57 protein-coding genes (1 of these 57 only partly in view) are annotated in these 57,671 nt (G+C 41.4%); 30 read left to right on the top strand and 27 right to left on the bottom strand.

What is annotated here, in order from left to right:
- Positions 1–11: 11 nt before the first annotated feature.
- Positions 12–860 (top strand): helix-turn-helix domain-containing protein, encoded by an 849-nt coding sequence (locus A9260_RS10595; RefSeq protein ID WP_068698788.1) that lies wholly within the window; start codon positions 12–14, stop codon positions 858–860.
- Positions 861–961: 101 nt separating this feature from the next.
- On the opposite strand, the gene A9260_RS10600 is transcribed toward A9260_RS10595, so the two are convergent.
- Positions 962–1,477, bottom strand: a complete 516-nt coding sequence (locus A9260_RS10600; RefSeq protein ID WP_068698790.1) for a glycine cleavage system protein R — start codon at positions 1,475–1,477, stop codon at positions 962–964.
- Positions 1,478–1,747: 270 nt separating this feature from the next.
- Here A9260_RS10600 and fabV point away from each other — a divergent pair, with 270 nt between their 5' ends.
- Positions 1,748–2,950, top strand: a complete 1,203-nt coding sequence (gene fabV / locus A9260_RS10605; protein ID WP_068698792.1) for an enoyl-ACP reductase FabV — start codon at positions 1,748–1,750, stop codon at positions 2,948–2,950.
- A 127-nt stretch (positions 2,951–3,077) separates the two neighbouring features.
- Here fabV and A9260_RS10610 read toward each other — a convergent pair whose 3' ends face one another.
- Positions 3,078–3,341, bottom strand: a complete 264-nt coding sequence (locus A9260_RS10610) for a GrxA family glutaredoxin (RefSeq protein WP_068698794.1) — start codon at positions 3,339–3,341, stop codon at positions 3,078–3,080.
- Between the two features lie 262 nt (positions 3,342–3,603).
- Here A9260_RS10610 and A9260_RS10615 point away from each other — a divergent pair, with 262 nt between their 5' ends.
- Entirely contained in the window at positions 3,604–4,818 is a 1,215-nt protein-coding gene (locus A9260_RS10615; RefSeq protein ID WP_068698796.1) for an iron-containing alcohol dehydrogenase, read from the top strand.
- A 73-nt stretch (positions 4,819–4,891) separates the two neighbouring features.
- On the opposite strand, the gene A9260_RS10620 is transcribed toward A9260_RS10615, so the two are convergent.
- From A9260_RS10620 to A9260_RS10635, 4 genes are all read right to left on the bottom strand, one after another.
- The gene (locus tag A9260_RS10620) at positions 4,892–5,743 is read right to left on the bottom strand and encodes a MurR/RpiR family transcriptional regulator (RefSeq protein WP_068698798.1); all 852 of its coding nucleotides are present in this window, start codon (positions 5,741–5,743) and stop codon (positions 4,892–4,894) included.
- A 242-nt stretch (positions 5,744–5,985) separates the two neighbouring features.
- Positions 5,986–7,626: a pyridoxal-dependent aspartate 1-decarboxylase PanP gene (panP, locus tag A9260_RS10625; protein ID WP_068699031.1), complete on the bottom strand. Its 1,641-nt coding sequence runs from the start codon at positions 7,624–7,626 to the stop codon at positions 5,986–5,988.
- Positions 7,627–7,732: 106 nt separating this feature from the next.
- On the bottom strand, positions 7,733–8,248 hold the full coding sequence (locus tag A9260_RS10630; protein WP_068698800.1) for a hypothetical protein: 516 nt from the start codon (positions 8,246–8,248) through the stop codon (positions 7,733–7,735).
- A 113-nt stretch (positions 8,249–8,361) separates the two neighbouring features.
- On the bottom strand, positions 8,362–9,267 hold the full coding sequence (locus tag A9260_RS10635) for a lysine exporter LysO family protein (protein ID WP_068698802.1): 906 nt from the start codon (positions 9,265–9,267) through the stop codon (positions 8,362–8,364).
- A gap of 286 nt (positions 9,268–9,553) precedes the next feature.
- Between A9260_RS10635 and A9260_RS10640 the strand changes: the two genes are divergently transcribed.
- Positions 9,554–10,246: a TfoX/Sxy family DNA transformation protein gene (locus A9260_RS10640; protein WP_068698804.1), complete on the top strand. Its 693-nt coding sequence runs from the start codon at positions 9,554–9,556 to the stop codon at positions 10,244–10,246.
- A gap of 162 nt (positions 10,247–10,408) precedes the next feature.
- Here A9260_RS10640 and A9260_RS10645 read toward each other — a convergent pair whose 3' ends face one another.
- The 4 genes from A9260_RS10645 to A9260_RS10655 all read right to left on the bottom strand — a co-directional run bounded on the left by A9260_RS10645 (position 10,409) and on the right by A9260_RS10655 (position 13,195).
- Positions 10,409–11,512, bottom strand: coding sequence for a phosphoribosylaminoimidazolesuccinocarboxamide synthase (locus A9260_RS10645; protein ID WP_068698806.1), 1,104 nt, complete (start codon positions 11,510–11,512; stop codon positions 10,409–10,411).
- 137 nt (positions 11,513–11,649) lie between these two features.
- A complete protein-coding gene (locus tag A9260_RS10650) occupies positions 11,650–12,024 on the bottom strand; it encodes a hypothetical protein (RefSeq protein WP_068698808.1) in 375 nt (124 codons plus the stop codon).
- 133 nt (positions 12,025–12,157) lie between these two features.
- On the bottom strand, positions 12,158–12,340 hold the full coding sequence (locus A9260_RS16710; RefSeq protein WP_082957084.1) for a hypothetical protein: 183 nt from the start codon (positions 12,338–12,340) through the stop codon (positions 12,158–12,160).
- A 171-nt stretch (positions 12,341–12,511) separates the two neighbouring features.
- On the bottom strand, positions 12,512–13,195 hold the full coding sequence (locus A9260_RS10655) for a DUF2786 domain-containing protein (RefSeq protein WP_068698810.1): 684 nt from the start codon (positions 13,193–13,195) through the stop codon (positions 12,512–12,514).
- A gap of 191 nt (positions 13,196–13,386) precedes the next feature.
- Between A9260_RS10655 and ydiJ the strand changes: the two genes are divergently transcribed.
- Positions 13,387–16,416, top strand: a complete 3,030-nt coding sequence (gene ydiJ / locus A9260_RS10660) for a D-2-hydroxyglutarate dehydrogenase YdiJ (RefSeq protein WP_068699033.1) — start codon at positions 13,387–13,389, stop codon at positions 16,414–16,416.
- Between the two features lie 100 nt (positions 16,417–16,516).
- Here the strand turns inward: ydiJ and A9260_RS10665 are convergent, their stop codons facing one another.
- On the bottom strand, positions 16,517–17,224 hold the full coding sequence (locus tag A9260_RS10665) for a DUF3581 family protein (RefSeq protein WP_068698812.1): 708 nt from the start codon (positions 17,222–17,224) through the stop codon (positions 16,517–16,519).
- Between the two features lie 334 nt (positions 17,225–17,558).
- Here A9260_RS10665 and thrS point away from each other — a divergent pair, with 334 nt between their 5' ends.
- The 4 genes from thrS (at position 17,559) to rplT (ending at position 20,739) form a co-directional block, all read left to right on the top strand.
- Entirely contained in the window at positions 17,559–19,487 is a 1,929-nt protein-coding gene (thrS, locus tag A9260_RS10670) for a threonine--tRNA ligase (protein WP_068698814.1), read from the top strand.
- 3 nt (positions 19,488–19,490) lie between these two features.
- Positions 19,491–20,045: a translation initiation factor IF-3 gene (infC, locus tag A9260_RS10675; protein ID WP_082957085.1), complete on the top strand. Its 555-nt coding sequence runs from the start codon at positions 19,491–19,493 to the stop codon at positions 20,043–20,045.
- A gap of 103 nt (positions 20,046–20,148) precedes the next feature.
- Positions 20,149–20,343: a 50S ribosomal protein L35 gene (gene rpmI, locus A9260_RS10680; RefSeq protein WP_068698818.1), complete on the top strand. Its 195-nt coding sequence runs from the start codon at positions 20,149–20,151 to the stop codon at positions 20,341–20,343.
- Between the two features lie 42 nt (positions 20,344–20,385).
- Positions 20,386–20,739 carry a 50S ribosomal protein L20 gene (gene rplT, locus A9260_RS10685; protein ID WP_068698820.1) on the top strand — a complete coding sequence of 118 codons (354 nt, stop codon included), beginning with the start codon at positions 20,386–20,388 and terminating at the stop codon, positions 20,737–20,739.
- Positions 20,740–20,817: 78 nt separating this feature from the next.
- On the opposite strand, the gene A9260_RS10690 is transcribed toward rplT, so the two are convergent.
- On the bottom strand, positions 20,818–21,300 hold the full coding sequence (locus A9260_RS10690) for a GNAT family N-acetyltransferase (protein WP_068698822.1): 483 nt from the start codon (positions 21,298–21,300) through the stop codon (positions 20,818–20,820).
- 298 nt (positions 21,301–21,598) lie between these two features.
- On the opposite strand from A9260_RS10690, the gene A9260_RS10695 reads away from it, so the two are divergent.
- Positions 21,599–22,432: a sulfurtransferase gene (locus A9260_RS10695; RefSeq protein WP_068698824.1), complete on the top strand. Its 834-nt coding sequence runs from the start codon at positions 21,599–21,601 to the stop codon at positions 22,430–22,432.
- On the opposite strand, the gene A9260_RS10700 is transcribed toward A9260_RS10695, so the two are convergent.
- Positions 22,424–23,509, bottom strand: a complete 1,086-nt coding sequence (locus A9260_RS10700) for a PQQ-dependent sugar dehydrogenase (protein WP_068698827.1) — start codon at positions 23,507–23,509, stop codon at positions 22,424–22,426. The two genes, A9260_RS10695 and A9260_RS10700, sit on opposite strands and share 9 nt — an antisense overlap.
- A 410-nt stretch (positions 23,510–23,919) precedes the next feature.
- On the opposite strand from A9260_RS10700, the gene pheS reads away from it, so the two are divergent.
- The 4 genes from pheS (at position 23,920) to A9260_RS10720 (ending at position 29,063) form a co-directional block, all read left to right on the top strand.
- Positions 23,920–24,903, top strand: a complete 984-nt coding sequence (gene pheS, locus A9260_RS10705; RefSeq protein ID WP_068698829.1) for a phenylalanine--tRNA ligase subunit alpha — start codon at positions 23,920–23,922, stop codon at positions 24,901–24,903.
- Between the two features lie 17 nt (positions 24,904–24,920).
- Complete coding sequence (pheT, locus tag A9260_RS10710; RefSeq protein ID WP_068698831.1) at positions 24,921–27,308, top strand: phenylalanine--tRNA ligase subunit beta; 2,388 nt, start codon at positions 24,921–24,923, stop codon at positions 27,306–27,308.
- A 164-nt stretch (positions 27,309–27,472) separates the two neighbouring features.
- Positions 27,473–28,759 carry a DEAD/DEAH box helicase gene (locus A9260_RS10715; RefSeq protein WP_068698833.1) on the top strand — a complete coding sequence of 429 codons (1,287 nt, stop codon included), beginning with the start codon at positions 27,473–27,475 and terminating at the stop codon, positions 28,757–28,759.
- Positions 28,760–28,871: 112 nt separating this feature from the next.
- Positions 28,872–29,063, top strand: a complete 192-nt coding sequence (locus A9260_RS10720; RefSeq protein ID WP_068698834.1) for a YwbE family protein — start codon at positions 28,872–28,874, stop codon at positions 29,061–29,063.
- 252 nt (positions 29,064–29,315) lie between these two features.
- Here A9260_RS10720 and A9260_RS10725 read toward each other — a convergent pair whose 3' ends face one another.
- Positions 29,316–30,290, bottom strand: coding sequence for a transposase (locus A9260_RS10725; RefSeq protein WP_068698836.1), 975 nt, complete (start codon positions 30,288–30,290; stop codon positions 29,316–29,318).
- 108 nt (positions 30,291–30,398) lie between these two features.
- Between A9260_RS10725 and A9260_RS16715 the strand changes: the two genes are divergently transcribed.
- Entirely contained in the window at positions 30,399–30,530 is a 132-nt protein-coding gene (locus A9260_RS16715; RefSeq protein ID WP_373604479.1) for an STAS/SEC14 domain-containing protein, read from the top strand.
- Positions 30,531–30,756: 226 nt separating this feature from the next.
- On the top strand, positions 30,757–31,329 hold the full coding sequence (locus A9260_RS10730) for a hypothetical protein (protein WP_068698838.1): 573 nt from the start codon (positions 30,757–30,759) through the stop codon (positions 31,327–31,329).
- A gap of 53 nt (positions 31,330–31,382) precedes the next feature.
- Here the strand turns inward: A9260_RS10730 and A9260_RS10735 are convergent, their stop codons facing one another.
- A complete protein-coding gene (locus tag A9260_RS10735; RefSeq protein WP_068698840.1) occupies positions 31,383–31,784 on the bottom strand; it encodes a YkgJ family cysteine cluster protein in 402 nt (133 codons plus the stop codon).
- Positions 31,785–32,010: 226 nt separating this feature from the next.
- On the opposite strand from A9260_RS10735, the gene A9260_RS10740 reads away from it, so the two are divergent.
- From A9260_RS10740 to ihfA, 5 genes are all read left to right on the top strand, one after another.
- A complete protein-coding gene (locus A9260_RS10740; protein ID WP_068698842.1) occupies positions 32,011–32,445 on the top strand; it encodes a GNAT family N-acetyltransferase in 435 nt (144 codons plus the stop codon).
- A 56-nt stretch (positions 32,446–32,501) separates the two neighbouring features.
- Positions 32,502–33,083 carry a DJ-1/PfpI family protein gene (locus A9260_RS10745; protein ID WP_068698844.1) on the top strand — a complete coding sequence of 194 codons (582 nt, stop codon included), beginning with the start codon at positions 32,502–32,504 and terminating at the stop codon, positions 33,081–33,083.
- Positions 33,084–33,149: 66 nt separating this feature from the next.
- On the top strand, positions 33,150–33,746 hold the full coding sequence (locus A9260_RS10750; protein ID WP_068698846.1) for a glutathione S-transferase family protein: 597 nt from the start codon (positions 33,150–33,152) through the stop codon (positions 33,744–33,746).
- Between the two features lie 47 nt (positions 33,747–33,793).
- The gene (locus A9260_RS10755; protein WP_068698848.1) at positions 33,794–34,393 is read left to right on the top strand and encodes a class I SAM-dependent methyltransferase; all 600 of its coding nucleotides are present in this window, start codon (positions 33,794–33,796) and stop codon (positions 34,391–34,393) included.
- Positions 34,394–34,868: 475 nt separating this feature from the next.
- Positions 34,869–35,171, top strand: a complete 303-nt coding sequence (gene ihfA / locus A9260_RS10760) for an integration host factor subunit alpha (protein ID WP_068698850.1) — start codon at positions 34,869–34,871, stop codon at positions 35,169–35,171.
- Between the two features lie 264 nt (positions 35,172–35,435).
- On the opposite strand, the gene purT is transcribed toward ihfA, so the two are convergent.
- The 6 genes from purT to A9260_RS10790 form a co-directional block, all read right to left on the bottom strand.
- A complete protein-coding gene (gene purT / locus A9260_RS10765) occupies positions 35,436–36,611 on the bottom strand; it encodes a formate-dependent phosphoribosylglycinamide formyltransferase (RefSeq protein WP_068698852.1) in 1,176 nt (391 codons plus the stop codon).
- A gap of 147 nt (positions 36,612–36,758) precedes the next feature.
- Positions 36,759–37,652 (bottom strand): cytidine deaminase, encoded by an 894-nt coding sequence (gene cdd, locus A9260_RS10770; protein ID WP_068698854.1) that lies wholly within the window; start codon positions 37,650–37,652, stop codon positions 36,759–36,761.
- 113 nt (positions 37,653–37,765) lie between these two features.
- On the bottom strand, positions 37,766–38,443 hold the full coding sequence (locus A9260_RS10775; RefSeq protein ID WP_068698856.1) for a CidB/LrgB family autolysis modulator: 678 nt from the start codon (positions 38,441–38,443) through the stop codon (positions 37,766–37,768).
- A gap of 1 nt (position 38,444) precedes the next feature.
- Complete coding sequence (locus A9260_RS10780) at positions 38,445–38,807, bottom strand: CidA/LrgA family protein (protein WP_068698858.1); 363 nt, start codon at positions 38,805–38,807, stop codon at positions 38,445–38,447.
- A 3-nt stretch (positions 38,808–38,810) separates the two neighbouring features.
- Complete coding sequence (gene sbcB / locus A9260_RS10785) at positions 38,811–40,226, bottom strand: exodeoxyribonuclease I (RefSeq protein WP_068698860.1); 1,416 nt, start codon at positions 40,224–40,226, stop codon at positions 38,811–38,813.
- A gap of 191 nt (positions 40,227–40,417) precedes the next feature.
- Positions 40,418–41,101: a hypothetical protein gene (locus A9260_RS10790; protein WP_068698862.1), complete on the bottom strand. Its 684-nt coding sequence runs from the start codon at positions 41,099–41,101 to the stop codon at positions 40,418–40,420.
- Between the two features lie 83 nt (positions 41,102–41,184).
- Between A9260_RS10790 and A9260_RS10795 the strand changes: the two genes are divergently transcribed.
- A complete protein-coding gene (locus A9260_RS10795) occupies positions 41,185–42,243 on the top strand; it encodes a succinylglutamate desuccinylase (protein WP_068698864.1) in 1,059 nt (352 codons plus the stop codon).
- A gap of 52 nt (positions 42,244–42,295) precedes the next feature.
- Here the strand turns inward: A9260_RS10795 and A9260_RS10800 are convergent, their stop codons facing one another.
- Complete coding sequence (locus tag A9260_RS10800; protein WP_068698866.1) at positions 42,296–43,465, bottom strand: alpha/beta hydrolase; 1,170 nt, start codon at positions 43,463–43,465, stop codon at positions 42,296–42,298.
- Between the two features lie 476 nt (positions 43,466–43,941).
- Between A9260_RS10800 and glgC the strand changes: the two genes are divergently transcribed.
- Positions 43,942–45,201 carry a glucose-1-phosphate adenylyltransferase gene (gene glgC / locus A9260_RS10805; protein WP_068698868.1) on the top strand — a complete coding sequence of 420 codons (1,260 nt, stop codon included), beginning with the start codon at positions 43,942–43,944 and terminating at the stop codon, positions 45,199–45,201.
- A 108-nt stretch (positions 45,202–45,309) separates the two neighbouring features.
- Here the strand turns inward: glgC and A9260_RS10810 are convergent, their stop codons facing one another.
- On the bottom strand, positions 45,310–46,641 hold the full coding sequence (locus A9260_RS10810) for an MATE family efflux transporter (protein WP_068698870.1): 1,332 nt from the start codon (positions 46,639–46,641) through the stop codon (positions 45,310–45,312).
- Between the two features lie 247 nt (positions 46,642–46,888).
- Positions 46,889–47,335, bottom strand: a complete 447-nt coding sequence (locus A9260_RS10815) for a dCMP deaminase family protein (protein WP_068698872.1) — start codon at positions 47,333–47,335, stop codon at positions 46,889–46,891.
- Positions 47,336–47,522: 187 nt separating this feature from the next.
- Here A9260_RS10815 and A9260_RS10820 point away from each other — a divergent pair, with 187 nt between their 5' ends.
- The gene (locus A9260_RS10820) at positions 47,523–47,975 is read left to right on the top strand and encodes an ATP-binding protein (protein WP_068698874.1); all 453 of its coding nucleotides are present in this window, start codon (positions 47,523–47,525) and stop codon (positions 47,973–47,975) included.
- A 19-nt stretch (positions 47,976–47,994) separates the two neighbouring features.
- Positions 47,995–49,005, top strand: a complete 1,011-nt coding sequence (locus A9260_RS10825; protein WP_068699035.1) for an adenosine deaminase — start codon at positions 47,995–47,997, stop codon at positions 49,003–49,005.
- Positions 49,006–49,021: 16 nt separating this feature from the next.
- Here A9260_RS10825 and A9260_RS10830 read toward each other — a convergent pair whose 3' ends face one another.
- The gene (locus A9260_RS10830) at positions 49,022–50,026 is read right to left on the bottom strand and encodes a helix-turn-helix transcriptional regulator (RefSeq protein ID WP_068698876.1); all 1,005 of its coding nucleotides are present in this window, start codon (positions 50,024–50,026) and stop codon (positions 49,022–49,024) included.
- Between the two features lie 158 nt (positions 50,027–50,184).
- Here A9260_RS10830 and rmuC point away from each other — a divergent pair, with 158 nt between their 5' ends.
- Together rmuC and ssb are read left to right on the top strand one after the other, a co-directional pair.
- Entirely contained in the window at positions 50,185–51,789 is a 1,605-nt protein-coding gene (gene rmuC, locus A9260_RS10835; RefSeq protein ID WP_068698878.1) for a DNA recombination protein RmuC, read from the top strand.
- A gap of 72 nt (positions 51,790–51,861) precedes the next feature.
- On the top strand, positions 51,862–52,368 hold the full coding sequence (gene ssb / locus A9260_RS10840) for a single-stranded DNA-binding protein (RefSeq protein ID WP_068698880.1): 507 nt from the start codon (positions 51,862–51,864) through the stop codon (positions 52,366–52,368).
- 125 nt (positions 52,369–52,493) lie between these two features.
- On the opposite strand, the gene A9260_RS16720 is transcribed toward ssb, so the two are convergent.
- Positions 52,494–54,140 carry an SgrR family transcriptional regulator gene (locus tag A9260_RS16720; RefSeq protein ID WP_197485263.1) on the bottom strand — a complete coding sequence of 549 codons (1,647 nt, stop codon included), beginning with the start codon at positions 54,138–54,140 and terminating at the stop codon, positions 52,494–52,496.
- A 117-nt stretch (positions 54,141–54,257) separates the two neighbouring features.
- The gene (locus A9260_RS10850) at positions 54,258–54,944 is read right to left on the bottom strand and encodes a hypothetical protein (protein WP_068698882.1); all 687 of its coding nucleotides are present in this window, start codon (positions 54,942–54,944) and stop codon (positions 54,258–54,260) included.
- Between the two features lie 516 nt (positions 54,945–55,460).
- Here A9260_RS10850 and A9260_RS10855 point away from each other — a divergent pair.
- The 3 genes from A9260_RS10855 to A9260_RS10865 form a co-directional block, all read left to right on the top strand.
- Positions 55,461–56,051 carry an outer membrane beta-barrel protein gene (locus A9260_RS10855; RefSeq protein ID WP_068698884.1) on the top strand — a complete coding sequence of 197 codons (591 nt, stop codon included), beginning with the start codon at positions 55,461–55,463 and terminating at the stop codon, positions 56,049–56,051.
- A gap of 195 nt (positions 56,052–56,246) precedes the next feature.
- On the top strand, positions 56,247–57,467 hold the full coding sequence (gene sbcD / locus A9260_RS10860) for an exonuclease subunit SbcD (protein ID WP_068698886.1): 1,221 nt from the start codon (positions 56,247–56,249) through the stop codon (positions 57,465–57,467).
- A protein-coding gene (locus A9260_RS10865) for an SbcC/MukB-like Walker B domain-containing protein (protein ID WP_068698888.1) crosses the window boundary here: on the top strand, positions 57,467–57,671 show its 5' portion. The gene runs 3,467 nt beyond the window's last position; the window shows 205 of its 3,672 coding nt (coding positions 1–205); it begins with the start codon at positions 57,467–57,469; the stop codon falls past the right edge of the window. Before sbcD ends, A9260_RS10865 begins: the two co-directional genes overlap by 1 nt.

Genomic DNA, 57,671 nt, shown 5'->3' on the forward strand with positions numbered 1-57,671 from the left:
TGGAGTAAGTTATGATTCATTGGCTACAATCGCCAAAGTCTACTCTCGTTGCCAAATACGTTGCATGTTATTGGTTGATAGAAAAAACGCCGGATTCTACGACCTATCAATACCCAAAACTGAATCCTGATCCGTGTGCCCATTTGATAATTTCGCCTAACAATCAAAGCTATCATTACAACTTTAATTCTAATATCGCCACCGGAAAAGGCAGTCACTGGCTGTTTCCACACAAACAAACGCTTCAACTTGATCACACCGATCCCTTTATACACATAGGCATTAAGTTCAAAACAGGTGCACTGTATTGTTTGCCGGATTTCTCTGATGATCCGCTGTCACTTGATAGGGTAGTGCCGATAAATGGCACTTTGTTGTACAAACAGTTGGGCTTAGAAGAAAGCCGATTAATTGAAACTGCGCGCAGTGACCCCGAGAAATGTTGCAAGCAGTTAGATGAATTGCTACTGCCGTGGCTAAAAAACGCGATTGAAGATCAGCACAGTAAATTGACCAGTAAAGCGCTGCAATATATTGATATAACATCGGTTTCTGAATTAGGCGATAAGCTTTATTGCTCGCAACGTACATTAGAAAGAAGCTTTTCGCGTGTCACAGGATTAACTCTCAAGCAGTGCCAATCAATGAATCGCTTGGAGCAGATGCTAGAATATGTGTATCAGCGAGATTCAGCCGAGCTTGATTGGGTCGATATTGCTTTTAAGTTCGGCTTTAGCGATCAACCCCATTTAATCCGTTACCTAAAACAGCAGCTAGGGTTTACCCCTAAGATCTACGAAAAAGAGCGAGGGCTAACGATAGACGCTTATGGCGGGGTGAGTTCTAATGCTAACAGTTAGGGCTGCTTAATGAATTGAACGCAAAAAGGTTAGAAATCACAAGATCTCTAACCTTTTTTCTTATTTAAACCAAGTGCTTATGCTTGTATTAAAGCCTGTGTTTAATCTTCAATAACAACTCTGGTATCGTCGCTCAGTGATTCTAATTCACGAGTAACGTCATCAATGGTGACTGATGCTGGCAGTTTTAATGCAAGTTCGGCTGTAAATAGGCTTGCACTCACGCCATTGCCTGCGCCGGCAACAAACACACGATGACAATCCATATCAAGAATACTGATGCCTTGAGCGTCTAGAACTTGGGTGATTTCATTTACGATGCCCGCTTTGTCGCTTGAGTTAAATCTTACACTAAACATCTTGCCTTTATCATGCAGTGAGGCATCGCAGTCAGTAAATTGACAAACAAGATTGTCAGTACCGGTAAAAGCCTTCTTGATGGCATCGACGTTGGCTTGTGGCGCTTCAATTTTAATCACACCAGCGACTTGTTGATCGATGAAATTAACTTTACTACTCAACCACTTGCCGTCATTTTCATGAGTCGTAGCAGAGAGAGATTTGATCGTCGCAGGTGACGCTGTACCAATAAAGTTTGCAATAAATGTAGTAGGCATAGTGGTTTACTCCGCAGTTTCGATAAGTCTATGAATATCAGAACTAAATGGTTAATACACTTAGTTTAGAAAACAAAGTTTATACTTGCATGATATTGGTCAAATATTTAGTTAACCCACTGATTTTTATGTGAGAACTTAGATCTCTGAATTAGTGACATTGTACGCAAGTGCTCCAACCACTGGCAATTCGAGGCTAATCCTCTATAAATAAGGTGAGATTTTCCCAAGAACCTTTTATGCTACGCACGTTAATTTAAGGAAGTGAATATGATCATAAAACCTCGAATTCGTGGATTTATTTGTACTACAACACACCCAGTGGGTTGTGAAGCTAACGTAAAAGAACAAATTGCTTACACCAAAGCACAAGGCCCAATCGCAAATGCACCTAAGCGTGTATTGGTTGTCGGCTCTTCAAGTGGCTATGGTTTATCGTCTCGTATCGCGGCTGCCTTTGGTGGTAACGCGTCGACTATTGGTGTTTTCTTCGAAAAACCAGCAACAGAAAAGAAACCTGGTACAGCCGGTTTTTATAATGCTGCAGCGTTCGATAAACTGGCGCATGAAGAAGGTTTATACGCTAAAAGTTTAAACGGTGATGCTTTCTCTAACGAAGCAAAACAAAAAACAATCGATCTTATCAAACAAGACTTAGGTCAAATTGATATGGTTGTTTACTCACTGGCATCTCCAGTGCGTAAATTGCCGGAAACAGGTGAGTTGATTCGTTCAGCATTGAAGCCTCTCGGTAATACTTATACGTCGACTGCGGTAGATACCAACAAAGACCAAATCATCGAAGCAAGCATTGAGCCTGCAACTGAGCAAGAAATTGCCGATACAGTGACGGTGATGGGCGGCGAAGATTGGGAACTATGGATCAATGCACTTTCTGAAGCTGGCGTTTTAGCCGACGGTTGTAAGACAGTTGCATACAGCTATATTGGTACTGAGCTGACATGGCCAATCTATTGGGATGGCGCTCTAGGCCGTGCCAAGATGGATTTGGATCGTGCATCTACAGCATTGAATGCGAAACTGTCTGTAACAGGCGGTAGTGCAAACGTTGCGGTACTTAAATCAGTAGTCACTCAAGCAAGCTCTGCTATTCCTGTTATGCCTCTTTATATCGCGATGGTATTCAAGAAAATGCGTGAAGAGGGTGTACACGAAGGTTGTATGCAACAAATCTTCCGTATGTTCAGTGAGCGTCTATATAAAGCCGATGGTAGCGCAGCAGAAGTAGATGAGAGCAATCGTCTACGTCTTGATGACTGGGAACTACGTGAAGACATTCAACAGCATTGTCGTAACCTTTGGCCTCAAGTGACCTCTGAGAACATCAGAGAGCTGACAGACTATCAAGAATACAAAGATGAATTCTTGAGCCTGTTTGGTTTTGGTATTGACGGCGTGGATTATGAAGCGGATGTAGATACCCTTGTTGATTTCGATGTGATCGATATCTAACAATAGACTCAGTGCTAGCGAGCTCTGGGTTTAAATGTAAACTTGGCAAAGCTAGTGACTTAGAACAAAAAAACCGGATTTCATTGAAATCCGGTTTTTATTTAACTGTTTTATTTGAGGCTTTGAATTACGCGTATAGACCTAAGTTGTCTTTTGCGTATGCTTCAAATTCTGTACAACCACCAACGTGGTCTTGGTCAACAAAGATTTGCGGTACAGTTTCTACTGGTTTACCCACAGTCTTTTCTAAATCTGCTTTAGAAATCCCTTCTGCATGAATATCAACGTAACGATAGTTAAAATCTTCACGGCTTTCTTTCAGTTCTTCAGCGATCTCTTTCGCACGAACACAATACGGGCAAGCTGGGCGCCCAAAAATTACTACAAACATAATATTCTCCTTCTATATATTACGACTATGCCTCAAGAGCAAAATGAAATAAAGAACAAATTACCTGTTAGTGCAATAGGTAATACCTATCAAAAATAATAAGCGAATTATTGCGTAAAAATACAGCGAAATCCCCTGATAAATGAGTCATTGTACAAATGAGTTGTTACAAAGCAAATGCTTGATTTGAAGTAATATTCCCCCAAGATAGGTCAATAGACTATATATTAGTCTGTAGGTGTTTTATTTGGAGGATGCTCGTATGTTTCAGTTTATGACGACGTCGAAGATTGTATTTGGAGAAGGGACGCTTCAATCATCACTCTCGCTTCTTAATCAGTTTGGATACAGTGTTTTACTCGTTACAGGTAAAAACCTTGCACGCTCAGAAATGATAACAGCGTACTTGAAAAGCCAATCCATGCGTTATCAGCATATTTCTGTAAGTCGAGAGCCTACCATCTCTATGGTCGAAGAAGCTGCTCTATTAGCTCGTCGCTTTAAGCCTGACATGGTGGTGGCAATGGGAGGTGGTAGCGTCATTGATATGGGCAAGGCACTGTCAGCAATGATCACTAACAGCGGCGATCTTTACGATTATGTTGAAGTAATTGGCAGAAACGTTCCAATCAAAAGCTTACCTCTTCCTATGATAGCCATTCCTACGACCGCCAGTACCGGTTCTGAAGTGACCAAAAGTGCGGTGCTTAAATCCACACAAGACAAAGTAAAGGTGAGTTTACGTGGGCCTGAGATATTGCCTACCGTTGCGATAGTCGATCCAACTCTCACTTATGGAACAGACTTAGAAACCTCCGCTAGAGGTGCTATGGATGCTTTTACGCACCTAATGGAAGCTTATGTATGTGGCGATCCTAATCCACTCACCGATATGATTTGCGAAGAAGGGCTACGCAAGTTAGCTGGCTCAATCCTACCTGCATGTCGACAAGACAATCCACGAGCGCGTTCTGATTTATCGTTTGCGGCAATGCTAGGCGGTATGGCAACCACCAATGCAAAGCTTGGGGCTGCCCATGGTTTAGCTGCGGCACTAGGCGGTAAAATAACAGCGCCTCACAGCGTGATTACCGCAAGGCTTGCGCCGTTTGTGATGACTGAAAATATGAGAATGGCAAAGCAAAGTGGCCGTAATGACGTGCTAACACGTTATCGAAAGATTGCTCAATTAGTCACAGAAAATAGTGATGCGCATAGGGAAGATGGCGTTAATTGGGTCAACAGCATGCTTGAACAATTGGAAGTACCGACGTTATCGTATTATGACGCAGTAGAAGGACCTTTAGATTTGATTGCACAAGACGCGATGAAATCGGTGGCGATTAAAGGTAACCCATTGCCTTTAACCAAAGATAGGCTGGTGGATATTTTAAACCAAGTTTATGGCGATTCCACTTTAACAGTGCGTAGGGCACAAGATAACGTGTCTAAAGATGATTTGAATTTTACTCACTAGCATAAATGGAAAATGCGCCCAATATATAGGCGCATTTTAGATGTTTTGTATACTTACTATTAGAGCTTAAACGCTACAGTTCGCCCTTATCAAAGCGAGATTCTCGCAGTGTTTCTTTGACTCGTTTTAGGTTGTCCCTAAAGCCACTACCACGACGCAGAGTAAAGCCTGTCGCAAGCACATCAATAATGGTCATTTGCACAACACGGCTCGCCATTGGCATATACACATCAGTATCTTCGGAAACATCAAGGGTAATGGTTAAAGACACCGCTTTATCTAAAGGCGAATTTTTAGCGGTAATCGCAATCACCGTGGCACCATTATCACGAGCCAGATGGGCTATTTCAATCAGACTCTTCGTTCGGCCTGTGTGTGAAATTAATACCACGACATCGTTATCGGTACTATTAATACAACTCATACGTTGCATGACGGGATCGTCAAAGCAGGTGATGGGGATATTAAAGCGAATAAACTTGTTTTGTGCATCTCTCGCAACAGCAGACGAAGCGCCTTGACCATAGAAAGAGATTCGCTTGGCTTGAGTCAATAGATCGACTGCGCGATTAATTTGCTGTGCGTCTAGACTGCTTTTTGCGACATCTAGACAGGCCATTGTTGATTCGAAAATCTTATGGGTATACGCATCAGGTCCGTCTGTCTCTTCAACATCACGGCTGACATACGGAGTACCATTAGCCAAACTTTGCGCTAAGTGCAACTTAAAGTCAGGAAAGCCTTTGGTGTCAAGTCGACGACAAAAGCGGTTAACCGTAGGCTCGCTGACGTCTGCAAGTTTTGCCAGTGTTGCAATACTTGAGTGAATAGCGGTCTGTGGGTTAGCCATGATAACTTCAGCTACTTTTCTTTCTGATTTACTAAAGTTGTCTAAATTTTTTTGTACTTTTTCTAAAGTATTCATGAAGTTAACTTATTGAATAATTTGAGAACGCAACTCAATAATGAGACTGACGAGCATGAAAAATGGATTAAATCAGTATATACGGTTCTGTTGTCGTGGTGTAACAAAACCGAAACTTAATGACAAATAATGCGTAATAATATGACAAGGTTCAAAGTTGAAGCAGTAAGTTAGCCACTTTTAGTGGCTATATCGCTTCAATTTGTCTGAAATCACTTTCATGAGAAAAAAAATTACAAATTTTATTCGATTGAATCCACAACAGTGTTAATTTGTTTGTTAAGAGAAACGGCTGTTTTTGCAATTTCTCGCTGTTCAATAAGAATATTATGCAATATGTCTTTAGTGGTAAGAGGGTTTGCTAACACGACGCGGAAAACAATGGTGGTCATGTTGTCCCACTTCTTGGGAGTAAGTGTAGTACGAGAAACAAACGACAAACCATTTTCGCGCTGATGCTTTTGAATAAACTGAGTCAGTCCATTCAATAGCTCATTGAGTTTGTGTTTTTGTTTGCCGCTAGCTCGTTGAAGTGCCGCTTTTATACGGGCAGGAATGTAGCGATAAGTCAGCAGGCATAACTCTGGCTCAGTCACTAATTCAAAATCAGCTTGCTGTTTGATGTGATCAGCAAAATAGCGCGCTTTATCAAGGCTTGCGTTAATGAGCAACTCATAGCCAGGACGACTAATGATGTGCATGCTTGAGTACAACAGCATAGCCATACCAGAGCGAGAGCCTTCGAGTGCATGACTGCCCAAGTCTTTTGAACCCTTACGCAGTATATAAGCGGCGTGATGTTCAATGCTTGCCATTGAGTGAGGGTCTTTAAATAAAACCATGCCAGCACCCATAGGGATGTACAGTTGCTTATGCGCATCGATAGTCACAGAGTCGGCAAGTTCGATACCGTCTAATAAGTCTCGATGTTTATTCGACATCAGCGTTGCGCCGCCCCATGCCGCGTCAACATGAAAATGACATTGATGTTTCTTACATACCGCGGCTATTTTAGCCAGCGGATCAACATTGCCCGTTTCTGTTGTGCCTGCGATGCCAACCACTGCAATGGTCTTGATTTTATCAGCTTCTAATTCAACTAATTTTGATTCTAAATCAGCAATGCAGACTTTGTTATTTTCATCGGTTTTGACGGGAATTAAACTATCACGACCAATACCGAGAACATCTGCTGCTTTCTTCAATGAATAGTGGCCACGCTCTGATACCAATATTGCCATGCCTTCATAATCATAGTGCTTTAAGGCTTTAAAAATACCTTCTTGCTCTATACCTTTGAAGGAATGGTTAGCAGGGAATGCATTGTTTCTTGCAACCCAAAGCGCAGTGATATTGGCAATAGTACCGCCGGAACAAAACGCGCCTAATGAATGTTGCGCACTGTGCATCCATTGATTGTAGAAGGCATCATTTTTTGAATAGATAAGGTTATGCAGCATCCCAAGAACTTGACGCTCTAATGGCGTAAAGGCCTTTGAAGTTTCGATTTTGACCAAGTTTTGATTAAGCGCAATCATGATCTTTGATAGCGGCATCAAATAATAGGGCAGTGCAGACGTCATATGCCCAATAAAGCTTGGGGATGAAGTATGTACAGAATGCGAAACGAGAGTATCTAGCAGATGCTGGGTATGCTCTGAAACAAAACTGGGTGTTTCAGGAAGCAATGAATCTCGAAAGTCTTTTTCGATTTCACGAAGAGGTTTTTCTTCAGCAACAATATGCTCTTTTAAAAACTTATTTAGGTTTCGAGAAAGGCTCTCTTCAATTTGAGTTAATGTAGATTCTGGACCTTCTGGAACAGTGAATATTCTGAGTAAGTTTTCGAAATCGACGCTAGCAGTTTTATTCTGTGAAACCATATTGCATGAGATTGTATTGCTGAAAGTGCGAAACAATGTAATAAATAAATCACGCAAAGTCTCGCATTATTTTTCATAGATCGTTTTTATGGTTAAGACGACAGCATTACTTTGCCTGACAATTGATGGCAACCGCATCATTGATTGACTGGTTGTACGTGTCTAATGCCCCTTTGATTTTATTAGGATGGCTGAGTAAATCAGCTAAAGCTGAGCGAAACTCATAGTTTTGTGGATGGGGTTTAGCTTGTCGATATTCGAAACTTTGTTTGGCTAGATAGCCTAACTGGTCATTTCGTGCTGACAACTCTTTAATGTCAGATTGACTAAGTTGTAACCAAGATTCAACACCTAATTCGGTGGAGACTTTAGTCGGTGAGGATTTTAAAAAGGAATGCACCGCTTCACGGTTGAGCTCAAAGTGTTTTTTACGTCCGTCTAAAAACCATTCGCTGACTTCTTTGAGCTGTGGCGAATCCTTACTCGTCATTGTTGCGAGATCTTGATACCAGTTGATCGATGCATCGATATAAGTATCGTATTTGTTTATTTGGCAATCCGTGTTTGCGGCAAAGGCAAAAGCAGGCAGAGCTGACAGCAGTAAAACCAGCGTTTTGTTCATCTAATAATTCCCTGAGTTGATAGACTCTACGACAGTAGTTGACGTAATCTAGCAAATGTTATTTCAATAACCAAAGTGTTCGATAAGCGAATGTGAGCGGTAGCGCCTAATATCTACATTCCTAAACTAGAGAAAGTAAGAATGAAGACAGGGACTAGCAAACTTAGGATAAAACCGCTGACAATTGCCACCGGAACACAGCGGATTCCGCCCGTTTGCTGAATAATCGGTAAAGTGAAATCCATTGCGGTTGCGCCTGCATAACCAATTGCGGTACAGGGTTTGCTTTTAATCAGTATGGGAATACAAATTAGGGCGACTAACTCTCGAAGAAGCTCAATAATTAGCGATGCGCTGCCGTATAAAGGCCCATAACTGTCGGTAATTAAAATCCCAGTCAAAGAGTACCAACCAAACCCTGACGCCATAGCAAGCCCTTGACTGATAGGTAAACCCAGTATTAGCGCTGAGATGACGCCGCCTAACCAAGATGTCAGCACTATGACACCGGCGATAATAAGACCATGCTTATTAATGATGATTTCTTTTAGGGTTAAGCCACTATTACGCAGCTGAATACCAATTAAAAATAGCAGCCCAAATAAGGTCCACTCACTTGCAGTGTGTACCCAATCCCAAAACCCAGGTAGTAGCAATCCAAGAATTACGCCAAATGCCACAACCACAATCAGTCGCAGTGATTCTGATGCCATCTCTAATAAAGGCAGGTTATTTTTCTTGTTCTCAACAGATAATGGAAGTTTTGCATCAATGATAGGTAAGGCAATTAAATTCAATGCGCTCATGCTGATAAAAAAACAGGCACTCACCGCGAGGATCTGCTTAATATTACTGCCTAAATTATCCATACTAGCAATGCTCAGACCCATTAAAAACAGGATGAAAAGAATCGTATACGAGCAGATACGATTAATTTTTTCTAATTTTGATGGGGTTTTAATTGTAATGAGATAACCGACAATTAGCGGAATAAAGATAAACAACAATCCTAGTAACATATCTATTTTAAAACTTCTTATTGGTGGATGAGATTGGGCGAGTGAACTTACTTGTCACTTTTTTGAAGGACTAAATCATACACTAAACTAGGCTACCTGACGAATAAGCAGTTGTTTAAACTCAAGTAAGTCATCGACTAAATAATCAACAACTCATTCTGAATGAGTATCGCAACTCCTCATACTTTCCCTCATTGCTATAATACTAAGCCCGCATAGACAACCGTATGCTTGACGGTAAAACTTTAAGGGTAGTGATAAGCGTCCAGTTTTAGCCCATTACTGCATGTCTAAGAAAACTGCGGAGAACGAACTTATGGCAGTAAACGGAATTAAAGCTGTTATTGAAGAAATTGAACGATTTGATGGATTAAATTATCGCTCAATGTTTGGAGGCACAGGCTACTTTATTGATGATGCAATGTTTTTATTGATTGAGAAAGATCAAGCATACTTGCGAGGCGGTGTCGATCTTACTGATGATCTGATTGCCCTTCACTGTAGCCAGTTTAAATATAAAAAGAGGATAGGCTGTGCTCGCATTCAGTATTACAACATTACTGAACTCTATGATAATGACAGAGGACGAGCACAGTTATTGATGTTCAGATCCATCGATATCGCCAAATCAGACAAATTAAAATGCGCTTGTCATGATCGTCTTCGTGACTTACCTAACTTACAACTCAGCATTGAACGTATGCTTGCCAGAGTGGGTATTTTAGATGTCACACGGCTCAAGCACCTAGGTTCTACCGAATGCTTTAGAAAACTGCAGTCAATTTATGGGCTTGATCTGAATGTCAATCTGCTTTGGAAGCTAGAAGGTGCGATACAAGGTATTCATTTCACTTTATTACAGCATTCAATTAAAAATGAGTTACTGATTAAAGTCTTGTCAAAAGAGGTCATCCCTAAAGAGACATTATCGAGCAAATCGTTAAAGAAAGGGCCTGATGGGACTTCTGATTATCGCTAACAGTCGCTGTGTTGCGTTACGATAGAAGATAGAAGATAGAAGATAGAAGATAGAAGAGATTAAATACAGAAGAAGCCACCATTGCTGATGACTTCTTTTATCGGTGCCTTTATAACGTTAGATAAAGGCACTTATGGAGAGTTTGTTATTTAGAGTTTGGATTTAGTCAACGAGACCGTAATCCTTATCTAAAATCGCCATAATCTCGGCTTTAGGGTTATCACTTAGGTTAATTGTTTTACCTGTGATTTTTTCAGCAATATTGATATAGGTTGTTGAAAGCTCCATCATTGCTGACAGCGGTAACTCATTATCTTTTGCTAGTGCGTTACGCTCATCCATACGATCTTTATTTAATAAAATGTCTGGATCTGGGAAGTGATTGAGTAAGAATTGGCGGAAGCCTTCTTTTGAGTTCTCAACAATTTGTCCTTTTGCATACGCTTGCTCATCCCAGATACGAGATGAGTCAGGTGTGCCCACTTCATCCATATAGATAAGCTTCTCTTTACCTTTACTGTCGGTAACGTAGCCAAATTCAAATTTAGTATCGACAAAGATTTGCCCAATATCGGCAAGCGCTTTATCAATCACAGAGAAACCTTCTTTTAGTAGAACTTCGTAATGGTTTACATCTTGTTGTGACTGGAAGTTAAAAGAAGCGTAGTTATCGAGCAAATCTTGGCGAGTGACATTAACATCATCTACTTCTGGCACGTTCGGGATGTTTTTCAAGATCCCTTTAGTTGAAGGGGTGACAAGTAAGTCTGTTAATTGGCCATCTTTGCTTAAGTTTTCTGGCAAGTCGATACCACAGAAAACACGCTCACCTTTATCATAGGCACGCCACATTGAACCTGTGATGTATTTACGACAAATAGCTTCAACCATTACAGGCTTAGCCTTTTGCACAATCCATACCAATGGGTGAGGAATATCCAGAATGTGGCTGTCTGCTAGGTCATTATCTTTAAAAAGTTTAAACCAGTGATTTGAGATGGCATTTAAAGCTGCGCCTTTACCAGGAATACCTTTTAGGTTTTGTTCACCGTGCCAGATACAATCGAATGCAGAGATTCGATCACTGATAACCATGATAGCCAGAGGTGCATCTTCCGAAACATCATAGTTCTTTTCTTTAATCAGACGACGACTGTCTTCTTCTGTAAGCCAGTAAACAGATCGCACTTTACCACTGTGAACGGGTTTATCAGTGCGAATAGGCAAGTCATCGTTAACGTCTAATACTTGGTCAGCAAGATTCATCATTTATACCTAATAGGGCAAATACTGATGAGAATAATACACAGATCAAATTCACTATTCCAATAGAAAAGCAAACGATTGCCTGATGTTATTTGTATCGACACTATTTAAGCTGTGTATCTTAAAATATTGTTAATTTAGTGAAGATATTGAGTGTTTGAGGTTGAGAAAAAAACATCACATTGATGCTTTTTGCCCAATTGTATTAATTGCTGCTGAGAAACGCTGTCGATATTGCTACTTGCCACCACAGCGCTGGCATTACCTAAGGTAATTGCTTTGATAACAACTTCTATCTCATTAGATTTAGTTGAAGGCTTGAGTTGAATGATTTTTGTGCAGTTTACGCGATGAGATTGTAGATCTTTCAATTCTGGCAAGCGTGTCTGTGCGGTAAATAGAATCCATTTTTTTGCACAAGATGCGATAGCTAACTGCTCTAAATTACAACAGTGATCTGCTCGAGGTGAAAGAATTAAGTTAGTGCTATTATTGATATTCATAAACTGCATTACTGTATCTCCATACATACTGTATAAAACAACAGTACTTGTGTTTTGTGTAAAGATCAAGCGTATGCGTGAATTTTAAGCATAAAAAAACCCAGCTTATAGGCTGGGTCGGTTTAGATAGCGTGTTATCCGTTTATCGGCTAAGCATTTCTTTTTGAGGGGAAACGCTTTCCTCATGGTTGTAGCGCTTGATATCTATAACAGCGGTTTGTTTACAAGATTCGCAGCAAGTATTGCTGTATCCATCTAAGTAAGTGAGTTTTTCTACGAAGGCTAATTTTTTACACCAGTCACAATGTGAGAACGTTCGTTGCATACTATTAAGTGCTCCTTAAAGTGTTGCGTTTGATATACCTTGTTCATTATTTGAGACAAGCGAGTATTGGTATTTCAATACTCAGGACAAGGGTAGAGCTCTAATACTACACTATCACGACGAAATTGTTAAATTATTGTTTACATTCAACTGACTTTCTGAGCTAAAACTCTATTTCAGCAGCTTTTTAGCTTGTGCACCTTCAACGGGGCGGTTAACAGACAGTGTACGTCCTTTTTTTAAGCCCACTTCATAGTCCGCGGTGAGATTTTTCATCGCTTCTTGTAGCTGCTTCTTAAAGGTCTCTCTATCGATATTTTCAAATTCTTTATCGATATAGTTTTTTATCTTCTTATCGGATTCATCATCGGGAGCGATAAGCGGTAGTTTTTCTAATGCACCTTCAATCCATCCTGAGATGAATGAATTAACGCGCTTGGTCACTTCTGATGCTGGAGTACCAGAACCGGCAAAGCTGTTTCTAAATTTACCGGTATGTTCATTCATTTCACGATAAACAACATCAAAAGCAAACGCGGCAAAGATAGCGCGATCAGCCTCTCCAATAAACTCGACTCGCTTAAGTCCTTTATGATTGAGAAGGACTGCTTCTACACCAAATTTTGTGTTAATACCGCGAATCACACGTAAGATATTGCTGCCTACATTACCTGGCAAAAGGTGAGAGGATTGAGTCTTGCCCATTTTGATGAATTCAATATCGTCTTTCTCTAGACCATATTTGAGCATAAGGTTGTGTGCCATTTTTATGGCATTGGCAGCTTCATTGACGTTGGCTGAATTACCTAGCTCAAGGCATTTTGCTATTTTTTTCAACGCTTTTTGCTTATTCATACGTTCTCGGCGTGATCAAACGGGGGACACATTTTACTCCTTTTTGCTTCACTCTTAAAGCACAAATCACAACCATTATTGTTGATGGTTTTTATCGTTTCTCAAATCATGTAAAGTGTAAGAAAATCGAACGAATTTAATTAATCATGCCTAACACAATGGAGTAGCGCGTGATGATTGCAGGAAGCATTATGTTACCAAGACTTAGCCAAACCCCTTCGATGAATCCTACCGTTGTCAGTTATCTAGAAAAGCTAGAGCTGCGCGGTTTTAAAGGGGACATAGAGACTCAATACGCCAGTCGACTTGCTGTAGCAACCGACAACAGCGTTTATCAACAACTACCTCAAGCGGTTGTTCATCCTAAAACACAGCAAGATATCGAGCTCGTCACTGAGCTTGGCAATCACACTGAGTTTCACCAAGTGCGCTTTTCTCCAAGAGGAGGCGGCACTGGCACAAACGGTCAATCTCTGACTGAACATATCGTGGTCGATCTCTCAAGATACATGAATCAGCTGATTGAGCTTAACCTTGAACAAGGTTGGGTCATCGTTGAAACCGGTATGGTTAAAGATCAGCTTAATGACTTAGTGCGCGAGCATGGTTATTTCTTTTCTCCCGATCTTTCAACCAGTAATCGCGCCACTATTGGTGGCATGATTAATACTGATGCTTCTGGTCAGGGTTCATTGCGTTATGGCAAAACCTCAGATCACGTACTCGGACTTACCGCGGTACTCGCCGATGGCTCTGTATTAGACACAGAGCATTGGCAGGATGCAGCTGCGGATACGTTTGCCGCTCATGCTTTGGCGCAAACTGAACAAGTCTGTCGCGAGTATCGTCAAGCAATAGAAGAACGTTTCCCACCACTTAATCGATTTCTGACTGGATACGATCTTAAAAACGCCTTAACTGATGATGAATTTTTACCAGAGCGTGTGTTGTGCGGCTCAGAAGGCTCATTAGGATTTATTACTAAAGCGAAGTTAAATCTAACCAAAATCCCTAAGGCGAGGGTATTGGTTAATGTTAAATATGACAGCTTTGATTCAGCGCTTCGTTCAGCTCCCATGATGGTCGAAGCGAATGCCATGTCGGTGGAAACCATTGACTCTATTGTGCTTAATTTAGCCAAGCAAGACATTGTTTGGCATACCGTTAGTGATTTATTGAGTGAAGTACCGGGCCAAGAGTTATTAGGCGTTAACGTTGTTGAGTATGCCGGTAATGATGAAGCTGAAATTAATCAGCAGGTTAAGGCACTAACACTGCGCCTTGATAATATGATTGCATCTGAACAAGGTGGCATCATCGGTTATCAAATTTGTGATGATTTGGCCAGTATTGGCAAGATTTATGGCATGCGTAAAAAAGCAGTCGGGTTATTAGGCGCTACAAAAGGGGCGGCTAAGCCGATTGCTTTTGCAGAAGATACTTGTGTTCCTCCAGAAAACTTAGCCGATTTTATTGTTGAGTTTCGCGCGTTACTAGACGCTCACAATCTGCGCTATGGCATGTTTGGCCACGTTGATGCTGGAGTACTGCACGTAAGACCCGCTCTTGATATGTGCGATCCTCAGCAAGAAGCATTAATGCATCAGATCTCCGATCAGGTAGTTGCTTTGGTGGCTAAGTATGGCGGACTTATGTGGGGCGAGCACGGTAAAGGCTTCCGCTCAGAATATGGGCCAGAGTTCTTTGGTGAGCAACTATTTGAGCAGCTTCGTCATGTTAAAGGTTCTTTTGATCCTTTAAATAAAATGAACCCAGGTAAGATTTGTACGCCATTAGCATCAACGGATGAACTGGTAAAAGTCTCCGGCGTAAAGCGCGCTCACTTTGATCGCCAGATCCCAGTGACGGTGCGTGATAGCTTTAATGGCGCAATGGAATGTAATGGTAACGGCTTATGCTTTAACTACGATGTATCGTCGCCAATGTGTCCTTCGATGAAAATCTTGGCCGATAGACGTCATTCGCCAAAAGGCAGAGCGGGCATTGTACGAGAATGGCTGCGACAGTTATCAGAGCAGGGCGTCGATATACTGGATCTTGAAAGTAAAACGCTAAAAGGCTCTTTGTCGATGAAGTCGATGTTAGATAGAGTCACCAACCGTTTTAATAAGCGTCACCATTATGACTTTTCACATGAAGTGTATGAAGCAATGCAAGGCTGTTTGGCGTGTAAAGCGTGTGCGACGCAGTGTCCTATTAAAGTGGATGTGCCTAACTTTAGAGCCCGTTTCTTAAACTTATACCATTCGCGTTATCAACGACCGTTGAAAGATTACTTTGTTGCCAACATCGAATCATTATTGCCGTTAATGGCGTTGTCGCCAAAACTTATCAATACCGTGCTTGATATGAATTGGGTGCAGTCTGTATTGTCCTCAACGATTGGTTATGTAGATGCGCCATTGCTTTCTTCTCCGACGTTGAAACAGAGATTGAAGAGCCAGCATATTACTCAATACGATTATGCAAAATTATCGAAACTGAGTGATGAGCAAAAGCAAAATCACGTCATTGTTGTACAAGACCCATTCACTAGCTATTACGATGCTAAAGTGGTTGATGACTTTGTCGCGCTATTGATAAAACTGGGATGTACTCCTGTGTTATTACCGTTTAAACCGAATGGTAAAGCGCAACATATCAAAGGCTTCTTAAAACAGTTTGCTAGCACCGCGCAAAATACTTCTCAGTTTTTAGCGCAAGCGGCCAAACTTAATATGCCAATGGTGGGCGTTGATCCGGCACTGGTACTTTGTTATCGCGATGAATATCGAGATACGTTGAAGAAGGATTGTCCAGACTTTACCGTCAACACCGTTCATGAGTGGTTATTGCCGCATTTGAGCAATATGCCAAAACAATCGGTAATTAAAGATGAACCTTGGTATTTACTGGCTCACTGTACAGAAAAAACCATGTTGCCGAACGCAGAGAAAGAGTGGGGCACTATTTTTAATCACTTTGGCGCGGCGCTGACGACCGTCCCTGTGGGCTGCTGTGGTATGGCTGGAACATTTGGTCATGAGGCTGATAAGCTGCAATGGTCCAAGGATATTTATGCACTGAGTTGGAAGCCTAGCTTAGCGCGCCTGCCAAAAGAGCGTTGCCTTGTGACTGGGTATTCATGTCGCAGCCAAGTAAAACGTTTAGAAGGCGTTGTGGCAAAACATCCACTGCAAGCGCTACTAGAAATATTATAAGTTTCGCGCACCACAAACAAGTAAGGGCGAGGTCATCATGACCTCGCCCTTACTTTTATAACCAAGACTCGTTTACAAGACAGTCTTCGGTTGACATAAATTACTGATTAAAATTACCTTTGGCCGCATTAAACTTATCGACGTACGCCATCATATCTTCTTCAACCCAAGGAATAAGACCACTGGCAATCATGCGTTTCGTACCGGTGCCAATGACTTGATCTTCGCCTTTAAACTCAAAGTTAAGCGTTACTACGCCGCGTTTTCCAGATACATCAAAAGTCGCACTAGAAAGCTCAACAGTCGGCTGCTTAATATCAAAGCGATTAAACTCTAACTTCATGCTTTCATAGATAATAAGTGGACGTTTTGTATTGAACATCATTTGTTCTTCTTTCATTAGAGGAACCATGATGTGAGGGAAGTTCATTCCCGAAAATTGTACATACCCACGAATCACGCTTTCAATAAGCTCGGCATCAGTGCTGTTATCGCCACTACGGGAAAGGCTTAGGCATTGCTTACCTTTGCTATCGACGACAGAGCTGTTTTGCTCACAAGTATGGTTAATTTCAAGTTCCACATTGTCGCCTACCATTCCAGAGAAGGTAAATTCCATGCTCTGGTTGATCCCTTCTTTTTGCAGCAATACAGCGAAAAGTAAATCACCAGGTACACAGAAGCGTTTATTGTCTTCGTCGTGAATCGGGTTGAAATCACCGGCAATGCCTTTAGCAAAATTACTCGCTTGTGGGCGTGTAAAAGAAAATTTAGAGTCTTTGCTTTCAAAGTAGGGAGATAAAAACATAGTGATGCATAAATTCTTAATAATTGCAGATATTTTTGAAGTATATCAAAGAGTAAAAAAATAATGGTCTATCCAGTGAGAAAGTGTGTAAAAAATAATTATTTGCGATTAAAAAACACACAGAATTTTCACTGCATAAGCGCCATTTTTATTGTTATTTGAGATATTTTGGTTACAATGCTCAGCTCGCTGTTAAATGGCATTGTTCACATCAGTAATTGTGAACGGTTTAGTAGCACCTTTATTTGGCTCTTGTTTTCTAAGGCATTGAACGCAAGAGATTAACTTAAACATGTGTTGCTTCGTATGTAACACCACTGGAATAGGACTTAAAATGCCTGTAATTACTCTTCCTGACGGCAGTCAGCGTCAATTTGACAACCCTGTATCAACTCTTGATGTCGCAGCTTCTATCGGCCCTGGTCTTGCTAAAGCAACCATTGCGGGTCGTGTGAATGGCGAACGTTTTGATGCTTGTGATCTTATCGAACAAGATGCAAGCCTTGAAATCATCACTGCAAAAGATGAAGTTGATGGCTTAGAAATCGTGCGTCACTCATGTGCTCACCTTCTTGGTCATGCAATTAAGCAACTTTACCCTGATGCAAAAATGGCGATTGGTCCAACAATCGACAGTGGTTTTTACTACGACATCGATATGGAGCACCACCTTACGCAAGAAGATTTGGATAAAATCGAAAAGCGTATGAAGGAGCTTGCAAAAACTAAATATCAAGTCGTTAAAAAGAAAGTCAGCTGGCAGGAAGCTCGTGACGCTTTTGAAGCGCGCGGTGAAACCTACAAGACTACTATCTTGGATGAAAACGTTGCTAAAGACGATCGTCCAGGTCTTTACCACCATGAAGAATACATTGACATGTGTCGTGGTCCACACGTACCGCACATGGGCTTTTGTCAGCACTTTACGTTATTAAACGTAGCCGGTGCATATTGGCGTGGTAATAGTGACAACAAAATGCTGCAACGTATCTACGGCACAGCATTTCACGATAAGAAAGCACTGAAAGCGCATTTAACGCGTCTTGAAGAAGCGGCTAAACGTGACCACCGTAAGATTGGTAAGCACTTGGACTTGTTCCACATGCAGCAAGAAGCACCGGGTATGGTCTTCTGGCACCATAATGGTTGGTCTATTTTCCGTGATCTAGAAACCTTTGTTCGTCAAAAACTGACAGAGTATGATTACCAAGAAGTAAAAGGTCCTCTAATGATGGACCGCGTTCTTTGGGAACGTTCTGGTCACTGGGACAAATACGCTGACGCGATGTTTACGACCAGCTCTGAGAACCGTGAATACGCTATCAAGCCAATGAACTGTCCGGGTCACGTTCAGATCTTTAACCAAGGTTTGAAATCTTACCGCGACTTACCGCTGCGTATGGCAGAGTTCGGTTCATGTCACCGTAACGAACCATCAGGCGCATTACACGGTATTATGCGTGTGCGTGGCTTCACTCAGGATGATGCTCACATCTTCTGTATGGAAAGCCAAATTCAAGATGAAGTGATTAGCTGCATCAAGATGGTTTACGATACCTACCAAACATTTGGTTTTGACAACATCGTAGTGAAACTTTCTACTCGCCCTGAAAAGCGTGTCGGTTCTGATGAAATCTGGGATGAATCAGAGAAAGCACTAGAGCAAGCACTTCAATCTATGGACATCGCATACGAGATCCAAGAGGGTGAAGGTGCGTTCTACGGACCGAAAATTGAATTTACTTTGTATGATTGTCTGGATCGTGCGTGGCAATGTGGTACAGTGCAACTCGATTTCAACTTACCGGGTCGTTTAGGCGCAACTTACGTCGGTGAAAACAACGAACGTTCAGTTCCTGTTATGATTCACCGTGCTATTTTGGGTTCATTAGAACGATTCATTGGTATTCTTATTGAAGAATACGCTGGGTTCTTCCCAACGTGGTTGGCACCGGAACAAGCGGTTATTTTGAATATTACGGACAAACAGTCAGAATATGTTCAAGAAATCGCACAAAAAATGCAAAAAAGTGGAATTAGAGCCAAAGCGGACTTGAGAAATGAGAAGATTGGCTTTAAAATCCGCGAACACACTTTAAAACGTGTACCGTACATGTTGGTGGTCGGCGACCAAGAAATGGAAGCAGGCGAAATCGCAGTACGTACTCGAAAGGGCAAGGACCTAGGCAAGTTCAAAGTGGATGATTTTATCACATACATCCAAGCCGAAGTTTCAAGCCGTAAGCTCAATCTGGAGGAATAAGCTATTAAAGGCGGAAGACGTGGCCAACAACAACCGGCCAAACAAAACCAGCACCGTTTAAACGGTGAGATTCGAAGCGTTCGTGAAGTTCGCTTAACAGGCGCTGACGGTGAGCCAGTAGGTATCGTATCTTACCAAGATGCGCAAACTGCAGCAGACGAAGCTGGTATGGATCTCGTAGAGATCAGCCCTAACGCCGAGCCACCTGTTTGTCGTGTGATGGACTATGGTAAGTTCCTCTTTGAAAAGAGCAAAGCTCTTAAAGAGCAAAAGAAGAAGCAAAAGCAGATTCAGATTAAGGAAATAAAATTCCGACCTGGAACTGATATCGGAGACTATCAGGTAAAACTACGCAACCTGACTGGTTTCCTTGAAGACGGCAACAAAGTGAAGGTAACAATTCGCTTCCGTGGCCGCGAAATGGCTCACCAAAACATCGGTGTTGACGTTCTAAATCGTTTGAAAGCAGACACTGAAGAATTTGCAGTGGTTGAATCTTTCCCATCGAGAATAGAAGGTCGCCAGATGATTATGGTGTTAGCCCCTAAAAAGAAGTAATTAACGGCCTGCAAGTAATGTAACCTTGCTGCTTCAAGTGGCAGGGTTTTATTCGCCCTAATTACTATGTTATTAACAACTCAACAATGCGGAGTTATTCATCATGCCTAAGATGAAAAACAACAAAGGTGCAACTAAGCGTTTTAAGAAAACTGCTGGTGGTATCAAATTTAAGCACGCTGGTAAACGTCACATCTTGACTAAGCGTACTACTAAGAACAAGCGTCAGCTACGTCCAAACGCAATCCTTCCTAAATGTGAAGTTGCTCGCGTTTTACGTATGATGCCATACGCTTAATTCTTTTTAGTTATTTAATTCGTTTAGTTTAGGAGAGACATAATGCCTCGCGTAAAACGTGGTGTACAAGCTCGTGCACGTCATAAGAAAGTTCTAAAACAAGCTAAAGGTTACTACGGAGCACGTTCACGTGTATTCCGCGTAGCTTTCCAAGCAATTACTAAAGCTGGTCAATACGCATACCGTGACCGTCGCAACAAAAAGCGTCAGTTCCGTCAGCTATGGATCGCTCGTATCAATGCTGCATCTCGTCAAAATGGTCTATCTTACAGCCGTTTCATCAATGGCCTTAAGAAAGCATCTATTGAGATTGACCGTAAAATCCTTGCGGATATCGCGGTATTCGACAAAGCTGCATTTGCAGTTCTAGTTGAAAAAGCAAAAGCTGCTCTATAATTTAGAACGTTAAAGCTTATCTTTAAAGGAGACCTCAGGGTCTCCTTTTTTATTATCTGTTATATAACAATCTGATGTTTATAAGGTTTTAAGCATCCAAACATCGCACATATTATGTACGGTACCTTCTAATGGTTCGGATAAATGACTAAATCCGAGTTTTTCATACAGCTTTATTGCGGATGTCATATTAGAAAGGGTATCAAGATAGCAATGGCTAAAGCCTTGTTGTTGAGCAAAGCTGAGGCATTGTTCGGTCAGTTTTACACCTAAGCCTAGCCCTCTGGCATCTTCTAGTAAAAATAACTTCTTAAGCTCGCAAGTCGCACTGCCTTTAGTAAAAGGCGCAACACCACAACCACCAATGACCACTCCATCTTTTATCGCAATAAAATAACGACTTTGATTTTGCATCGTGTAATAGGCACTCATGTTTTCCACTTCAGGATCAGAAGGACCGTAACCTTCACCAACAGCGCCAAACTCAGCCCCTACAGACTTAATGATTTTTTTAATCACAAGATCAAACTGAGGTTGAATAGGGATAATTTCAACAGACACACAATTCTCCAAATAAAAAATCAAGACCCAAGGTAACCATAGCCATAGAGTCACCTTTTAATATGGACACCCACATTAAATACCACAACAGCTTAAATATGGACACCCATAACACAACAACTTAAATATGGACACCCATAATAACGAGAGCCCATATTGCAACAGTACAATAGACCGATACCTTTTATATACTGGTATCTTGCGGTATTGATGGTGAGAACAGTAGGGTTTTGTACTTGTAGTTTTTACTGATTCATCAATAATTAACTATGGGTGTCCATATTTATGAGAGCAGTTAATGAGTCATGCAATAGTCAATTGTCAGTGGTTGAATGCGCATCTCGATGATGCAGATTTAATTATCCTTGATGCGTTTATGTTGAACGTAGTGGGAAAGAAGCTTATCGAATACGATGAGCTTATTGCTATTCCGGGTGCATTGCCGCTGGATATTGAAATGCAGTTTTGTGACCAAGAATCAACGCAGCTACATGCATTACCTACTCAAGCTCAATTTACCAAGCAAGCACAAAAGCTGGGTATTAATCAACAAAGCCAGATTGTGATTTATGATAACCAAGGTATTTACAGCGCCCCGCGAGCGTGGTGGACTTTTAAGGTTATGGGATTTGATAATGTGAAAGTATTAGATGGTGGGCTACCTGCATGGATTGAACAGGGCTATGTCACAACGCCTAGCTATGGTCGCGCCGTTGAGAGGGGGAATATTGTAGGCACTTATCGTGATGAGTTGGTTTGTGACTACCAAACGGTGTTAGATAGGTTAACTTTGCCATCATATTGCCTTATTGATGCTCGTGGCTCTGCACGTTTTAACGGTGAGGTCGCTGAACCAAGGCCTGGCGTACGCTCCGGTCGCATCCCTAACTCGGTCAATTTGCCTTTTAGTTCGTTAATGCAAGGGCATACTTTTAAACCCGCAGCGCAATTACATAAGATCTTTAGTGATATAGGAGCGATAAAGGACAGTGATCTAATATTTTCATGTGGCTCAGGTATTACGGCTTGTATTTTACTATTGGCCGCCCATGAAGTAGGACTGACCAATAGCAAGTTATATGACGGTTCTTGGGCACAGTGGGGTTCGCGAACGGATTTGCCTTTAGGGTAAAAGGCGCATCACTTTACCGCTGTCGGTGGTGACGTAAAGATAGTCGTCAGGAGAGACTTGAATATCACGAATCCTTTCATCTTGATCTTCAAACAGACGCTGTTCTTCGACTAACTTACCTTCTTTAAAGCTAACCACATTAATATGCGTGAGTTTTAAAGCGCCAGCGAGTAATTTGCCATTAAGTTTAGGATAGCGCTTTCCGCGATACAGTATCAGTGATGATGGTGCGATAGATGGGGTATAGACCAACGCTGGCGCTGTCACGCCTTCTTTATACTGCGAGTCACCCACCTTAATAGGACCCCAATATTCTTTGCCATGGGAAGTTTGTGACCAACCATAGTTGTGACCTTTATTTATTTTATTGATCTCATCGCCACCGCGTGGGCCATGTTCGATTGCCCATAACTGCTTATTTAGATGATCAAAGGTAAGCCCTTGTGGATTGCGATGACCGTAGCTCCAAATTTGCGCTAATGCGTGATTGTCTTTGATGAAAGGGTTGTCACTGGGAGTCGAACCATCTGCGCTGATTCGCAATATACTGCCGGCATGGGTTGATAAGTCTTGACCATTATCTCGAACGCCTCGATCGCCAACAGAAAAATACAGCATGTTGTTATCATCAAATACAATACGACTGCCGAAATGACGCCCAGTATCTGAGTGAGATTGTGTGGTTAATAGGGGAGTAAACTGGCTTATAGCTCCCGGTTTATAGGTTGCTGAGGCCAGTGACGTGGTTGCCCCTAAATCTGAGCTTTGACTATAAGTAATAAAGAGCTGTGAATTATTTTGGGGATGAAATGCAAGATCGAGCAATCCACCTTGGCCTTTGGCGTACACATCTTTAGGTTTATACAGCGGCGTAATTTTACCGGAGCGAATATCTAACTCGACAATAGAATCGTTGCGTTCACTAACTAAAGCAGTATCACTATCAACAAATTCAATAGACCAAGGCACAGATAAGCCAGTGGCTACCGTTTCCAATTGGTAGGCAAAACTTGCCGAGCTAAATCCAAATAATGCACAGGCTAGGGTGGCAAGCTGTGGTCGCTTTTTGAAAGTCATTGTTTAACATCCTTAGTGACTTGCTAACGGTATAAGTATATTAATTATTATATGAGTGTTTGTTTTTAAAGTGATAATCGTTATCAATAACTGTGAGGTCTGGAGGAGGATCCTAGAGGTTTAATACCGGATCCCTGATGTGAGGAGAACTAAAGGCGTGCGGCATTGTTGATTCAAAATAATGCTAAATACTGGCTTAGTTTGTGATATCAAAACTAAATTAGTGACGAGGTACTTAGTAAAAGCAAGCCAATATGTCCATTGTTGCGCCTGATCTTGGCCTAGATTTAAGAAATCTTCAATTTCCTCCCATTTAGGTTTGGCTTTGTGCCTGCCTTTTATTACTATGTGTAACTATTAAAAATACCCTAAATCCCGAAGGTTACTGCCACTAGGCAGACGAGGAAATAATGCAACATCTACAAGAGATTATTGCTAACGCGACTGCAGCTATCGAAGAAGCGCAATCGTTAGTCGCACTGGATGAAGTGCGTGTTCAATTCTTAGGTAAAAAAGGTGAGCTAACGCTTCAACTTCAAAGCCTAGGTAAATTGCCACCAGAAGAACGCCGTAGTGCAGGTCAAGAGATCAACAAAGCGAAAGGTGCCGTTCAACAAGCGATTGCAGCTCGTAAAGACGGTCTACAAAAAGCTGAGTTGGAAGCTAAACTTGCCGCTGAAATGATTGACGTGACTCTACCAGGTCGCCGTATCGAGAACGGTGGTTTGCACCCTGTTACTCGCACAATCGAGCGTATGGAACAGTTCTTTGGTGAGCTTGGTTTTGCAACAGAATCAGGTCCTGAAATCGAAGATGCATTCCATAACTTCGATGCTTTGAACATTGCAGACGATCATCCGGCTCGTACTGATCACGATACGTTTTTCTTTAACCCTGACTTGATGCTTCGTACTCACACTTCTGGTGTGCAAATTCGTACGATGGAAAACGGCAAACCACCGTTTCGCTTCATCGCGCCAGGTCGTGTGTATCGTAACGATTATGACCAAACTCATACGCCAATGTTCCACCAGATCGAAGGTCTGTTGGTTGATGAGAATGTCAACTTTGCACAGCTAAAAGGCATTATTTCTGATTTCCTAGTTGCCTTCTTTGAAGAAGAAGTAGAAGTGCGTTTCCGTCCTTCTTATTTCCCATTCACTGAACCTTCAGCAGAAGTTGATGTGAAACGTAAAGATGGCAAATGGTTAGAAGTTCTAGGTTGTGGCATGGTTCACCCGAATGTACTTCGTTCTGTTGGTATCGATCCTGAACAATACCAAGGCTTTGCATTTGGTATGGGTGTTGAGCGCTTAACGATGCTTCGTTACGGCGTAACGGATTTGCGTGCGTTCTTTGAGAACGACCTTCGTTTCCTTAAACAGTTCAAGTAATTCAGGGGCACAAATAGATGAAATTCAGTGAATCATGGCTTCGTCAGTGGGTTAACCCTGCGGTTACTACTGACGAACTAACACACCAAATTACAATGGCTGGTCTAGAGGTTGATGACGTTCTCCCTGTAGCGGGCGAATTTTCCGGCGTTAAAGTTGGTAAAGTTGTAGAGTGTGGTCAGCACCCAGATGCTGACAAACTGCGCGTAACAAAAATAGATGTTGGCGCTGAAGAACTTCTTGATATCGTATGTGGCGCGTCTAACTGTCGCGAAGGCATCCTTGTTGCAGTGGCAACTGTGGGCGCTGTTTTACCTGGCGATTTCAAAATCAAGAAAGCAAAACTACGTGGTCAACCATCATACGGCATGCTGTGTTCTTTCACAGAGCTTGGTATTGACGTTGAATCTGACGGCATCATGGAATTACCAGAAACTGCAGTAGTAGGGACTGATTTCCGTGAATTCTTAGATCTAAATGATGTGACTGTTGATGTTGACTTAACCGCTAACCGCGCTGATTGCTTTAGCATCCGTGGTCTGGCTCGTGAAGTTGGCGTTCTTAACCGTGAAGCGGTAACTGAGCCTGAGTTTACCGCCGCTGTTGAAAGCATCACTGACACTGTTACTGTCGATGTGAAAGCACCGCAAGCTTGTCCACGTTACCTTGGCCGTGTGGTTAAGAATGTAAATGTTAAAGCTAGCACTCCAATTTGGATGCAAGAAAACTTGCGTCGTTGTGGCATTCGTTCAATCGATCCTATCGTTGACATCACTAACTTCGTGATGCTTGAGCAAGGTCAACCAATGCACGCATTTGATCTTAGTAAGATCGAAGGTGGCATTGTGGTTCGTATGGCTGAGCAAGACGAGAAACTGACTCTTCTTGATGGTAACGAAGCAAAACTCACCGCTGACACATTAGTGATTGCCGATCATAACCAAGTGCTAGCGATTGCAGGTGTATTTGGTGGCGAAAGCTCTGGTGTAACGACTGAAACAACCGATGTATTGCTAGAAAGTGCATTTTTTGCACCAGATGCTATCCGTGGTCGCGCTCGTGCTTACGGTCTACATACTGATTCTTCAATGCGTTTTGAGCGTGGTGTTGATTTTGAACTGCAACACAAAGCAATGGAGCGTGCAACGCAGCTTGTTGTTGAAATTTGTGGCGGTGAAGTAGCGCCTATTGCTGGTGTTGAATCTGAACAAGAGCTACCAAAAGCAAATACTGTTTCTCTACGTCGCAGCAAGCTTGATAGCCTACTAGGCCACTCTATCTCTGATGCTGATGTTGTTGAGATTTTAGAGCGTCTTGGTTGCACTGTTGAAACTACAGAAGCTGGCTGGAACGCCGTTGCGCCTACATGGCGTTTTGATATTGCAATTGAAGAAGACCTAGTTGAAGAAGTAGGCCGTATCTTTGGTTACAACAATATTCCAAACCAAGCGCCTCTAGCGGCTCTAACAATGAACGATCACAAAGAGGCGAACCAGCCCCTAAAACGTGTTCGTGATTTGCTGGTGGATCGCGGTTATCACGAAGCGGTCACGTACAGCTTTGTAGAGCCTGAGCAACAAAAACTGATTGAACCAAACATCGAACCATTAATTCTGCCATTCCCAATCTCTGCGGATATGTCAGCAATGCGTTTGCAGTTGATTCAAGGCTTGCTAAACACAGTTGTTCACAACCAAAAACGTCAGCAACCTCGTGTTCGTTTGTTTGAAACAGGTTTACGCTTTATTCCTGATACCAATGCTGAAAATGGCATGCGTCAAGAACCAATGCTAGCCGGTGTGATTGCTGGTACTCGTAGTGAAGAGCACTGGGACATTGAAACCAACACGGTTGATTTCTTTGATCTTAAAGGCGACTTAGAAGCTGTTTTAGAGCTTACTTGTAACGACAAAGCTTACAGCTTTGCTGCAACTAAGCACCCAGCACTTCACCCAGGACAATCTGCTGCCATTATCCTTGATGGTAAAGAAGTTGGTGTAATTGGTACCGTTCACCCAGAGTTAGAACGCAAGTTTGGCCTTAATGGTCGCACTATTGTGTTTGAACTTGAGTGGTCTGCAATTGCTACTCGCGTTCTTCCTGAAGCGGTAGCAGTATCCAAGTTCCCGGCAAACCGTCGTGATATTGCTTTGGTTGTTGATGAAGCAGTTGCTTCTGGCGACATCGTTGCGGCATGTCTTGCAAACGGTGGCGAGTTGATGCGAAACGCGACATTGTTTGACGTTTATCAAGGTCAAGGCGTTGAAGAAGGCAAGAAGAGCCTTGCTATCGCACTGACTTTACAATCGGTTGAACGTACGCTTGAAGAAGCAGACATCGCTGGCGCTGTAGAAGTGACAGTGACTGCAGTATCAGAAAAATTTGATGCTGTATTGCGTGACTAATTAGCGCATACAATTAGCAAAATACGTAGATTATTAGGGGGCTCGTTGAGCTCCCTTTTTTATACGTAAAATCCGACAATTTGCTTCATCGATTTTTGTGCTATTTCCGTGAGCGTAAATAAGCTAAAATGCGCGTCACTATTTTAGTTTGAGCCTTATTCTCTATGACAACTGCCCCAAATCTTACCAGCTTTGCTGATCTTGCCTTAATTAAGCCATTACTCGCTCGTCTAACTGAGCTTGAGTATCAACAGCCAACACCGATTCAAGAGCAAGTGATCCCAAATGTATTAGCTGGGCGTGATTTAATTGCAGGAGCAAATACAGGTTCAGGTAAAACAGCGGCTTTTGCATTGCCTATTCTTCAAACCTTGTTTGAACAAAAAGAATATGAAAAAACAACTAAAGGTAATTACGTTTCAGGTTTAGTGCTCGTTCCGACGCGCGAGCTTGCAAAGCAGGTTGCCGATAATATTAAGTCATACTCTGCGCACTTTAATGGCGCAATAAAAACAGTTGCAGTATTTGGTGGCGTATCCGTCAATGCTCAAATGCAAGCCCTGCGTGGTGGTTGCGATATCTTGGTGGCAACGCCGGGTCGTTTGTTGGATCTAATCTCTAGCAATGCTATCAAACTGGATAGAGTCAGTACTTTGGTGCTTGATGAAGCCGATCGTATGTTAAGTCTTGGCTTTACCGAAGAGTTGTCAGAACTATTGGCTAAACTGCCAAAGCAAAAGCAGACATTACTTTTCTCTGCAACGTTTCCAGAGCAAGTGCAAGCACTGACTCAAGAATTGCTAAATGATCCTATCGAAATTCAGCTGCAAAGTGATGATGAAAGCACCGTAGTTCAGCGAGCTTTTAACGTAAATAAAGGTGAGAAGACTGCAGTACTTGCGCATTTGATTAAGAAACATCAATGGCGACAAGTGCTTGTTTTTGTAAACGCTAAAAACAGTTGTGAGCATTTAGCAGACAAACTGTATCGACGTGGAATCGAAGCGGAAGTGTTTCACGGTGATAAAGGTCAAGGCTCTCGTAGCCGCATACTTGACGCTTTTAAATCTGGTGAGATTGATATATTGGTTGCGACAGATATCGCCGCTCGTGGTTTAGATATTGAAAAATTACCAGTTGTGATTAACTTTGATTTGCCAAGAAGCCCATCAGATTACATGCACCGCATTGGTCGAAGTGGCCGTGCAGGTGAAGTAGGGCTTGCATTATCTCTTATCGATTATGAAGATTTACATCACTTTAAAGTGATTGAAAAGAAAAATAAAATTCGTCTAGAGCTTGAGCAAATTGAAGGATTTGAAGTGGATGAGACCGTGACCAAAGAGATGCTTGAAGCGAATAAGCCGATGGCTAAACCTGCTGGCACAGGCAAGAAAAAGCGTAAAAATAAAGGACAATCAAGCTCTGATATTTGGTTAAGAGACTTCTAGACATAACCTGAATTTGTAGAGTCATTTACGGCAACTTTATACACATAGTATCAATGGTCAGCATTGATATTATGTGTTCATTGATACTTTAAACAAACAATAGGAATCGAAAATGAGCGGCACTCAACGAGCAGATATTCATCCTGGACTTGAAGTAAATATCGTTCTTAAAAAAGATCAACGCACAGGCACCTTAACCCACGGTATCGTTAAAGATCTTCTAACTAAATCCCCTAACCACCCACACGGAATTAAAGTCCGCCTAGAAAGTGGTGACGTAGGCCGCGTAAAAGAAATCCTATAACCTTCTTTTTAACTTGCCACCCATAATTTAATTTTGCCACCCATTGTTAATAGAAATGATTAATTGCAGATATCGCTAATTAGATTTAGCTATGCTCTTTCTATCTTGTGATTGAGAGGGGGAATAGCGATGAGAGCTTAAATTCGTATAGAAATAGTGTTTGTGGTAGTCAAATGAATATGTTCTAGATGAGCATATATACTCAACGTTATATTTGAGTGTATATGGCGTTCAGAACTCTTGAATAAGCTATTAAGCTTTCAGATGTTGGCAACAAGATGAGAAATGTCGTCGCCGTTTTTCTAAATGTTCACAGTAGCAGGTTAAGGAATTCAGCGTACCTACTGGACCATGAAATAACTTACCAAAGTCAGTAGTCAACTTGAGCCAATTTTCGTGAGGAATATCAATTCTGGAGAGTATCTCCTTAGTATGTTCACTGATTGAGCCTTTTTTATCATTACGAACGATTCGGCCTGTTTCATCAAGTAATTCGAGGTAATTTTTTAAAGGAAAAGCGATACCTTTGCTTTGATTCTGATGTTGATTTTCAATGAAAGGGAGAAGAGGTTTGGGTTGTTCACCTTTTAAAGCACTTCGAATACGTAGTTGAATACTAGTGTGATTAGAGTGTTCAGGAGTACTCGCAATTTTGGCTCTAATCGGATTTAAATCGACGTAAACCATACATGCTATTAGAGCTGCATCATCGAGCAGAGCTTGCGATTTAAATCGCCCCTCCCAGAACCGCCCAGAGCAGTTATCTTCTTGATTTGCTTGCCTTGCTATAGGTTCATTGAGGCAACGCATGAACCAACTAATGTCGCAAAGTCGGCTTCGGTAAGTAGCAATAAAGTGTTTCAATTGTGTGGTTTCATAGCCTTCAATGAGTTTGCCGTTTGCAAATCGATGAGTTAAATCACTTCCTTTAAACAGTTTATGCCATTGTTCAATTACTTCTCTATCCGACCAATTGTTGGCAGTGTCGACATCAATTTTTAGTACGACATGTAAATGATTAGACATCACTGCAAAGGCTGCGATATCGATAGCAAAGACCCCTTCGAGTTTGATGAGTAAAGCTTCTACCCAAGCTCGCCGGTGATCATAGTTTTTACCGGATAGAGGGTCGCTTCCACAAAGGTATGCTCTCCGAACTACTCGACTGCAACAGTGGTAGTAGGGGGTGTCTTCGATACTAATCTGAGTCCTGCGAGGCCGAGGCATAGTTTTCTCCAGATCGGATAACTGATGTCAGTTTAGTCTAGGAAGGTAAAATTTGTTATTTATTATGGGTGGCTCAATAAAAACTCAATAAAAATATTTGGCTTTAAACTGGAGAAAATTGCAATCTACGGTGAAAAAGATTGGCAAGAATTAGCGGTCAGGGTGGGTAGTTGGTTTATCTGCGGCGAAATGAAGTCTTTTGGTGATTATTCGTTAGCGATGGAGTGGCTAGTTGATTAATATATTGAATTATATTATGTATTACCATGAAAACATTAAAATTTTTGATGGTTAGTTTTATCGTCAATAAATATTAGTGATTTGAGTATAACTTAGATAATTGATATTGATTGAATATATAAGGGATTATAGTCATAATACTCCGTAATCATAACTTGTATTTTCATGCGTAAATCATTTTGTGAGCGGTGATATCAATTATTTATATTCTATAAAAGTGAGAGTAATGAGTAAGTTTTCTTCTTTATGCCTAGGTGTTTTATTACTTAGCCCTATTTCATATTCGTCTGCAAGTACTATTGTTGAGGGTTGTACTACTACCCCCGCGATATATCATGAACAATTTATTCCTACCAATTCAAATATGAGCAAGGCTGATAAAAGATCCGCTGTTTTGCGTTCATTAGGTATGTCTAGTTCAGAAGAAAGCTTTGCTACTCATAATTTCAAAGGGCAATGGTTTTATGAGCGTGAATCAGAAAGTACCATTTACGCTGGATATAAAGTAAGAACACATTATCTTAGTGTAGCGATCACTTATACTGATACAGGTCTAAGCACTATTTTGTGTGATAGTTTAAATTTGAAGCAAAGTAAGTCGTCGATACATCGCAAAGCACCGCAATGGAAAGGAACATTAGACTCAAGAATTAGAATTGAAGAAGGTAAACAGTCTTTGATTCTAATGAATGAAAGTTCAAATGATATAAATGCAAATATTAAAGCATTAGATTTATTAATGAAAAACAACTATATCAATAAAGAAGAATATTTAAAAATAAAATCTAGAATTAAATAAAATGCAAATAGGTTCTATTGCATGCTACATACAAGATAATCTTATGTGCTGACTTACGAATAACTCGAAGGTCGGCTGTCTTGCATTAATATATCAAGTTGCTTTTGTGCTTTCTTAGGGTTGCCAAGATCAACTGCTTCAATCATTTCACATTCATCTCTTACCATTTCGCTAATTAGGCTAGGGTAGTGACGACAATCTTCTGGTCTGTCTAAATAAATACTGCAAGTGTATTTTTTGGGAGCAAGGGGGTTTTTGTTGGCAACGGTTTCAAGAAAAGGACATTGCTTTAATCTTTGGCCTGATTGTGGATCAAACCAGATTTGATTGTCTTTTACATACTCAAAAATGTCAGGGTTAAATAACTCCCATAGATCAATCTCATCTTGTGATACTGCTAAATCACCATCGCCATATTTTATGCAGCATTTTCCACATTGATTACATTCTTTCATTGTTAGCACATTCATTGGTGATCAGAGCGTGATTGTATCATTAGTCGTCTTTTTTCGTTTAAGTATCTTATCGCTGCATAGTCTTATGCTAAAACCAGTTAGGTGTAGCGGAGCGCCGGTTAAAAATTGAGTTGGTTTGAGTGATAAGTGGCGTTAATGTGGTGAGGCATGATCAAAGTGCAGTGTTGATCATTTATATGATTTTCTGAGTCAGGGAGGACTTAAAATGCAAGGTTTTAAAATAAGCACTAACCCTAATGAACTCGATTTTGAGTTTATCTATCAATTCATCAGTGAAAGCTATTGGGCGAAAGGGATCCCTAAACAAACATTGCATAAAGCCTTATCGAATTCTTTGTGTTTTGCCGTGTTTAACGATAGGGGCGAACAGGTTGGTTTTGCTCGTTTAATTACCGATAAGGCGACCTTTGCTTATTTGGCGGATGTTTTTATTATTGAGTCATACCAAGGCTTAGGTTTAAGCAAATGGTTAGTTCAAACGATAATTGAACATCCTGACTTGCAAGGGTTAAGACGTATGTTGTTGGCCACAAAGGATGCGCATTCTTTATATGCACAATTTGGTTTTAAGGGCGTTGAAAACCCAGAAATGTTGATGCAGATATGGCAACCAAATGTGTATAACCCTATCGTTAAATAAATAGTCTTGATTTAGCTATTGATGCTGACTTTAGTCAGCATCTGCAAGGAGGCATAATGAATATTGCTATCTATATCTATGATGATGCGGAGGTTCTGGATTTTTCAGGGCCGTTTGAGGTGTTTAGTACTGCTAAGCGGTTAGGGGATTTGAAGTGGAATGTATTTTTAGTCTCTGAAACACTGGAGCCTGTAATTGCTCGCGGCGGTTTTAAAGTGTTGCCTGACTACTCAATTCATACTCACCCTGCCATTGATGTATTGGTTGTTGTAGGAGGCATTCATACCAGAGAAATGAATAAGTTAGCGGTATTAGATTGGATTGTTTCAGTTGAGCTAAGCGCTACTCATGTGGCATCAGTCTGTACTGGGGTATTTTTGTTGGCCAATGCCGGTCTGCTAAAAGGCCTACCCGTGACTACGCACTGGCAAGATATTCCCGATCTCAAGGGAAGCTTTGCTGATTTGCAGGTGATTGATGATAAGCGCTGGGTCAGAAGCGGTAAGTACACAACCTCTGGTGGCATTTCAGCAGGAATTGATATGAGCTTGTATCTCGTTGCCGAACTTGTGGGGCAGTCGTTAGCTGAAAGTACCGCACATCAAATGGAATATCATTGGCAAAGGTCGCAACAATAATAGTAGCACTAACAACAGTCGCAATAGCAAATTGATACTTAGATAAAAATAAGAAAAGGAAGACTTATGAAAATTTATGGGGATATACAGTCCGGTAATTGCTACAAAATAAAACTGCTTATGGCGCTATTAGACATCAAGCACGATTGGATTCATGTGGATATTTTGCAAAACGAAACTCATTCCAGTGAATTTCTAAACAAGAACCCAAACGCGAAAATTCCGGTGCTTGTATTGGATGATGGGCGTTGCCTATCTGAATCAAACGCAATCCTCAACTATTTAGCTTCCGGTACTTCGCTGCTATCAAATGATGCTTATGAATATGCCAAGATACAGCAATGGCAGTTTTTTGAGCAATATAGTCATGAACCATTTATTGCGGTAGCGCGCTTTATCGCAAAGTATTTAGGTTTACCAGAAGAGCGCAAAGTTGAATATGAATCAAAGCAGCAAGGCGGGCACAAAGCGTTGACTGTGATGGAATTACAATTGCAAAAGACACCTTATCTTACCGGTAATAAACTCACTACCGCAGATGTGTCGCTGTATGGCTATACCCATGTGGCAGAAGAGGGAGGCTTTGATTTACAAGCCTATCCAGGCATTGTGAGATGGATAGGGCGTATCCAGTCACACGAAAATTACGTTAGTATGGCATGAGCCAGCATGGCAGTAAAAAACGCTAAGAGCAGCAATAAGGAAGCAAAATGAAGTCATCAGAGATTGGGCTGGCGTACGATCAGATTACTGAGCGTTGGAATGATGATGTCTTTAACCGCAGTAATGGTATTTCCGCGCATCAAAAGGCCATTCAATTTAGCCAAAGCCGAGGTAAAGCTCTCGATATTGGTTGCGGCTGTACGGGGCGTTTTATTGAACTGCTGATAGAGCAGGGCTTTCAACCATCGGGCATTGATGTGTCATCAAAAATGATAGAGCTGGCGAAAAAGCGACATCCAGACATTTCGTTTATGCATGCCGATATTAGCCATGTTGAATTACAAGAAAAGTACAGCTTCATTAGCGCATGGGATAGCCTTTGGCACATTCCTTTATCAGAGCAGCGCACGGTGCTAAATAAGATTGTGTCCAGTTTAAGTGGCGGTGGTATTTTTATCTTCTCTTTTGGCGGTACAACAGAGGAAGATTCACACAAAAATCAGTGCATGGGTCCTGAAGTGTATTATTCGTCCATTGGGCTGAATGGTTATCTGAGCTTAGTGTTGGATCTTGGCTGCATCATACGCCACTTAGAGTTTGATCAGCACCCCGAACTCCATGCTTATTTGATTGTCGAAAAGCGATAAGGTCGTTGATTTAGCGATTTAATTTACCATTGATATAAATTTGTAGAGATAAAAGCTTGGATAATTATTCTGTTTTCAATATGCCCTCTAGCTAATTTAACTTAGAAGTGGCCCTATATTTAACTCACATTTCAGATTTAAATTTGAAACATAAATAGATCATTTAGAAACAAGTGATTGAATTGAAAGGTAAAGTTAAACTTTTATGTAATATTATCCTGTCAATAACCGGTCTTTAACTAATAAAATTAACATAAAAATACTTGAATTATCTAAGTGTCTAATTCTTATAATTTTTTTTTAGAAAAAGTTGGCGAAACTGAAATCCTTGTCATACACTTTCGATCGAGTCACCAATATGTAGTTGATTGTAGAGACAAATTTTAGGAGCTATCGTTGGTTTCATCTATCGTGAAATCGTGGAGTACTAAACTCTAGCGTAGCAATTAGTTCACATAGCTTTGAGGAAAGTTTTATGGCGCTGACCAAGGCCGATTTGGCTGAAAACCTGTTTGAAAATCTTGGATACAGTAAACGGGATGCCAAGGAAACCGTGGAAGTGTTTTTCGAAGAGATTCGAAAGTCACTTGAAAATGGCGAACAGGTAAAACTATCTGGGTTCGGTAATTTTGATCTGAGAGATAAAAAAGAACGCCCAGGTCGTAACCCGAAAACAGGAGAAGATATACCTATTTCGGCACGTCGCGTGGTCACATTTAGACCCGGACAAAAGCTGAAGGCTCGTGTTGAAGAGCTGAACAAAGAAGATGTTAAGTAATACCAATAGTAGTAAATTTCTGATCAGCCTAGCGGGTTAAAACACTTGATAACCGCGTTGAAATTTTTGATTGTAGAATAACGACTTATCAAAAATATTCGCCTTGTTCTCAAGTGTTTTCCCTGCGCTATTTCTGATCATTTAATTACTGTGATTGGTATAATTAACCACACACTTCGGCGTAAAAAAAAGAGGTCTTAAGACCTCTTTTTAGTATTTGTTATTCCAGTGCTACTTCTAACCACTTACTGACTGTAATTGGTATTAATAGTGGATTTTAACCTTTTTCGCAGCATCAATTGCCGCATCTACTGCCAAAGTGGTGTCTTTGCCACGACTTAAAATTACACCTAAACGACGACGACCATCAATATCTGGCTTACCAAATAAGCGAATCTGTGTATCAGGATTACCGATAGCATCTTCAATCCCTGTATAAGATAGATTGTTTGATGTTCCTTGCCCTAAAATCACAGCTGATGCCGCAGGACCTGTCTGTCTGATTTTGTTGATCGGGTTTCCAGTAAACGCACGCACATGCAAAGCAAACTCTGACATATCTTGAGAGATCATAGTCACCATGCCAGTATCATGCGGGCGAGGGGATACTTCATTAAAGATCACTTTATCGCCTTTAATGAACAACTCAACGCCAAATAGACCGTATCCGCCTAGTGCATTAACGATTTGTTCCGCAACATACTCAGCAGCTTTAGTTGCCACTTCTGACATTTGTTGTGGCTGCCAAGACTCACGGTAATCGCCATCTTCTTGACGATGACCAATAGGTGCGCAGAAATGAACGCCGTCGACAGCACGTACTGTCAATAATGTGATTTCATAATCAAAGTCGATAAAGCCTTCAACAATGACTCGTCCTTCACCACTGCGTCCGCCTTCTTGTGAGTATTCCCATGCCTTTGCAACATCTTCAGCAACGCGAATAACGCTTTGTCCTTTGCCTGATGAACTCATCACAGGTTTTACGACACAAGGCATGCCCACTTGTTCAACCGCTTGACTAAAGTCAGCAAAGTTATCGGCAAACTGATAGTTAGAAGTGTTGAGAGAAAGCTCTTCTGCCGCTAGGCGTCGGATGCCTTCACGGTTCATGGTTAACTGTGTTGCGCGAGCATTAGGAACGACTGTCGTGCCTTTCTTTTCTAGCTCAACTAATGTATCCGTCGCAATTGCTTCAATTTCAGGGACAATGTAGTTTGGCTGCTCTTTTTCAACGATCTCAGAAAGTGCTTTACCATCAAGCATATCTAATACGTAGCTACGGTGGGCAATTTGCATAGCAGGTGCATTTTCGTATCTGTCACAAGCAATGACTTCAATGCCCAAACGCTGGCATTCAATGGCTACTTCTTTACCTAATTCGCCTGAACCAAGCAGTAAAACTTTTGTAGCACTTGGTGCTGTCGCCGTACCCAACATAATCGTTCCTTTAAGAAGTGGTGTTTTTTAGCAGATAATACTTGTTTTTTGATGGAGCGCAATCGTTTGCATCGTGAAATTTGTCAAATTTTGTGGATAACACCACGCAATAGTACGTGGTGTTTATTTATCACCGTATTAGATGGATTATTGTTCAATCGCAACGTATGCAACAGGGATGTCTGGATTAATCGCTTCAAGAGTGCTTTGTGTCTCCGCAAGGTGAGAAATGGAAGCATCCATCATCTCGACTAAGGCAATCTCCACAATGTCAGAAAAGGCAATACCGACCATTTGCAGTTGAACTAAAGCCACTTGTAGTGGGGGTAGGCTTGGGTTAAAAGCCGCATTTTCAGCATAGCTGCCGCTAAAAAAGCGATTCTGTTTTGTTTTGATTGCAACGCCACTGTAATTTTTACTGTAGGGCGCATGGCTAGTATTGAGTGCGTTAATGGCTTTGTTTATCAAAGGATCTTGTTGATCCGTTTGATAGCCATGATCGATTGAGGACATCAACGCCGACTCTATACCCAGATCTTTAGGGCCAAATGATTCAGGAAGATACTGTTGCAGCGTCATTTCTTCACGTTTGGGTAACTGAACAGTGAGATGTTCGGCTGTGGTCAGTTCATTCATAAACTGTCTGCAGTGACCACAAGGACTGAAATTGATGGTGATATCTTTGATGCCTTGCTCACCATTCATCCACGCATGGCTTATCGCCGATTGCTCTGCGTGGATGGTTTGGCCAAGTTGTACACCTGAGCATTCCAAGTTTGCGCCAAAATAGAGGGTATCTGATGATGCTTTTACAATCGCGCCAACATGAAATTGAGAAATAGGTGCAATGGAATATGCCGCGGCAAAGGGCAGTAATGCCACTTTTAATTGTTGCTCATCCAGTCCTGTTGCTTGTTTTAAGGTTTGAAACTGCGTAGCACTAATAACACCCACAAACTCATTTGAATCAAAAATGGCTTTGAAAGCGTTAATATATGAAGGGGGAAGGTCGCTATACAGTAAGCTAAATCGCTGTGTCATTACAGATTCCAAGTTGTCAGTATTGTACCAAGCATAATGCACTCATTGATAAAAGGCAGATAAACAATTAAGGCAAACGGTTTCGCTCACACTCAACCGTTATCTTCGATTCTTTAAGCTATGAGTCTAAGCATTAACGCCATAATAAAGGGGGCGATTAATGAGGTGATTACGCCACATAACACTAAGGCTAAAGAGCTAAAAGCGGCATCTTTTTGGTTCATTTCAAAAGCGGTTGCCGTGCCTAATGCGTGGCTCACGGTGCCGACACTTAAACCTCTTGCAATAGGGTGTTTAATTTTTAGAATATTATAAATAGGGTAAGCGAGCAGCGATCCTGTTAAACCTGCAAGCAGCACTAAAATAGCGGCAACGGCGGGTTCTCCGCCTAATTCAGTGGATACCTGCATAGCAATTGCGGTGGTCACGGATTTTCCCATCATGCTAGCAAGAAGAGGCGAGTCAGCTCCAAGCATCACGGCAAGGGAGCCTGCTGTAAGCATTGAGGCCACGCTTCCGATGACACAGGTCGTTAGAATTAATTTCCACTTAGCACGAATTTCATTGAGCTGTTCATAAAGCGGATAGGCAAGCGCCACAACAGCAGGTTGCAGTAGGTGCTGTATAAGTTGATTACCCTCATAGTACGTTTGATAAGGTACTTTTAAAAAAAGCAGAAAAGGGATAATAATCGCAATACTAATTAATAAAGGATTGGCTAAAGGGTTGTTGGCTTTTTTTGCGATCATTCGTGCGACAAAGAACACAACAATACTCAGTAACAGCCACATCTTATCGTTCCTCTTTTAGCAGTTTATCTAAAGAAAGCGACAGTACACAAAGCACAAATAAGCTGCCTAAAACGGTGCTGACGACAATGGCTAAAGCATTATCGATCAGCATCTGATAATGGTTCATAAGCCCAACACTGATAGGAATGAATAGCAAAATCATATAGCGAATAAGCAGTGATGCACTTGGTTGAACCCAGTGCGGTTTTACAGCTCCTGTGACCAGTGCAATAAACAGGATTAATAATCCAATAACACTACCGGGTACTGATAGCGAAAAATAATCTTGTATCCAGTTACCGGTATAAAGAGACAGAGCAATTAATGCCGCACTCACAATATAGAAGAATGCTTTTTGTATCATATTTTACGAGACCAGTTGTTTAACATAGTGGTAAATGGCTTTTAAGATTTTCATCTTGTTTTCATCATCTTGATATTGAGAACCAAGATTTTCTAAGTTTAACATATAGCTAGGAAGTTCTTGCTCAAACTTATCTCGACAATGGCTTAACCATTTTTTTTGTTCTTGGTCAGTTAAAGTATGAAAGAAGTTTCGAGCTCGATAGTTAAACAGTAACGGCGCAATTCTTGGATCTGATATCTGTATATCTAGTGCGCCTAAGACATCGGGTTTTGCATCTCGGATAATACTCATCTGCGCTTTATCTGAAGGCGAGAAAAAGCCATTGTAGAGCTGCTCTTCAACATTGTTACTGATTGGAAATTCTCTAGTTTGACTGAAAACTGTGTCTAATTTGGCTCTGATTTCTGGGTGCTGCAGTAATCGCTGCTGGTTTTGCATACAGGCACTGCGATCAATAGCCGTTCGAGACTCTGCTTCAGCGGTTAACACGCCAATAGGTGCCAGAATAGGGCACTTATTTAGATGAACGAGCTTAATAGGAATAGGCAGTTCATCTTCGCCAAGTTCACTGCGTTTAGTGTAAAGGCGGGTTTGTATTTCTTCTGCTGTTAACTCAATTAGTGGAGAGATATCTTGAGTAAGATCAACGGCAATTAACGCTTTAATGGAAGTCCAGCCAATTGGCGCAATCAACACCGCTTTTAAGTGCTCATTACTGAGCATTCCAGAGACATGCACTAAAGGTGTCATGTTGACAATATCAATAAGGCTGTTGAGCTTTTGCTTACCACGATGCTTATAGAAAAAATCAAACAGCTTAGGTTGACCTTGCTTTACTTTTTTCGCCATTTCAATGGTCGCGTAAACATCAGCCATCGCATCGTGCGCATTGCTATGTTCAATGCCGTTAGCAACCGAGAGGTGCTCTAAGCGAAAGCTGGTATTTCCTTCATCGTTGAGAGGCCAGTTGATGCCTTCCGGTCTAAGTGCGTGGCAGGCACGCATGACATCCAATAAATCCCAACGGGAGTTGCCATTTTTGTAGCTCCACTCATAAGGTTCGATAAAGTTTCGATAGCAAGTATATCGAGTCACCTCATCATCAAAACGCACACTGTTATAGCCAAGGCTACAAGTGTTTGGTTTACTCATTTCATTATGAATAGCGGTAATGAATTCTGGTTCAGATAAGCCTTCTTTAAGGGCTTTTTGCGGCGTGATTCCAGTGACTAGCGCCGCTTCTGGATTAGGCAGGTAATCGGCTGGTGGTCGACAGTAAATCACCAGTGGCTCGCCAATGACATTCAGATCGGCATCGGTGCGAACACCGGCAAACTGACATGGTCTATCTTTTGCTGGACTTACGCCCCAAGTCTCATAATCAAAAAAGAAAAAGGTAGGTTGGTCCGTGTGCATAAAAATATCCAAAGATCAGAATGTTGTCAGTTATTAGACCATTGCACCAAGCGTATAGCAAACCAATCGCACTCTCTATATTCACTAGGATGAGAATAATGACATTGATGATGAACAATTGAACTAAGAGTGATGAAAAAGAGCCAGTATCGAAGCCTTTGCACTATGGTTTTCTATCATATTGAAATGGGCTATTGAATCATATCCAGATAGTAAGCAAATTTGGCCTCGTTTCTTGCTTTGCTATTTTGTTGATCATTTACTTTAGGATTAATAAGCTCCTCGACTAAATAATGAGCGACGTGTTGAGCATTGATTGGTCGCAGATTAACCAGAGGGCCCAACATCAATGGTTGGATAAATTTAACCATTTTTTGTAATAGAACCTCGTCAGTTCGTGGCTTATCACGTTTTCCTTTAAGTGGCCCTGGCCTTGCAAATAGTACATGTTCAAAACCTAACTGGTAAACATCACGTTCCATTTCACCTTTGCATTTTAAGTAATGAGAGGAAGACTTAACCTTGGCCCCATAACTTGAAACCACCGCAATATGAGTGACGCCAAACTGTTTCATTTTGTTAGCAAATTGGACAACTAAATCATGGTCGATGGCATACAGCGCTTCATTGCTGCCGGCTGCTTTTTTTGTGGTACCCAAACAAATAATGCCAAGAGTGGCACTTAAGGGGCTTGATTGGAAAAACTCGTCATTAGTCATACCGCTCAGCTGAGGGTGTGTCATTGATAAAGGGCTTCGTGTTGGAGCGTACAGTGTTGTAAATGACTGAGAATGTTTTAACAGATGTTGTAAAACAAAACTCCCGATTAAGCCTGTGCTTCCGGCCAATATGATATTGGGTTTTGTTATATCCATAAAAGATGCCTGCCACTGAGGAATATTCAGTAATATGTTGAACTTATGTTACATTGTCATTAACGGTTAAGGAAGGCACGTTTATGGCAAAAGCACTATTTGAAACTTCATTTTTACAAGACACTCTGCATGCATCTGAGATCATTCCACAGCAAAGGACATTGCAAAATGGAGTGACTGTTGATGTTGTTCAACGTGGAGTTATAAAGGTTTCTCCTGCTCATTTGTCTGAAAACGCAGTAATAAGTGACAAAGATCAGCAGAAATACCTTGTTTTATCCAGTGCTATACATGGCAATGAAACCGCTCCTATCGAGATTATCGACGATATTGTCACGCAAATACTCAAGCAAACATTAACACCCGCGCATCACTTATTGCTTATTATTGCTCATCCGCAAGCCATTCTGGCAAAGCAGCGCTTTATTGATACGAATTTGAATCGACTGTTTGCTGATTGCAATTATGCACCTTCTATAGAATCTGATTTAGCTGATTCGTTAAAAGTGAGTGTGAGTCAGTTTTGGGAAGATGTCCCAATAAAAGCCCGATGGCATTTAGACATGCATTGTTCAATCAGGGCGTCGCAACATTACACTTTTGCTATTAGCCCTCATTCTGCTTATCCCACCAGAAATGAAGCCTTCATTGAGTTCTTACAACAAGGGCAAATAGAAGCGTTACTGTTGTCTGACGAACCATCGAGTACCTTTAGTTGGTTCAGTGCCAGTTACTTTGGCGCACAATCGGCAACGGTTGAGCTCGGGCAGGTGGCGGAATTTGGTCACAACGATATGCAAAGGCTATCTAAGTTTCAGACTGCATTGATTAATTTTATTCAAGATCATGCAACGACGAATCGCTATCCCATGACAACCTACCAAGTCAGTCGTTCTATTTATCGTCAGCATCAAGACTTTGAATTTTACTTTGATAAAGCATTACCTAATTTTTCATCTTTTGCTTTAGGGGAGGCGCTGGGTAAAAGTGGCACACAAACCTTGCTCATGGATGTTGAGCAAGGTTGTGTCGTATTCCCTAATCCAAATGTTGAGTTAACACAGCGCGCCGCTTTGATTGTTCAGCCTTGTGCGACTCAGTATGTTAATCATCAACTAATGATTAGGAGTACCAGTACTTGAAAATAGCTATTTAAAAAAATAGCTTTGAAAACAGCACTATAAAAACGATTATCTATAAATTTTTCTCTAAAAATTGGGTCATGTGCTGCATGCTTTGTGCAAAGTAAGGGTTCCAAGTGATACGTGCTCGTATCATCTCCTCATTGCCACTCCCATAAGCGCCAAACCAGATCTTATCGCTTGCTGCTTTACGGCAGTCTTGCGGCGCATTTTGTGGTTGCTCATTAAAACAAAGACGAATTTCTCCATTTCGACTGTAAATAGGGTTGTTTGGAGAAAAAGCCAAAGATATGTGTGACGCACTGATGATCTTTTGTTTTGGTAGCTCCATTGTAAAATCGGTAATTCGCGGATCGTTAAATTGAGTTTCTCCGAACCAAAGTAGACTGTTATTGGTGTTGGTAAAATGCTCTGTAAATGCCTTTACTGCGTATTGAGAATCAATGGTTTCATCCGCTTCACTTAACATCATAAAGGTGGGCTTAGTAAAGTTTTCAGCTTCTATATCCTCACTGACTGCTTTAGATGTTTTGTAATAGGTTGCCGCTCCCTTCATCGGTAAGGAGTTGTAGCGAGTATAATTGTCTTCTTTTACCTTACTTTCCCAATCGACAAACCAACTGGCGATTGGGGAGAATCGAGCTAATGAATTTCTAGGTTTAAACGCTGGGGAAAAGAGCAGCAATCCCTTAACCTCAGACTGTTGATAGGCGAGGGCCGTGACTAGGTTAGCGCCGGTAGAAAATCCACCTAACCAAACACCATCGACTTTTTTATTAAGAAGATCGTATTGATGTGTAACAAACTGTTGCCAGTCCTCTATCGTCGGCAGTGATAAATCGGCTGCTCGTGTGCCATGACCGGGCAGTAATACAACCCGTACCACAAAGCCTTTTTCTGCTAATAGTGGCGCAATATCATGATAAGAATAAGGGGAGTCCCCCAAGCCATGGACTAGTAATATTCCTTGTCCATTAGGCTTACTTGGAATTAATTCAAAAGGTGCGACAGCGTTAATTTCAGCTTCATGATCTAATGTCATAAAGACTCGGTGTTGGTTTAACCATTGTCGAGTTTGCAATTGGTACTGCGCAAAATCGTTCTGCATATAAGGCTGTAATGAATCAGAGGCAATAAATTCTGGAGCTTCGTTTTTATTTGTACATCCAACGATCGCCACTAGGCAGAAACTTAAAATGACGGAGGGTTTATTGATATACATTAATAATATCCTTACTACTAAGTATTGATGAATTATATATTTACATTTCGATACACTCACGGTGTAAATGTATTGAAACATATTTTTTTTGACTTTGTAGTCTAAATGTAACTTTAATAGGTGATAAATAAACATTGATTGTAACAAACGCAGTTTATCATTTGTTTTACTCATAGAGCTAATTAGTCAATGGTACTAATTCTGTTCTTTTATGTGATAAAAAATAAACAAATTGCTAATATTTAACCAAAATAAGGTGTGATGTTATTCACCAAATTGCAATTAAACATGCTTTGCGTGTGATGTTAATCACAAGTTGCGCATGTAACAGTTTGAACTTTCAATAATTGTGAATTTGAGTGTATTTATTTTATTTGGTTTATTTATTATAGCTAAATGACGCAAAAAAAGAGCTAATTAAAAAGCCAGTTGCCGTCCTTTTATTATATTTTAGTTTCAACGTTAGAGGCCCAAAAATGACGGAACACAATAATAATTATTCGCATTTGTCGAGTAATAAATTAGTGCGTAATACAGTAGCATTAGTGCTAGCAGGCGGAAAAGGTACTCGTCTTAAAGGACTGACCAAAGAAATAGCAAAACCAGCAGTTTCTTTTGGTGGGAAATATAAGATTATCGATTTTACACTTTCAAATTGCATTAACTCCGGCATCCGTCGTGTTGGTGTTCTTACCCAGTTCATGGCTCATGATTTGATTGACCATGTGCAAAAAGGGTGGGGCTTTATGACCAACTCGACACTTGATGAAGGTGTTGCAATTATTCCTGCACAACAACGCGTTGGCGAATCTTGGTATCGTGGTACTGCTGATGCAGTTTACCAAAACCTTGACTTAATTCGTCGTCGTAAATGTGATCAAGTTTTGATCCTTGGCGGTGACCACATTTACAAAATGGACTACTCTCGCATGCTTAACTTCCATGCTGAAAGTGGTGCAGACGTGACTGTTGCTTGTATTAAAAAACCAATCGAGCAAGCGTCTTCTTTCGGTGTTATGTCACTGGATGAGAAAGGCCGTATCGTTAGCTTTGATGAGAAACCAGCTAACCCTACGCCACACCCTAAAGATCCAAGTCAATCACTTGTTTCTATGGGCATCTATATCTTCAATGCTGATATTTTAGATAAAGAACTGAATGATGCTTTGCTTGATCCTGAGTACAACCATGATTTCGGTCATAACATCATTCCAAATCTATTAGACCATGCGACGGTGAATGGTTATGTCTTTACTCCTCGTCATCCTGGTAACAACGGTTACTGGCGCGATGTAGGTGATTTGGATGAGTACTACGCTGCAAATATGGATTTAGTTTCTCCTGAGCCAGAATTGGATCTTTACGATCACTCATGGCCGATCATTACTCAGCAGCAGCAACGTCCGGGTGCAAAATTTGTATTCAATGACTCTGAGCGCCGTGGCTATGCTGTAGATTCAGTGCTTTCAGCCGGTACAATTGTTTCGGGTGCAGAGATTGATCACTCACTTATCGCAACCAACTGTTTAGTTGAAGAAGGCTCTGTTATTAAAGACAGCATTATCCTTCCTGAAGTGGTGATTGGTAAAAACTGTCGCTTAACTAAAGTGATTGTGGGTGAACACACTATCATTCCTGATGGCACTGTGATTGGTGAAAACCCAGAGCAAGATGCTAAATTGTATGAAGTGACTGAAGGTGGCGTTATCTTAGTGACAGAGCAGAACTTCCTGTAAGCTCACTTTTGATAAGTTAAATAGTAAGTTTAGAAAATGGAGCCTAGTGGCTCCATTTTTTTGTTTGTAGGAATATCGAAATGTATATATTGTTTGGTATTCATTAAGCTATTTATACGTCCCCCATGCGCTTTGCAACGAAGACATAGTACGGTGATATTGCTGCCAAGCAAATAGCCCAGCTAAGGTGTTACCGATAGCGGCGCCAATAAACAATCCTGGTAATTCGCCTAAGTAAGACCCCAGGTATAAACAGGGTAAAAAGAACACAAAAAGTCGACAACACGAAACCAGTAATGCTTTAACCGGCTGACCTAAGGCATTGGAAACGGACACTAAAAGAATACAGATACCTAAAGGTGCAAGACTAAAAGGAACAATAGCAAGGTGCATACCTAAGATTGATTCCACGCTTTGCTCACCGGTCATTATTGCGGCTAACTGCCCAGAGATAATCAGCGTAATTAAGGCGATCAATAGCTGAGAGGCGATAATATAGCAGCAGGATATATTGACCAATGCGGTGATTTTTCGGCTGTCTTTTTCTCCTAAACATCGGCCAATCATAGGCGGCAGTGACATGGTGAGTGCCAGTACCGAAACAATGGCAAAAAACTCATAGCGGCAGCCAAGAGCCCAAGCGGCAACCGCGGCAGTACCATAAGAAGCCAGCAGTTTAGTGGACAGCATCGCCGCTAATGGTGGCATCAACTGACTGGTCATTGCGGGCATCATAATATTACCGAGTGATACAACGCTTTGTCTTATATTTAAATCGCTCCAATCAAACGTTTGGTAGTTTTTATGCCGAACTTTGAACGCCACAAACACAATACCAAGGCTAAATGACAGTATCGTTGCCACAGCCGCGCCATGAATTCCCATATCGAAATAGAAAATGAACAACGGATCGAGTGCGACGTTGAGCAAACTGGTGATCACCATCATGATGCCAGGTAAAAGGGTATTACCATTGGCCCGGCAGATACTGTATAAAAAATACAGTACTGCGCCTATCCAAGCGCTAAGTAGCCATACTATCCAATAAGTATCGATAATAGGAATGATCTCATCGGTCGCGCCGAGCATCGACATTAGGGGCGAGCGAATTAGATACAGCAGTAGACAAATGCCTGCGCTTCCAACACTCCCCACCACAATAATCAACCCGCCAAGTTGCTTGGCATAGTGTGTTTTATTGGCGCCTAAAGCTTTAGCTATCACTGCGGTGGTGGCAATACCCAGTCCCACCTGAACACCAATAATTAATTGGCCAATAGGCAAGGTAAAGCCTTGAGCGGCGAGAGGTAAGACGCCAAGTTGGGCAATAAAGGCTGAATCAATTAATTGAAAGCTCATCAGCGACAGAACACCGAAAATCATTGGCCATGTCATTTTAAATAGCTCAATTGTTAATGTTTTAGTGGCGGGCGATTTCATTGATATCCGATTATTTAGATAGAGTACAGCGAGGCTGTAAGGGTAGACTTGATTGCGTATCGTTGCTAGCAAGTGAGAGTATTTAAGTATGCTTTAATAGTTTGATTAGTGACACTGTCACGATGAAGGTGCAAAATGGAAAAGCAAAACGACAATCATAGATCATCAACGAGATAACCCCTTGCTACAAAGGCTATCTCGTCAGGGTGTGCGATTCGAGGGCTTCTATGACCACATCATATACAAACTAGTTACTAAGCTCGTCTTTTGCCAGCCAATCTATGCTAACGCCAGCTTGATTAAACATATCTTCGCTGACTTTAATTTTATCGCCCCAGCGCGATAAAAAATCAGGATCTTGCTCAGGGCAATGCACTGACGATATCCCAGTTTGAATGATTTTTGCTGCGCAGTTTGGGCAAGGGAAGTGGGTGACCCAAATTTCACAGCCATCCAAATCACGCTTAGCAAACAGAATGGCATTTTCTTCTGCGTGCAGAGTTTTTAGATACTTCATATCACGGTCGTCTGTTTCAGCGCTGTCGGCAATGCCGTGCGGATAACCATTGAAGCCAACCGAAACAATGCGATTGTGTTTAGTGATAACAGCACCAACTTGGGTTGAAGGATCTTTACTCCAAGAAGCGACCAGCTCAGACATTTGATAAAAGCGTTTTGCCCATTTTGTTAGCATGTTTAATTCCTTGATTTAGCCGGCTATTTAGTTCGATATTTAGCACCAGCACGTAGGCGCATAGCTTAACCAATATTGTGACTAGGCTAAACCTATTTTTTAGATTAACGCCTCTACTTGTCAATGCTTTAGAGTATCATCGAGACCTTAGTATATGCTCGAAGGTTTAGAGTATGATTGATCCGAAATGTATTATCCCCATACTGAAGGAATCCATGTGCAGTCTTTAATTTTAATTCGTGGCTTACCGGGTTCAGGTAAATCAACGTTAGCCCACAAATTATGTCAACAAAGCGATGCTCTTCATTTCGAGGCGGATATGTATTTTACCGATGATAATGGTCGTTACGCTTTTGATCCTAATCAACTCAAGCAAGCGCACCAGTGGTGTCAAAACAAAACTAGAGCAGCGCTAGAGGAAGGACGTACAGTGGTTGTCTCGAATACGTTTGTCCAAGCTTGGGAGATAAAACCTTATCAATTTATGGCTGATACTCTCAATGTTCGAATTAAAATTTACGAATGTCATCAACAGTTTGCTAATATCCACCACGTACCGGAGCATAAAATTAAACAGATGCGTAAGCGTTGGCATACGTTGTCTGGAGAACTAAAACGGTACCTATATAAATCTAATTAGGAATAGACAAAACGTGGCATTGCACCAATTTATTGAAAACCTACCCAAAGTAGAGCTACACCTACACATCGAAGGGACGCTAGAACCCGAATTAATGTTTGAGCTAGCGAAAAGAAACAACGTAGACATCCCATTTGCTAATACGGCAGAAGTTAAACAAGCTTATCAGTTTAATAACCTGCAATCTTTTCTGGATATTTACTATCAAGGCGCGAATGTATTGATTGAGGAACAAGACTTCTTTGATCTTACATGGGCATACCTAAAGCGTAGCCAGCAAGATAATGTGCGTCATTGTGAGATATTCTTTGATCCTCAAACTCACACAGTAAGAGGAATTGCCTTTGATACGGTGATTAATGGCATTCACCGCGCTTTAGAGCAAGCTAAGCAAGATCTAGGCATGAGCAGCCAACTTATCTTATGCTTTTTACGTCATCTTGATGAAGAATCTGCTTTTGAAACACTGCAACATGCTATCGCACATAAAGATAAAATTATTGCAGTGGGTTTAGACTCTTCGGAGCTAGGTAATCCACCACAAAAATTTCAACAGGTATTTCAGCAAGCCATCAAAGAAGGCTTTTTAACCGTGGCGCATGCTGGGGAAGAAGGACCTGCGAGTAATATTGAGCAAGCGATGTCGTTACTTGGCGTATCACGTGTTGACCATGGCGTGCGCTGTGTTGATGATTCAAAATTACTCGACACTCTCAAAGTGCTACAAATGCCATTGACGGTCTGTCCTTTGTCTAATACCAAGTTAAAGGTGTTCGAAACAATGGAAGAGCACAATATTATGACACTGCTTCGTCAAGGCTTATGTGTGACGATTAACTCAGATGATCCTGCCTATTTTGGCGGTTATATGACCGATAACTTTCTTGCAGTAGCAAATGCTCATCCGGCTGATGCTGATGAGTTGGCGCAGTTAACTCGTAATGGCATCAATGCCAGCTTTATTGATGAGGCGAGTAAACAAAAATTACTACAAGAAGTGGATGCCTACGTGGCAGATTATCTCGCGTAACTCTGCCTTTATCCGATCATTGATACTGCTGTAGAGCTTTGTTGAGATTAGCGATAATTTTCTCTCGAATGGACGCCGGTTTGATAATTTCCACCAAATTGGCGTTCTTCATTAACCACCATTCAAAGCCAAGACTGTCCCGCACTTTTGCCTTTATGATGGTGTGCTTTTCATCTTTACTGACGATGGTTTGATCGTACGATAATTTGGTTTCTTCAATCAGATGCAATCCATGGTAGTTATCGATCTTTAGCTGAACGTCAATAAACTCACCACCGGAAAAATGCGGGACATGACGCTCAATATAGTGTTTGGCATTGAAGTGAGTTTGTGGCTTAGTTAAGGAATAGCCTAATTTGATATTCGCGATTCGATGAATGGCAAAGGTTCGATATTGTTGAGTATCTTCCTTCATTGCAATCAGGTAAAAGCTTCGTCCGTGTAAGGCAATGCCAAGTGGCTCTAAAAGGTATTGTTGGGCTTGATTACTGCCTCGTTTTTGATAGGTAATACTGATGCCACGTTGTTCAATAATGGCTTGCTCTATATGATCAATCACTGATTCATCAAACTCAGGCGAAGTCAGTTGAAACTCAATCGGTGAGTAGCTAAATCGCTGTTGCCAAAGCTCGGTTCGTTTATCTAATTGACTGTTACTGGTGCTAATCAGATTTGCCACCTCTTTGCGCATGGTAGGTGGCAGCATTTGCAACACTTCATGTTCGATAACCTTGAGAGAAAGAACACTACTCATTGCGGCTGGATTAATTGGATGCTGGTGGCCTTGAGCAATTCTAATTTGATGGGGGCGCTTGTCGGTATCGACTTCGACAGCGTAATAATCAAATGCAATTTTTGCTATGACTCGCTGCACCGTTTTCATTTGGCTTTTTTCATCTAAAGCGGACTCTAAAAGCTCTCGCGATAGCAAGATTTGTCTGAGATCGATGCTGGTAACATGGTCGGGATAGCAGGGGATGTTTTGTAGCACCAATTGATAACGTTCAAATGTTTTCGACATTAGTTTGCCTTCTTTGCACTTAATAGACTCATTGTATTATAAGGGACACTTTTTGTCTTTAATGTCGGCATAATGTGAGTTAACAATATAAATCCATAATGTGGAATAAAGCAGTCAGCTTCTTTTTCAAAAGAAACAACAACATTTAAGGAAACGCAATGACGTTAACCTATGTGATATTTGGTTTAGTGATATTGATTACCTCGGTTGCCTCCTACTGGATGGCTCATCGAGGGGCTTCTCAATTAAGACTTGAATTAGAGTTGGCCAACGCTGAGCTGATTAATCAAACTGAATCTGCCTCACAAAGCCTGCAAAAATTACAGCAAGCTCAAGAAGACATTGGCGATCTGGAAGTGCGCTGTGCTCAACTTGGCTCTGAGCTACAATCCGTGCGCGTTTCAGAGCATGCTTATCGCAAGCAAGTGAACGAAAAAGAGCATGCATTACGTCAAATGAATGGTGAACTAAGTCAGGCTAAAGTGGCAGAAAGCGCCGCTAAAGCGCACTTAAATGCCAAGCTAGAAGAGCTACAAACCGAGATACTTAGAGGACAATCACTCAATAGTGATCTTCGACAGCTTAACGAGAAGTACTCGATTGCAATGGGTAAAATCGGTGAGCTAAATACCGAAATAGACACTAAGCAAACCCATTTTGAACAGCAGTTAACGCTACTTAAAGAGAGCAAACAAGAACTGAGCAAAGAGTTTGAGCGTCTTGCCAATGAGATCCTTGAGCGCAAAGGACAAGCTTTTAAACAACTCAATACAGAAAGCATGAGCTCTATTTTGAATCCTATTCATCAAGAGTTACGAGGATTTAAGAGTAAAGTTGAAGACATTCACAGTAAAGAGAGCGAACAGCGTGTACAACTGCGCACCGAATTACAAAACCTGCAAAAGCTGAACCGAGAAATTACCGATCAAGCGGATAAACTGACCACAGCGTTGAAAGGCGAGAAGAAAGTACAGGGTAATTGGGGTGAGTTGATGCTAGAGAATGTTCTGGATAATTCGGGACTGCGACTTGGCATTGATTACAAAAGAGAAGTCAGCATAGAAAGTGAAGAAGGTCGTTTCAGACCGGACGCTATCGTCTATCTGCCACAGAAAAAGCATTTAGTGATTGATGCAAAGACCTCACTGAATGCTTACACGCGCTATGTGAATGCAGAAGATGCAGTAGAGAGAGAGCGCGCTTTACGTGAGCATACTCATGCGGTGAGTGATCGCATCAATGAATTAGCAGCCAAAGAATACAGCAAACTTCCAGGGCTTAATTCGCCAGAAGTGGTGGTGATGTTTATTCCTATTGAATCTGCGTATGTGGAAGCGCTAAAAGCGGACTCAAATTTATTTCAGTCAGCCTTAGAGAAAAACATATTAGTGGCTACGCCAACCACCTTATTAACTAGCCTTAATATCGTTAAGCAACTGTGGCGATTTGAAGAGCAGAATAAACATACCGCAGAATTGGCTAATCGCGCCGAGAAGTTTTACTCCAAACTGAATACCTTTTTATTGTCGATGGAAGGGGTAGGGAAACAGCTTGATAAAGCGAAAGAAACTTATGACAGGGCGCTTGGGCAATTGCATACCGGTAAAGGTAATTTAATCAAACAAGCGTCAGAGTTTAAAGAGTTGGGGGTAGCGGTGACTCGTGAGCTACCGGCCGAATTGGTGGAAAAAGCCAACTTGGAACTGGAATATCACCCATCTTCTGCAACACTCACCGTCATTGATTCACCAACAAACAATTAGATTAATGGGGGAATAGAGAGCACTCATCCCTCATCCAACAGTGTTTAGTTTTACATGATTTAAGGATATGAAATGGCATCACGCGGCGTAAATAAAGTCATCATTTTGGGTAACTTAGGCAACGATCCTGAGTTACGTCATTTTTCTAATGGTAATGCAGTCGCCAATTTTACGGTTGCTACCTCAGAAACATGGCAGGATAAAGCCACCGGTCAGCCTAGAGAAAAAACAGAATGGCATCGTATTTCGGTTATGGGCAAGCTTGCTGAAATTGCAGGTAATCATCTGCGCAAAGGGTCGCAAGTGTATATTGAAGGTCAATTGCAAACTCGTAAATGGCAAGACAAATCAGGACAAGAGCGTTATACCACAGAGATTGTTGTGCAAGGCTTCAATGGCACAATGCAGATGCTAGGTTCTCGCCAGCAAGGTGGTGAGCAAGGCGCTTCGTATGACAATTCAGCAAATCAACAAAATCAATATAATCAAAATACTCAGCAATCGTCAGCTGTGAATCAAGGTAGAGCGCCAGAAGGCTTCACACCAAGCCCTGATGATTATGATGACATTCCGTTTTAGCATCCTTTAGAGCGTATTGATTTACATTTATGATGTAAATCAATACGTCAAAATCTGCACTGTATCGTGTTGGAACACATAAAGTTCTCAGTAGCTATGCTGTGAATCTGCTGCGCTGAAAAGTATCAATTGTTGCGGTTATCAAACCAAATTGTCGATAGATTCATAAAGCCAAGACTATTCACATCGGTTCCTCTAAGGTTGGGATGTCGCTGGAAAGAAATGGATTTTGTCCACAATGGCACGATGCGATTTTGCGTGATATAACGAAGCTCCAATTGCCCTAGTATTTGATAAGTATTAGGACTTTGCTGAACCTCTTCACGCCACTGTTGGCGTTTAAACGGAGTCAGTAAATTAAGCGCAGCTTCACTCAATAGCATCCAATAGTAATGGTCGAGAATACCATCGTTACCTACTAAAAAGTCATTGACCCATAATTCAGCTTTGCTGAGATCATCGACGTAGTTAATTTGCACCCCAAGATCGCTAAAACGCTGCCATAAGTGTTGAAAATCATCATAATCTTTAGTTTGCACTTTAATTGACTGAGGAAGATCCACTTTCAACTCAGAATCATCAGTACTGCTTGGTAAGGAATACTTTTCTGGTAAAAAAAGGTGATTACATAAATTGTGACTTTGTTTGTAGTGACTTAATAGCAGCTGACGACACACTCTTGCAATAGCGCTACGCGCATGCGTATCTAGCCTGTGACTCAAACATAAACTTTTTGTGCCTAATTGAGTGGTATGTAAATTATGCAGATCTTGAACTTTAGTATCTAACTCTTCAATTTCGAATAGGTGTCCTACAGACGTTTTGTTTGTTCGTAGCACATGCCAAAAATCCGCTTTTCTTAATATGCCATGCTGAGCAAAGTACTGAGTGTTTTTTTGTAGGCTCCAATGATCGGCAGTTCTATTTCCCCAGTAATAAGGGCCGCTACCAAATGGGTATTCTGGCTCGCTTAAATTGGGTAGGAAAATGGCAGCATGTATATCAGCAAGAGTATGTAAAAAGATAGGGTCATTATATTTTAGGGTGATAGCGATCCATTGCTTTTCAACCGAAATCTCTTTAATACAATCGTAAAGCTCCCGTGCAATAACCGACTCATGTTGATGAGCAAGTAAGGACTCTTTTACATGTTCAGGGGTTAATAATACCCCGTTGTGAAAGTATATATCGGGACGAATACGAAAATGATAAGTTAACCCTTCTTGATAAAATTGATGCGCAAGGTGAGGGGTGAAAGTTTTGTGTACCTTATCAAACTTTATTAAGGTATCGAAAAGAACCGTAACATACATGCCCGCATTGCGATCTTGCATATACATAGGATGACATTGAGGAAGAGTGTACGGCACTAAAGAAATCAATTCATCTGAGCGTTCGCTGCCATCAGAGAGCTCAGCTATCCAATCAGGAAGATGCTGTTTAAAAACAGTTTGATATTGAAATATATCAGCATATCGAGAAGCTTCGTTCAGTTCCCCTTTCGCAACATATTCTTTTATCACATCACACAAGACTTCATGAAAAGAACGTTTAACCTGCAGTTGGGTTTTAATGCCTCGACCACGGCCGGGAGTCCAATCAATCCAATCAAGTTGCTGTAGGTTTTTCATGGTTTTAGCCACGTTCCGAGTCGAACATGACATGACTTGAGCTAATGTTTGGCTATCAACGACAGTGGCTTCCGTACCGAAAAAACGATCCAGTTGTTTGAGGCGATTGAGATGAATAGTGCTGCTGGTTTTTTCAGTCATTATCATTAACTTAAAGTAAAAAAAAGATGAACTACTGTATATTACAATAGTTCATCTATTATAAGGGTCAATGCAGGGCAGTGCATCCCTTATTGATTAAGCAGTTTACAGAAAATATTAGCTATTTTCTGGTCTCCAGCTTAGTGCACTAGCGATACTGCCGACAACGATAGTGTCACGCTGTGCTTGAGTTAGATCTGGTAGCATTTGAATGCTGATAGAACCGTTAGTTTGAGTATCAGCAACTTCTTTACCATCAATAGTGAAGGCATAACCTAGAGGTTCACCAGCTTCGAATGCTGAACCTTGCGCTTTTTTAACAGCCGCAAGCTCAATTTTGGTGCCGTTAAGAGTAACAAAGCCAGTTTCTTCACTTGCACCCATTAAGCTACGTTTAGCCGTAATTTGGTAACTACCAACGCTTGTACCATCTTTTGTGATGTCACATTTGAACGGGTCGCTACCAGAGAAGTCGATGCCGCCTAAGTTTAGGCCTGATTGCTTGCCACTACATTCGATTTTCCAGTGTTGGCCATCTTTGCTATCAAGTTGTGCAACCATGCCGCCTTTACTTGAACCCACAACACCAAACCAGCTAGATTTTGAAGAGTCACGAGTAAAGCGACCGCTATATAGGTCCGCTACTTTAAAAGAACCTTCATCGCCGAAACCGCCGAACTTACCGTCAACAGAAACTGGAAGTACAGGTTGGGCTGCTACATCGTCTGCTTTAACCATAATAGCGTTTGAAGCACAACCTACTAGGCTGCTTGCTACGATGACACCTAACATTAACTTTTTCATAGTGATCCTAAATATATTCTTTCGATAGGTTCACTATATGCAACGAACAAAAATTAAAAGAGGAAGAGTCGTTCTCGAGGTGTTCTGGTTTTAAATTATACAATGACAAAAATAACTGAGTGTGAAGTCTCAATTTGAGAGGGGAATATAGAAAAAACAAGGATGAAAAATTGTCTGTGAAAGCCGACCACAGACAATTTTATTGGTTTAGAACGATAAAATTTACTACTTAAATGCTCAAGTCAAAATTGAAATATAATTACTCTTTTTTCTGACACCAACTATGGTACACACTGCGATGCTGCTTTTGTTGCATGCGTTGCTTGTGCTTAGATTGTCTGCCGATACGAGTTCTTCTTGTGCGATTAAGGCTATTCATGGTGTTTACCTAAAGTGTATATAGTGCTGAACGAGCCAGCTGGCTAAAAGTGGAACAGCTGTTAGATCACTGTTCGCTTTTTAAGTATGGATGTGATCGTATACTTTTTCCTATCAAATCTATGGGAGAAGTCACAAATGAGAAATTTTAAGTGGGCGATTTTGAGTGTTGCGTTAGTTGCTGGGTATGCAAGTGCTGCAGATGCAGGGAATACAACCAGTTCTGATGACACAAACTTTTTCTCCGGTATTACTCTTGGGGCGGGTTACGCTCAGGACAGTAATATACATGGGAACACCTTGAACGGCTATAGTATCTTTTCAAGAGGTTATATTGTTCCTTCTTTAAGAGATTACCTATTTACAGATTTTCGTTGGTCACACACCACCGATGATATTGCTTATGGTTCTGATAAACATGGTAATCTTCAAACCACTACAGCGGATTTAGAGCGTTACCAGGCCGCTCTTGGTGTAGGCTACCCATTCCAAGCGACTCAAAGCATTAAAATTAAACCTTACCTAACAGCTGGTTGGGCATGGGACAGCATAGAAGTTGAGTCACATAACGATCATGCTCATGCTCACGATGACGGCATGGTTGGAGCATTGGGTATCGAAACGCAATTTGGTCAACACGTAGTGACAAACCTAGGCTATTCAGAGCAGTTCTCGGGCGAGCTTAAAGCCGACCAATTCATGCTTGATGTAGGTTATAGATTTAAATAACGCCTACTAAAACTAACAGATATTACTTACCCCAAGTACCTCGGTATTTGGGGTTTTTTTATGCTTTTTAAATACGATAATGTGAGTAATGAACGGTTATATATGACGGAATGAAAATATTAGAAGCTGAAACTCTCAATTGATTTGATTTTTCGTTACCATAGCTAACGCTACCTTTCTCACTCGTAGGTTTAAATGAAAATACTGCACACATCGGATTGGCACCTTGGCCAGAATTTCTTCACAAAAAGCCGCCTTCACGAACACCAACAATTCATTGATTGGTTACTCAGCACCGTAGAGTCAGAAAAAGTGGATTGCGTGATCATCGCCGGTGACGTGTTTGATACCGGAACGCCGCCAAGTTATGCGCGCGAGCTGTACAATCGATTTGTGGTTGATATGTATAAACGCAATTGCCAGTTAATCGTGCTGGGTGGCAATCATGATTCGGTCGCAGTATTAAATGAATCCAAGCAGCTGTTACAACAACTGCATACTCAGGTCATCGCCAGTGCCAGTGAAGACAATCAAATTTTAGATGTGCAAAACGCAGACGCAAGCATAGGGGCTATCGTATGCGCGGTGCCTTTTATTCGCCCTAGAGATGTCTTAAAAAGTATTGCTGGTGAGTCTGGCAGTGATAAACAAAGAGCGCTGGGCGAGGCGATAAAATCTCATTACGCCTATTTATATCAGCAAGCGCTAGAAAGGCGTCAGCAGCTTGATCTTGACGTGCCAATTATTGCCACCGGTCACTTAACTGCGCTTGGGGTGAGTCAATCCGAATCTGTGCGTGATATTTATATTGGCAGTTTAGATGGCTTTGCCGCGGATGGCTTTCCGCCGGCAGATTACATTGCGCTGGGCCATATTCATCGACCACAAAAAGTGGCGAAAAAAGAGCATATTCGATACAGCGGTTCACCGATTTACCTCAGCTTTGATGAGCTAAAATCGCAAAAGCAGGTCGTGCTGGTGGAATTTAATGCCAGTCAGCTTATCAATATAGAAGCTAAAGCGATCCCATCCTTTCAGCCTATGTACTTTATTAAGGGCGATCTTACTCAAATACAGCAACAGATTGAACTACTACCAACGCCGCCAGATCAACACAGCATTTGGCTGTCGATAGAAGTACAAGTGCAAGATTATCTGACCGATCTGCAACAAGCGGTGGAGAAAATAATCGGTGAGCGCAGCATTGAAGTGCTGCAACTGCGCCGTGCTCGCACCTTGAAAAATCAAACGTTATCACAACAGCAAACAGAAACCTTATCAGAGCTAACCCCTATTGACGTGTTTAACAAAAGATTGGCAATGGAACATTTTGACACTGAGCAAGACAAAGCTAGAGCGGCAAGAATCACCAGCCAATTTAAACAGATAGTCTTAGACGTAGAAGGGCAACAATAATGAAAATATTGCGTCTTACCTTCGACAACCTAAATTCCTTAAAAGGAAAGTGGCAAATTGACTTCTCATCTGAGGCTTTCATAGAAAGTGGTTTATTTGCGATTACCGGCCCTACAGGGGCTGGCAAAACCACCATTTTGGATGCTATTTGTTTAGCGCTTTATCACGAAACGCCGCGTCTTGGCGGCATTTCCACCACCAATA

Source organism: Vibrio sp. UCD-FRSSP16_30, from assembly GCF_001676025.1.
In the GTDB taxonomy this organism is placed as follows: domain Bacteria; phylum Pseudomonadota; class Gammaproteobacteria; order Enterobacterales; family Vibrionaceae; genus Vibrio.

What these genes read in the sequence shown, in the direction of transcription:
- A9260_RS10775 (WP_068698856.1), bottom strand. Translation starts at nt 38,443, where the DNA reads ATGTGGCTGTTACTGAGTATTGTTGTGTTCTTTGTCGCACGAATGATC.
- glgC (WP_068698868.1), top strand. Translation starts at nt 43,942, where the DNA reads ATGACGGAACACAATAATAATTATTCGCATTTGTCGAGTAATAAATTA.
- A9260_RS10745 (WP_068698844.1), top strand. Translation starts at nt 32,502, where the DNA reads ATGAATATTGCTATCTATATCTATGATGATGCGGAGGTTCTGGATTTT.
- A9260_RS10620 (WP_068698798.1), bottom strand. Translation starts at nt 5,743, where the DNA reads ATGAATACTTTAGAAAAAGTACAAAAAAATTTAGACAACTTTAGTAAA.
- rmuC (WP_068698878.1), top strand. Translation starts at nt 50,185, where the DNA reads ATGACGTTAACCTATGTGATATTTGGTTTAGTGATATTGATTACCTCG.
- A9260_RS10730 (WP_068698838.1), top strand. Translation starts at nt 30,757, where the DNA reads ATGAGTAAGTTTTCTTCTTTATGCCTAGGTGTTTTATTACTTAGCCCT.
- A9260_RS10720 (WP_068698834.1), top strand. Translation starts at nt 28,872, where the DNA reads ATGAGCGGCACTCAACGAGCAGATATTCATCCTGGACTTGAAGTAAAT.
- A9260_RS10715 (WP_068698833.1), top strand. Translation starts at nt 27,473, where the DNA reads ATGACAACTGCCCCAAATCTTACCAGCTTTGCTGATCTTGCCTTAATT.
- A9260_RS10815 (WP_068698872.1), bottom strand. Translation starts at nt 47,335, where the DNA reads ATGCTAACAAAATGGGCAAAACGCTTTTATCAAATGTCTGAGCTGGTC.
- A9260_RS10755 (WP_068698848.1), top strand. Translation starts at nt 33,794, where the DNA reads ATGAAGTCATCAGAGATTGGGCTGGCGTACGATCAGATTACTGAGCGT.
- A9260_RS10595 (WP_068698788.1), top strand. Translation starts at nt 12, where the DNA reads ATGATTCATTGGCTACAATCGCCAAAGTCTACTCTCGTTGCCAAATAC.
- A9260_RS10855 (WP_068698884.1), top strand. Translation starts at nt 55,461, where the DNA reads ATGAGAAATTTTAAGTGGGCGATTTTGAGTGTTGCGTTAGTTGCTGGG.
- rplT (WP_068698820.1), top strand. Translation starts at nt 20,386, where the DNA reads ATGCCTCGCGTAAAACGTGGTGTACAAGCTCGTGCACGTCATAAGAAA.
- A9260_RS10850 (WP_068698882.1), bottom strand. Translation starts at nt 54,944, where the DNA reads ATGAAAAAGTTAATGTTAGGTGTCATCGTAGCAAGCAGCCTAGTAGGT.
- A9260_RS10700 (WP_068698827.1), bottom strand. Translation starts at nt 23,509, where the DNA reads ATGACTTTCAAAAAGCGACCACAGCTTGCCACCCTAGCCTGTGCATTA.
- thrS (WP_068698814.1), top strand. Translation starts at nt 17,559, where the DNA reads ATGCCTGTAATTACTCTTCCTGACGGCAGTCAGCGTCAATTTGACAAC.
- ydiJ (WP_068699033.1), top strand. Translation starts at nt 13,387, where the DNA reads ATGTTACCAAGACTTAGCCAAACCCCTTCGATGAATCCTACCGTTGTC.
- ihfA (WP_068698850.1), top strand. Translation starts at nt 34,869, where the DNA reads ATGGCGCTGACCAAGGCCGATTTGGCTGAAAACCTGTTTGAAAATCTT.
- panP (WP_068699031.1), bottom strand. Translation starts at nt 7,626, where the DNA reads ATGGTTTCACAGAATAAAACTGCTAGCGTCGATTTCGAAAACTTACTC.
- purT (WP_068698852.1), bottom strand. Translation starts at nt 36,611, where the DNA reads ATGTTGGGTACGGCGACAGCACCAAGTGCTACAAAAGTTTTACTGCTT.
- ssb (WP_068698880.1), top strand. Translation starts at nt 51,862, where the DNA reads ATGGCATCACGCGGCGTAAATAAAGTCATCATTTTGGGTAACTTAGGC.
- A9260_RS10655 (WP_068698810.1), bottom strand. Translation starts at nt 13,195, where the DNA reads ATGAATAAGCAAAAAGCGTTGAAAAAAATAGCAAAATGCCTTGAGCTA.
- pheT (WP_068698831.1), top strand. Translation starts at nt 24,921, where the DNA reads ATGAAATTCAGTGAATCATGGCTTCGTCAGTGGGTTAACCCTGCGGTT.
- A9260_RS10820 (WP_068698874.1), top strand. Translation starts at nt 47,523, where the DNA reads ATGTATTATCCCCATACTGAAGGAATCCATGTGCAGTCTTTAATTTTA.
- rpmI (WP_068698818.1), top strand. Translation starts at nt 20,149, where the DNA reads ATGCCTAAGATGAAAAACAACAAAGGTGCAACTAAGCGTTTTAAGAAA.
- A9260_RS10735 (WP_068698840.1), bottom strand. Translation starts at nt 31,784, where the DNA reads ATGAAAGAATGTAATCAATGTGGAAAATGCTGCATAAAATATGGCGAT.
- A9260_RS10810 (WP_068698870.1), bottom strand. Translation starts at nt 46,641, where the DNA reads ATGAAATCGCCCGCCACTAAAACATTAACAATTGAGCTATTTAAAATG.
- A9260_RS10740 (WP_068698842.1), top strand. Translation starts at nt 32,011, where the DNA reads ATGCAAGGTTTTAAAATAAGCACTAACCCTAATGAACTCGATTTTGAG.
- A9260_RS10650 (WP_068698808.1), bottom strand. Translation starts at nt 12,024, where the DNA reads ATGCAGTTTATGAATATCAATAATAGCACTAACTTAATTCTTTCACCT.
- A9260_RS10600 (WP_068698790.1), bottom strand. Translation starts at nt 1,477, where the DNA reads ATGCCTACTACATTTATTGCAAACTTTATTGGTACAGCGTCACCTGCG.
- sbcD (WP_068698886.1), top strand. Translation starts at nt 56,247, where the DNA reads ATGAAAATACTGCACACATCGGATTGGCACCTTGGCCAGAATTTCTTC.
- A9260_RS10615 (WP_068698796.1), top strand. Translation starts at nt 3,604, where the DNA reads ATGTTTCAGTTTATGACGACGTCGAAGATTGTATTTGGAGAAGGGACG.
- A9260_RS16720 (WP_197485263.1), bottom strand. Translation starts at nt 54,140, where the DNA reads ATGACTGAAAAAACCAGCAGCACTATTCATCTCAATCGCCTCAAACAA.
- A9260_RS10725 (WP_068698836.1), bottom strand. Translation starts at nt 30,290, where the DNA reads ATGCCTCGGCCTCGCAGGACTCAGATTAGTATCGAAGACACCCCCTAC.
- A9260_RS10635 (WP_068698802.1), bottom strand. Translation starts at nt 9,267, where the DNA reads ATGTTACTAGGATTGTTGTTTATCTTTATTCCGCTAATTGTCGGTTAT.
- A9260_RS10790 (WP_068698862.1), bottom strand. Translation starts at nt 41,101, where the DNA reads ATGGATATAACAAAACCCAATATCATATTGGCCGGAAGCACAGGCTTA.
- sbcB (WP_068698860.1), bottom strand. Translation starts at nt 40,226, where the DNA reads ATGCACACGGACCAACCTACCTTTTTCTTTTTTGATTATGAGACTTGG.
- A9260_RS10630 (WP_068698800.1), bottom strand. Translation starts at nt 8,248, where the DNA reads ATGAACAAAACGCTGGTTTTACTGCTGTCAGCTCTGCCTGCTTTTGCC.
- fabV (WP_068698792.1), top strand. Translation starts at nt 1,748, where the DNA reads ATGATCATAAAACCTCGAATTCGTGGATTTATTTGTACTACAACACAC.
- A9260_RS10645 (WP_068698806.1), bottom strand. Translation starts at nt 11,512, where the DNA reads ATGAATCTTGCTGACCAAGTATTAGACGTTAACGATGACTTGCCTATT.
- A9260_RS10695 (WP_068698824.1), top strand. Translation starts at nt 21,599, where the DNA reads ATGAGTCATGCAATAGTCAATTGTCAGTGGTTGAATGCGCATCTCGAT.
- A9260_RS10830 (WP_068698876.1), bottom strand. Translation starts at nt 50,026, where the DNA reads ATGTCGAAAACATTTGAACGTTATCAATTGGTGCTACAAAACATCCCC.
- A9260_RS10750 (WP_068698846.1), top strand. Translation starts at nt 33,150, where the DNA reads ATGAAAATTTATGGGGATATACAGTCCGGTAATTGCTACAAAATAAAA.
- pheS (WP_068698829.1), top strand. Translation starts at nt 23,920, where the DNA reads ATGCAACATCTACAAGAGATTATTGCTAACGCGACTGCAGCTATCGAA.
- A9260_RS10640 (WP_068698804.1), top strand. Translation starts at nt 9,554, where the DNA reads ATGTCTAAGAAAACTGCGGAGAACGAACTTATGGCAGTAAACGGAATT.
- A9260_RS10665 (WP_068698812.1), bottom strand. Translation starts at nt 17,224, where the DNA reads ATGTTTTTATCTCCCTACTTTGAAAGCAAAGACTCTAAATTTTCTTTT.
- cdd (WP_068698854.1), bottom strand. Translation starts at nt 37,652, where the DNA reads ATGACACAGCGATTTAGCTTACTGTATAGCGACCTTCCCCCTTCATAT.
- A9260_RS10800 (WP_068698866.1), bottom strand. Translation starts at nt 43,465, where the DNA reads ATGTATATCAATAAACCCTCCGTCATTTTAAGTTTCTGCCTAGTGGCG.
- A9260_RS10795 (WP_068698864.1), top strand. Translation starts at nt 41,185, where the DNA reads ATGGCAAAAGCACTATTTGAAACTTCATTTTTACAAGACACTCTGCAT.
- A9260_RS10610 (WP_068698794.1), bottom strand. Translation starts at nt 3,341, where the DNA reads ATGTTTGTAGTAATTTTTGGGCGCCCAGCTTGCCCGTATTGTGTTCGT.
- A9260_RS16710 (WP_082957084.1), bottom strand. Translation starts at nt 12,340, where the DNA reads ATGCAACGAACGTTCTCACATTGTGACTGGTGTAAAAAATTAGCCTTC.
- A9260_RS10780 (WP_068698858.1), bottom strand. Translation starts at nt 38,807, where the DNA reads ATGATACAAAAAGCATTCTTCTATATTGTGAGTGCGGCATTAATTGCT.